This is a genomic window from Flavobacterium haoranii, assembly GCF_009363055.1.
GTDB lineage: Bacteria > Bacteroidota > Bacteroidia > Flavobacteriales > Flavobacteriaceae > Flavobacterium > Flavobacterium haoranii.
On record NZ_CP045292.1, the window covers coordinates 1,384,115 to 1,441,785 of the forward strand.

Here is a 57,671-nt window from a genome sequence, read left to right on the forward strand (position 1 = left end):
CCGTTAAAATCTTCAAAGATTATTATGCTAAAGAAGCCGAAGCAAATAAAATAATGGCAGAAAAATCTAAAGCAGCTAAAGCAGAAAATGTTGCTAGAATTGAAGCTTTAAGAACAAACGGTACAAGAACTCCATCAGGAATTATTTATGAATTCTTAAACAAAGGTGAAGGCAAAAAACCTGCAAATGGAACTAAAGTTTTTATTAATTATGCTGGTTTTCTACAAAGCACTGGCGAATTGTTTGATACTAGTTTCGCAAGTGTTGCAGAAAAATTTGGAAAATTTGATGCTAACAGAGCCGCTCAAAATGGTTACCAACCTTTCCCTTTCACTTATGGTGATAAACAAGGTTTAATTCCAGGTTTTATAGAAGGTATTGAACAAATGTCTTTTGGTGATAAAATATTAGTCTATATTCCTTCAAAATTAGGTTACGGAACTCAAGGTGCTGGAAATGTAATTCCACCAAATAGTGATATTGTTTTTGAAATCGAATTATTAGAAAATCTTCCTAATCCATAAAAAATGAATATTAAAAAATTAATCGTATTATTTTCTTTAGCTTCTATTTTTACATTTGCACAAGCTGTAAAACAAGATGGTTTATTTGCTGAAATAACTACTAATAAAGGTAAAATTTTATTACAACTTGAGTTTGAAAAAACTCCAATTACAGTAGCAAATTTTGTAAGCTTAGCTGAAGGAAAAAATGATTTTGTTTCAGAGAATTTAAAGAAAAAACCTTTTTTCGACGGCTTAAAGTTTCACCGTGTTATTCCAAACTTTATGATACAAGGTGGTGATCCTGCAGGAAATGGCTCTGGTGGACCTGGTTATAAATTTACAGATGAAATTTCTGATTTAAAACATGATAAACCAGGTGTTCTTTCAATGGCAAATGCTGGTGCAGGAACAAATGGTTCTCAATTCTTCATTACACATAAAGACACGCCTTGGTTAGATGGAAAACATACTGTTTTCGGATATGTAGTAACAGGTCAAGAAGTGGTAAATAAAATTCAACAAAATGACGTAATTGAAAAAGTTACGATTATTAGAAATGGTAAATTAGCTAAAAAATTCCATGCTGATAAAGTTTTTAAAGCTTACATGGACGATCAGGCAAACCAAGATAAAATTATTGCGGCTAAAAACGAAGACATTAAAAAGAAACAAGCCGAAGCAATTGAAACTGAACGTAAAGCAAAAGAAACTTTAGAAGCAAAACGTTTAGAAGAAGCTAAAGCAAAAGCTTTAAAAGAATTTGAAGTTGCTACAACAACTCCAAGCGGATTAAAATATATTGTTTTACAAGAAGGCTTAGGTAAGCAACCTTTAGATACAAATATTGTAAAAGTTCATTACACGGGAATGTTTGTAGATGGAAAAGTTTTTGACAGTAGTGTTCAAAGAGGAGAACCAGTTGAATTTCCTTTAAATAAAGTAATCCCAGGTTGGACAGAAGGTGTACAATTGATGAAAGAAGGTGCAAAATATAAATTCTACCTTCCATCAAATTTAGCTTATGGTGAAAGAGGTGCTGGCGGTGTCATTCCACCAAATGCAGATTTAATTTTCGAAGTAGAATTACTTGAAGTAAAATAAACAAAAAACCACGCTAAGCGTGGTTTTTTTTATGCTTTAAACTTCCAATCAAATTCGTCTTGATTATTGAAAACAGCACCAATTTCAATTTTAATTAATTCGTTATAATCAAAATATAAGAAAACCCAATTGTCTTCGTTGAAAAGCATTTCTTCGCCTTCAACAATTTCAGTTTCCCATTTTTCAATTTTATTAGCCCTAAAAAGTTCTAAAACTTCGCTTTTAGATTTTCCTAAAACAGTAGCACCAAAAAATGTAAGTTCACTATTTGAAGTGGTAATATAACCTAATTTAAAATCTTCATCTGCATAAAAAGTAAGCTTCGCTTTTAATTTATTGTAAACCAAAACTACATTTTCATCTTCATCAAAAAACTGAAAATCAGCTTTGCCATAAATTTGCTCTACGTTGTTTTGTTTCATTCCGTATAGCAATTGATCTAATCCAAATTTTAATCTTACTTCCATTTTTAAATTTTTAATAAAGGTAATTATTCTATTTTAAACTTTTCGTTAAAAAAGAAAACCACAACTTTTACATTGTGGTTTCCGATTTTATACTGACTTTTAATTAGTCTATTTTGAAACGTTTACGATCATTTTCGTTCAAATATATTTTACGAAGACGAATAGATTTTGGTGTAACCTCTACATACTCATCTTTTTGAATATATTCTAATGCTTCTTCTAATGTAAACTTAATTGCAGGAACAATTCTAGTTTTATCATCAGCACCAGCAGAACGGAAGTTTGTTAACTGTTTAGTTTTTGTAATATTTACAACCATATCATCACCACGAGAATTCTCTCCTACTACCTGACCTTCGTAAACATCTTCATTTGGGTCTACAAAGAACTTACCTCTTTCTTGTAATTTATTGATTGAATAAGGAATTGCCTTACCATTTTCCATACAAATTAATGAACCGTTAATACGTCCAGGAATTTCTCCTTTGTATGGTTGATATTCAATAAAACGGTGTGTCATAATTGCTTCACCAGCAGTAGCAGTTAACAATTGATTACGTAAACCAATAATACCACGTGAAGGAATATTGAATTTAATAATCATACGCTCACCTTTTGGCTCCATGCTTAACATTTCACCTTTACGAACTGTTACAAATTCAACTGCTCTACCTGAAACATTTTCTGGTAAATCGATAGTTAATTCTTCAACCGGCTCACATTTAATACCGTCAATTTCTTTAATAATAACTTGAGGCTGACCAATTTGAAGTTCGTAACCTTCACGACGCATCGTTTCAATTAAAACTGATAAGTGTAATACACCACGACCAAATACCATGAATTTATCAGCAGAATCAGTTTCATTAACACGTAATGCTAAGTTTTTCTCTAACTCTTTTGTTAAACGATCTTTAATATGACGAGAAGTAACAAATTTACCTTCTTTACCAAAGAAAGGCGAATCGTTAATGGTAAATAACATACTCATTGTTGGCTCATCGATAGCAATTGTTTGTAATGCTTCTGGATTTTCAAAATCAGCAACAGTATCTCCAATATCAAAACCATCTAAACCTACTAATGCACAAATATCTCCAGCTTTAACCGATTCAACTTTTACACGACCTAAACCATCAAATGTATGTAATTCTTTAATTCTTGCTTTAATAACTTTACCATCGCGTTTTACTAAAGAAACTTGTTGATTTTCTTTTAATTCACCACGTTGTAAACGACCAATTGCGATACGACCTGTAAATGAAGAGTAATCTAAAGATGTGATTAATAATTGTGGAGTACCTTCTGAAACTTTTGGAGCTGGAATGTGCTCTAAAACCATATCTAATAAAGGTTCAATGTTTTCAGTTTGATTTTTCCAATCATCACTCATCCAGTTATTTTTTGCCGAACCATAAACTGTTGGAAAATCTAACTGCCATTCTTCTGCACCTAATTCAAACATTAAGTCAAAAACTTTTTCATGTACCTCTTCTGGAGTACAGTTTTCTTTATCAACTTTATTAATTACAACACAAGGTTTTAATCCTAAGCTAATTGCTTTTTGTAATACGAAACGTGTTTGAGGCATAGGACCTTCAAAAGCGTCAACTAATAACAAAACACCATCTGCCATATTTAATACACGCTCTACTTCCCCACCAAAATCGGCGTGGCCTGGAGTATCAATAATGTTGATTTTTGTTCCTTTGTAATTTACTGAAACGTTTTTAGAAACAATTGTAATACCTCTTTCACGCTCAAGGTCATTGTTATCCAAAATTAATTCACCAGTACTTTCATTATCTCTAAAAAGTTGGCAATGGTACATAATTTTATCAACCAAAGTAGTTTTACCGTGGTCAACGTGTGCAATAATAGCAATGTTTCTAATAGAATTCATTCGATGATTTTTTGAAGGTGCAAAAGTACTGTATTTTTTTCAATAATTAGCTATAAATTAAATAGATAATGAAAAAATAACATATAAAAAAAGCTCTCCAATTGGAGAGCTTTGTATTTCTTAACTTAAAACTTCTTATAAAGAAGCTACATGTTTCGTTAACTTAGATTTTAAGTTTGAAGCCTTATTAGCATGAATAATGTTTTTCTTTGCTAATTTGTCAATCATTGAAATAACTGTTGGTAATTTAGCAGTAGCTTCAGCTTTATCAGTTGCAACACGAATAGCTTTAATAGCATTACGAGTTGTTTTGTGCTGATATCTGTTTAATACTCTTTTCTTTTCGTTACTTCTAATTCTTTTTAAAGCTGACTTATGATTTGCCATTTTTAATTCTTTTTAATTGTAATAATTATTAATAAACTATTAGTTTAAAAAAAGAAAAACCTCCCACAATTGTTAAACAATCACTTCAGTTTTAACTAATAAAACAAACCTTAGAGACACTTAATATTTGTTTTATAAAACTATTCACAACTAATTCTAGTAGCCCGTAGGGGAATCGAACCCCTCTTACCAGGATGAAAACCTGGCGTCCTAACCGATAGACGAACGGGCCAGAGAGATATTTTGTAGTCCGTACGGGAATCGAACCCGTGTTACCAGGATGAAAACCTGGCGTCCTAACCCCTAGACGAACGGACCATTATTCTCATTTGCGGTTGCAAAGATACACCTATTTTTTATTCCTGCAATAGGCGCATCAAAAAAAATTAAAAAATTTTAATATGCTTTTGCAAAATACACTCTTCCTTTTGATGGAGCTCCAGTAAATACACAACTTCCCGCCTCTTCAATACGATCTAAAGGGATACAACGAATAGTTGCTTTTGTCAATTCTTTTATCTTTTCTTCAGTTTCTGTAGTACCATCCCAATGCGCTGATACAAAACCTCCTTTACTATCCAAAACCTCTTTAAATTCATCAAAAGAATTCACTTCAGTAATATGTGTATTTCTGTAATCTAATGCTTTTTGAAATAAATTAGTTTGAATCTCTTCTAATAAATTTTGAATATACTCAACAATTCCTTCTTTAGAAACTATTTCTTTTGATAAGGTATCTCTCCTAGCAACTTCATAAGTTCCGTTTTCAAAATCTTTTGGACCAATTGCTAAACGAACTGGCACTCCTTTCAATTCATATTCAGCAAATTTAAATCCTGGACGTTGTGTAACTCTATCATCATATTTAACAGAAATACCTAATTTACGTAATTGCTTAACCAACTCTCCAACTTGATTTGAAATTGCTTCTAACTGTTCTTCTGTTCTATGAATAGGCACTATAACCACTTGAATTGGTGCTAAATTTGGAGGCAAGACTAATCCGTTATCATCAGAATGAGTCATTACTAACGCTCCCATTAAACGAGTAGAAACCCCCATGATGTAGCCCAAACATATTCTTGCTTCCCTTCTTTATTAGCAAACTTAACATCAAAAGCTTTTGCAAAATTTTGTCCTAAAAAGTGAGAAGTACCTGCTTGTAAAGCTTTTCCATCTTGCATTAATGCTTCAATACAATACGTTTCTTCAGCACCTGCAAAACGCTCATTTGCTGTTTTAAATCCTTTAACTACTGGAATTGCCATGAAGTTTTCTGCAAAATCAGCATAAACATTCATCATTTGTTCAGCTTCAGCAATAGCTTCGTCTTTTGTTGCATGAGCTGTATGCCCTTCTTGCCACAAAAACTCTGCAGTACGTAAAAATAAACGCGTACGCATTTCCCAACGTACTACGTTTGCCCATTGGTTTACCAAAATAGGTAAATCTCTGTAGGATTCAATCCATTTTCTATAGGTATCCCAAATGATTGTTTCAGAAGTTGGACGTACAATTAGTTCTTCTTCTAATTTTGCATCCGGATCTACCTCAATAGATTTTCCATCTTCACTTGTTTTTAAACGATAATGAGTAACAACTGCACATTCTTTAGCAAAACCATCAACATGACTAGCTTCTTTACTAAAGTAAGACTTGGGTATAAACAAGGGAAAATAAGCGTTTTGATGTCCTGTTTCTTTGAACATTCTATCTAATTCGGCTTGCATTTTTTCCCAAATTGCATAGCCATATGGTTTAATAACCATACATCCTCTTACTCCTGAATTTTCGGCTAAATCTGCTTTAACCACCAACTCGTTATACCATTTTGAATAGTCCTCTGCTCTTGTTGTTAAGTTCTTGCTCATTATTAATGTTTTGGCATAAATTTTGTTTAACTTTATCTTAAGTGAATTATTCGACAAAACTAATTAAATTTGTAATGTCCGACAATAAAAAAAAGCGTTATGAAAACTAAACTACCATTTTTTAGCAAATTTTCTGTTATACTACTAACAGGATTTGCTGGTTTACTTGTAGTTTCTTGTGGTTCCTATCAAAATTCATCTTATTATGATAACGACGGAATCTACGGTGACTACGAAAGATCCAATACACCTGTTCAAAATAAATATTCTGAAGAAAACCTACAAAACGGTGAAGCTTATGCTCAAAAATTCAGAATGATGCGTGAAGATATGGAGTATTTTACTGATGTAGACACTTATTCATCGGAAACTCAAAATGACACAGTTGTAACTGTTTACAACAATCAATATAACGACAATAGCCGATATGCAGGTTGGGGAAGTAATTCAAACGGGAATGTAACCGTTAATTACTACAACAGCGGTTGGAACAATTGGTATTCTCCTTACTGGGGTTATTATAACTCTCCTTATTGGGGTGGTTGGAACTCTTGGTATGGCCCTAGTTGGGGTTGGGGATGGAATTCTTGGTACGGACCTACTTGGGGCTGGGGATGGAATTCTTGGTATAGTCCTTACTGGTACGGTGGCGGTTATTATCCTTATTATGGTAATTATTATTATGGAGGTGGTAGAAATGTATCTTATTATGGCGGCACAAGAGGCGCTAGAGTTGGTAATTACAACAACGGAAGAAGTTCTTATGTAAACGGTACTCGTTCTAGAGGTTCTTTTAATACTTCAAGAAATAACACTAATCAACCTAGAAACTACAATAGTACACAACCTAGAACAAACACAAGTCAACCTAGAAGTTACAATAGTACACAACCAAGAACAAATACAAGTCAACCAAGAAATACAAATTCTACTCCAAGAACTTATTCTCCAAACAATAACAACAGTTACTCTACTCCAAGATCAAATAGCGGAAGTTATTCAACTCCTAGAAGTTCAAGTGGCAGTTTTGGTGGTAGCAGAGGCGGTGGAAGCTTTGGCGGAGGCGGAAGAAGTGGGGGTAGTTTTGGTGGCGGTAGAAGATAATATTTACAACAATTGATATGAAAAAAACATTATTATACTTAAGCCTTTTAACTATTGGACTCATAAATGCACAAGAAGTAAGACCTGAAGACGGTTTGCGTTATTCTTTACAAGACATAAACGGAACCGCGAGATTTAGAGCTATGAGTGGCGCATTTGGAGCACTTGGTGGAGATTTATCTTCATTAAATGTTAACCCTGCTGGATCAGTATTTTTTAAAAACAATTTTGCTAGTATTTCAGCGTCTAATTTAAATTCAAAAAATGAAGCGAATTATTTTGGAAGTAGAACTAAAGAAAATAATTCAACTTTAGATTTAAACCAATTAGGTGCAGTTTTTGTTTTTAAATCTGATGAGAAAAATTGGAATAAAATTGCTCTTGGTTTCAATTATGAAAACATGAAAGATTTTGATAATGATATTTATGTTAGAGGAATCAATCCAAACAATTCAATAGGACAATACTTTGTAGATTATGCCAACTTATATGACAATTCGAGTGATTTTGCGTACGATCAAGCACAAATGGGTTACGACTCTTATATCATTGATCCAACAAGTAACCCTGATATTTTTGTAAGCAATGTACCTGTTGGAGGCAATTATTACCAAGCAAATGCTATATCTACGACAGGCTTTAATGGAAAAATGACAGCTAACGTTGCAGCCAGTTATAGAGACTTTCTTTCTCTTGGATTGAATTTAAATTTACACCTTACCGATTATGTAAGATCTTCAAGCTTGTACGAAAGTAATTCCAATCCTGAAAACACATTACCTCAATCTACTATTAGAGAAATTAGATTTGATAATGAAGTTTATACCTACGGAACAGGTTTTTCTTTTAACATAGGAGCTATCGTTAAACCAATAGAATTTTTAAGATTAGGATTATCTTATGAGTCACCAACTTGGTATAGATTAAATGATGAACTAACTCAGGACTTATATACAGCTAGTGTTAACAACCCAGATGGAATTCAATATCCTTATTATCAAAGTCCTGTTATGATTTTCCCAACTTATAAATTACAAACGCCTGCAAAATCAACTGGAAGTATTGCTTATATTTTCAAAAACATAGGATTAGTAAGTTTTGATATTTCTCGTAAAGATTATAGTAGCATTGAATTTAAACCTAAAACAGATAATACTTTTAGTAATATTAATACATTTTATAGTGATTACTTAAAAGACAATGCTTTAGAAATTAGATTAGGTGGCGAATACAAATACAAACAATTCAGTTTTAGAGCAGGATATCGTTTTGAAGAAAGTCCATATAAAGTAGATTATGCAATGGGAGATTTAACAGGTTATAGCGGCGGTATTGGTTATAATTTTGGCCACAACAGATTAGATTTAGCTTATACAAATGCACATAGAAATTACAATCAGTATTTAATTTCATCTGGAATGAACGATACTGCAAGAATTAGAACCACTCAAAACAATGTTACTCTAACATACTCTATAAACTTTTAAGGTTTATAAAACATAAAACAACTAAACCCGATGAATAATTATCGGGTTTTTTAATTGAGCTACTCATACTCAAACTTTTTTATGTAATTTTGCACCCCAATCGAGACCATTGGTCAAAAGATTGAATTTAATTTTTAAATATATGAGAACCAAATCGTTAAAGAAAAATAAAATCAACGTAGTTACATTAGGTTGTTCTAAAAATGTTTACGACAGTGAAGTTTTAATGGGACAATTAAAGGCTAATGGCAAAGAAGTAACCCATGAAGCGGTTAATGACGAAGGAAACATTATTGTAATCAATACTTGTGGTTTTATTGACAATGCAAAGGAAGAATCGGTAAACATGATTTTAGAATATGCCGAGAAAAAGAACAAGGTTTGGTAGATAAAGTATTTGTTACCGGATGTTTATCAGAACGTTACAAACCCGATTTAGAAAAAGAAATTCCAAATGTAGACCAGTTTTTTGGAACAACAGAATTACCTTTATTACTAAAAGCATTGGGTGCAGATTATAAACACGAATTAATCGGAGAACGTTTAACTACAACTCCAAAAAATTATGCGTATTTAAAAATTGCCGAAGGCTGTGACAGACCGTGTAGTTTTTGTGCTATTCCACTAATGCGCGGAAAACACGTTTCTACTCCTATCGAAAACTTAGTGATTGAAGCTGAAAAATTAGCTAAAAACGGCGTAAAAGAATTAATCTTAATTGCACAAGATTTAACCTATTACGGTTTAGATTTATACAAAAAAAGAAACTTAGCCGAGCTTTTGGAAGCTTTAGTTAAAGTTGAAGGAATCGAATGGATTCGTTTACATTATGCTTTCCCTACAGGTTTCCCTATGGACGTTTTAGAATTAATGAAACGCGAACCAAAAATCTGTAATTATTTAGATATTCCTTTACAGCATATTTCTGATAATATTCTGAAATCAATGCGACGTGGAACCACGTATGAAAAAACAACTAACTTATTAAAAGAGTTTAGAAAAGCAGTTCCTGGAATGGCTATTCGTACCACTTTAATTGTGGGTTATCCAGGAGAAACTGAAGAAGATTTTGAAATTCTAAAAAATTGGGTTCAAGAAATGCGTTTTGAGCGTTTGGGTTGTTTTACCTATTCTCACGAAGAAAACACGCATGCCTATTCATTAGTTGACGATGTTCCTGAAGAAGTAAAGCGTGAACGTGCTAATGAAATTATGGATATTCAAGCTCAAATTTCTTGGGAATTGAACCAAGAGAAAATTGGACAAACATTTCGTTGTGTAATCGATAGAAAAGAAGGTCAATATTTTATTGGAAGAACCGAATTTGACAGTCCAGATGTAGACAATGAAGTTTTAGTTGATGCTTCAAAATTCTACTTAAAAACAGGCGATTTTGTAACTTTAAAAGTAACTGATGCTACAGAATTTGATTTATACGCAGAACCTGTTCAATAGATCATAACAATAAATTTTAAAAATATCCTTACGAGCTATTGTAAGGATATTTTTTTTGATGACAATTATCATGTTTTTATAATTTATATAGCTGTAACTTTGAATAAGTTAAAACAGCAAATATGATTACAAAGCACCAATTAACGGAAGAATTTCCAGAGTTTGAAACAAAAATTAATACCTTAAAGACTGAAAGTGCGCATTTTAAAAAAATGTTTGAAACTTACGATGAGTTGGATCATGAAATCTATAGAATAGAAAGCGATGCAGCACCTGCTAGCGATGATGTTCTAAATGAATTGCGCATGGAACGCGTTCGTTTAAAAGATGAAATATTCCAATTCTTATCTCAAAATTAGTTCTTTTTCATAGTTGCTTTTCTATAGGAAAAGCGGTTCATAGTTTTCAATCGAAAATCCTTGCTTTTTAAGTGAGGATTTTTTTATTTTGATAAAAATTGAACCTATGTTTCTTCGAACTGAAATTATCAAAACCAAAAAGCTTTTAGGATTTTCTACTAAAACATCTTTAGCAAACGACAAAACTTTTTTCATTTGGAACAAACTAATGCCAAGATTGAAAGAAGTAAAAAATTTAGTTTCGTCAGATTTATTTTCGGTTCAAGTTTACAATTTTGATTCCTTTAAAAATTTTAGTCCAACAACTGAATTTACTAAATGTGCATTTGTGGAAGTTAAAACCTTTGATTTTGTTCCAAACGAATTTGAAGAGTTTACTTTGGAAACTGGAAAATACGCTGTTTTTCTACACAAAGGAACATCTCAAGATTTTGCAAAAACTTCTCAATATATATTTGCAGAATGGTTACCAAATAGTGAGTTTGAATTAGATGACAGACCTCATTTAGCAGTAATGGGAGATTTATACTTTGGCCATGAAAACCCGAATTCTCAAGAAGAAATTTGGATACCAATAAAATAAAATTAATCTAATACTCTATTTATTTGTACAAATCTTTTGGCGTAATAAGGCTCTTTTATTGACGAAATAATTACACCAGATGAAGTTGAAGAATGTATAAATTTAATTTCATCACCATCTACTTCAGTAATCATGCCTACGTGACTAATTGTTTTCCTTCTGTTTGTAGCAAAAAATATTAAATCTCCTTTTTGAGCTTGTCTTTTTTTAACTTTAGAACCAATAGTTGCCTGACTTCCAGAAGTTCTTGGCAAAGTAAAATCTATTTCTCTAAAAGTTGTACACATTAAACCTGAACAATCGAAACCTGCTGTAGTTGTACCACCACTTCTATAACGAGTTCCTAAATATTCTGAAGCTTTTTCAATTAACAAATCGGCTTTTGATAAGGCAGAAGAACTTATTTCTTTAATATCTGAAATTTCATCTTCATTCACTGCAACAACCTCAACAACTTCATTATCTACAGCAATTCCTTTCTTTATTACCAATTGATAATTTGCTGGCAAAGTTTTCCCCATCGAAGGATTTAAGTCTTTTATGTTCTGAATTGTAGTTTGGTATTTATGAGCAATTTTGTAAAGCGTTTCTCCTTTTTTTACAACGTGAATCAAATCTTCAGCTTGTGTATCATCCTCTTCCTCATTCGCTGTTTCTTCAACTACAATAACTTTAGTTGGAGTTTCTTTCTTTTGTTCTTTTAAAAAGATTTTCTGCCCAACTTTTAAATCATTTGGATCTAAATTGCTGTTAAACTTTTTTATGTTATTTACAGATATATTAAATTTCTTTGCTATTCCATAAAATGTATCTCCTTTTTGAACTTCATAACTTTCAGGATTATCTTTTGAAGTCGTAGATTTACCGTTTGGAATCTTTAGTATAGCATTAATTTGCAGTGCTTTATCCTTAACTTTTGGGTTTAATTTGAAAATATCAGATTCTGCAACATTATATTTTTTTGCAATAGAATATATAGTTTCACCTTTTTCAACTTTGTGCTTCTTAAAATTTTGAGCACTTACAGAATAAAAACTAATTATTAAAATGAAAAATAAAAACTTCAATTTCCCCATAATATTCCCTTTCTTAAAAACGAGTGCAATATAAGTATTGTTCTTCTAAAAATTAGTCTTTGAAAAAAATTTAAGTTTTAATTAATAAAAAACCGCCATTCGGCGGTTTCTCTACATTACAACGGAATATTTCCGTGTTTACGTTTTGGTGTATCCACTACTTTATTTTCTAAAATACTGAATGCTTTTAATAATTTTCTACGGGTTTGATTTGGTAAAATTACTTCATCAATAAATCCGCGTTTAGCTGCACTATATGGATTAGCAAATAACTCTGCATATTCTGCTTCTTTTTCTGACAATTTAGCCGCTGGATCTGCTGCTTCACTAATTTCCTTTTTGAAGATAATTTCCGAAGCTCCTTTTGCTCCCATTACTGCAATTTCGGCTGTTGGCCAAGCAAAGTTAAAATCAGCACCAATGTGTTTAGAGTTCATTACATCATACGCTCCACCATACGCTTTACGTGTAATTACAGTTACTCTTGGCACAGTAGCTTCACTAAATGCATATAATAACTTAGCTCCGTGCGTGATAATTCCGTTCCACTCTTGATCAGTTCCTGGTAAGAATCCTGGAACATCTTCTAACACTAACAACGGAATGTTGAAAGCATCACAAAAACGCACAAAACGCGCTCCTTTAATAGAACTGTTTACATCTAAACATCCTGCTAAAACCATAGGTTGGTTGGCTACAACCCCAATACTTCTTCCACCTAAACGTGCAAAACCAACAATGATGTTTTCTGCAAAGTTTTTATGCACTTCATAGAAACTATCTTCATCAATAATTCCTTTGATTACATCGTGCATATCATACGGTTTGTTTGCATTATCAGGTACAATAGTATCCAATTGCTCACGAATTTCTTCTCCTAAAGTATATGGTAATTTAGGCGTTGTTTCTCTGTTATTTTGCGGAACATAGCTCAATAAACGTTTGATATCTTCTAAACATTCTACACCATTTGGTGATGTAATATGCGCCACACCCGATTTAGTTGAATGCGTACTTGCCCCACCTAATTCTTCTGAAGTTACTTCTTCATTGGTTACTGTTTTAACAACATTTGGTCCAGTTACGAACATATAACTGTTGTTTTCCACCATAATGGTAAAATCGGTCATTGCTGGCGAATATACTGCTCCACCGGCGCATGGTCCCATAATTGCTGAAATTTGTGGAATTACTCCGGACGCTTGTACATTTCTAAAGAAAATATCAGCATAACCACCTAACGAACGAACCCCTTCTTGAATACGCGCTCCACCCGAATCGTTTAAACCAATCATTGGTGTTCCAGTTTTCAATGCCATATCCATTACTTTACAAATTTTCTCAGCGTGTGTTTCTGATAATGAACCACCGAAAACTGTAAAATCTTGTGCGAAAACATAAACCGGTCGGCCGTTAATTGTTCCGTAACCCGTTACTACGCCATCTCCATAATACGTTTCTTTTTCCATACCGAAATCAGTCGTACGATGTGTTACCAGCATCCCGATTTCTTCAAAAGAACCTTCGTCTAACAAATACGCTACACGTTCGCGAGCGGTTAATTTCTTTTTCGCATGATGTGATGCAATTCTCTTTTCGCCTCCGCCTAATTTAGCTAAAGCTATTTTATCTTGTAATGATTTAATTTTATCTTCCATTTTCTTTTAGATTAAAGAGAATAGATCATAGAATATAGACTTTTAAACTCTGAACTATCTATTTTCTATGTTCTGTTTTCTATATTCTTAATTGGGTAAACGAACTATTTTTTGATCTTCTAAATATTGTTTTAAAGCAACTAAAGCAGCAACTTCGGCTTCTTTTTCGGCTTGAGCTTTTAATACTTCGCTATCGTAATATTTCTTCACGAAATTAGTATCAAAGTTTCCGCTTCTAAATGCTTCGTGTTCCATTACGAATGTTCCGAAAGGCAAAGTTGTACTTACACCATCTACATGATACATTTCGATAGCTTCAATCATTCTTTGAATTGCTTCTTCACGAGTTTTTCCGTAGGTAATTAACTTAGCCAACATTGGATCGTAATAAATAGGCACTTCCATTCCTTGTTCAAAACCATTATCTACACGAATACCATTGCCCACCGGAATTTGGTATGTTGCTAAATTTCCAACACTTGGCAAGAATTCATTTAACGGATCTTCTGCATACACACGAAGTTCCATAGCATGACCTTTAATTTGTAAATCTTCTTGTTTTACTTGAAGTGCTTCGCCACGAGCAACACGAATTTGCATTTCTACCAAATCCATTCCTGTAATCATTTCGGTTACCGGATGCTCCACTTGCAAACGCGTATTCATTTCCAAGAAATAGAAATTTTTATTTTCATCCAATAAAAACTCAACGGTTCCTGCTCCTAAATAATCACAAGATTGCGCCACTTTAACTGCAGCTTCACCCATTGCTTTACGAATTTCTGGTGTTAAAACAGATGAAGGCGCTTCTTCAACTACTTTTTGGTGACGACGTTGAATAGAACATTCTCTTTCGAAAAGATATAAAATATTTCCGTGACTATCGGCCATTACTTGAATTTCGATGTGACGCGGAGAAGTAACAAATTTTTCGATAAAAACAGAACCATCTCCGAAAGCAGAAGTTGCTTCAGAAATAGCACGATTCATTTGCGATTCGAATTCGTTTTCATTTTCTACCACACGCATTCCTTTTCCACCACCACCGGCAGAAGCTTTAATCAAAATAGGAAAACCAATTTGTTTGGCTACTTCTTTCGCTTTAGCTACATCAGTAATGGCTTCGTCTAAACCAGGAACCATAGGAATATCAAATTCTTTAACTGCATCTTTAGCGGCTAATTTACTTCCCATGATTTTCATTGCCTTCGATTTAGGACCAATGAATGTGATATTATTTTTTTCTGCTAATTCAGCAAAATCTGAGTTTTCACTTAAAAATCCGTATCCTGGGTGAATTCCGTCCACATTAAGTTCTTTACAAACTTCGATGATTTTATCTCCTCTTAAATACGATTGGTTTGAAGGTGCTTCTCCAATACAAACTGCTTCATCAGCAAATTTTACATGAGGCGCATTTCTATCTGCAACTGAATAAACCGCTACGGTTTTAATTCCCATTTTCTTTGCCGTTTTCATAACTCGAAGGGCAATTTCCCCTCTATTGGCAACTAATATTTTTTTCATATTTATTCAGATAAAAGATGAAAGACCATTACATTGAAAGAAAAAAGACTTCTGTTTGAACAACCCTTTCTCATTTCTTTGTTCTTGCATCTTGTTTCTATTTTTATTCGAATTCAATTAATAATTGTCCTTTTTCAACAGCATTTCCTTTTTCGGCTGAAATAGATTTGATAACTCCATCTCTTGGTGAAGCAATACTATTTTCCATTTTCATGGCTTCCAAAATCAATAATTGGTCGTTTTCTTTTACTTCTTGACCTACCGTAACAGAAATTTCTAGAATTAAACCTGGCATTGGCGCTTTAATAGCATTGACTTGTTTTGCTTTTCCAACTTCGAAGCCCATTTCTTTAATAAGAGCATCTAATTCGTTACCAATTTTTACAGTATAACTGTTGTTGTTTACTTTAACAGTATAGTTTTTTTGGATAAAATCGGCTTCTACGATTTCAGCTTGGTAAGGTTTGCTGTCTTTAAGAATGTGATATTTGTTCTCTTCAACACTAACCGCATCTAAATGAGAAACTTTCTCTTGATCGGCATCGAACTGAAAAGAATTGTTTACGTTTAACTTATAATGGTTACTCATATTTTACTTTTTTAAAAGAATTGTAAAATTAAGTAAAAGAAAACGTTTTCGTGATTAAAAAGAGAAAATATTGGTAAAATAATATAGCTAACTATTCTTTTAAATAGTTTTGAATCATAGCATACAATTTATCCTTTTGAATTGGTTTAGAAATAAAATCAGTAAAGCCTAAAGCTTCAATTTTATCCAATTCTTCTTGAAAAGAATAAGAGGTTTGAGCTATAATTGGAATATCTGTATTAAATTCTCTAATTTGTTTAAAAGCTTCATATCCATCTAAATTTGGCATTTTAATATCCATTAAAACTAAATCTATTTCGTTGTTAGTTTTACAAATATTTACTGCTTCTACTCCATCATGAGCTCTCAAGATATTGAAATTAATATCTTTTAAAATTTTTTCTATTAATAGGTAGTTAATATTATCGTCTTCTGCAACCAAAATTAGTTTTTCGTTACCCAAATCTTTTGGTAAAGGTTGCTTTACAATAGTTGTTAATGAATTTTCTAAATCTTCATTTATATATTGCAATGGAATTGAAAAATTGAAAATTGTACCTACATTAACTTGAGATTGAAAAGAAATTGATCCACCTAACATATCAACATAGGCTTTTGAAATGGCCAATCCTAAACCTAAACCATCATTAGCTGAAACTTCAGAATCCGACAACTTACTAAATCTTTTAAATACATTTTTTTGAAGATCATCTGGAATACCAATACCCGAATCTTTGACAGTAAAACAAATTTCGTTTTTACTTTCTTTTACTTTACAATCGAAAATAACAAAACCTTCATTGGTAAACTTAAATGCATTATTTAGCAAATTGATAATTATTTCAGTCAACTTTGTTTTATCAGTAATAATCTTTTTATCAATATTTTCTCTAGAAAACTTAAATTCGATATTAGAATTTTTCTGAACGACTTTGTAAGATTCTTCGATATCATCAAGAACTTTATTTAAGTCAATTGGCGTTAAATTTGGTTTGATAATATTAGAATCAATTTTAGACATTTCAACTAAATCGTCTATAATTTCAATCAAATTTTTCCCACTTTCTTTTATTATTCTAATATATTTTTCTTTGTCTTCTGGGCTTAAGTCGGTATTTGATAATAAATCGGAAAAACCTAAAATTGCATTCATGGGTGTTCTCACTTCATGAGATAAGTTCATTAAAAAAGCTGATTTTAATTTATCACTTTCCTCTGCTTTATCTTTTGCAATTTGAAGTTCTTTTGTTTTTATTTGATTTTCTTCAAAAAGCTTACCTATATAACGAAACTCTCCTTTAATGTTTTTCAATGAATTAATTGAAGATTGATCTCCGTCACGTAAAATTCTTTTTATAAAACTCAAAGGTAATTTAGACCATTTTTTTGCATAAGTGTAATAAATAATCCATGAGAATACTATGGCAATTCCCATTATAAACAATATAGTTTTCGTTATCCAGAAATCAATATTATAAGCTCTTTTAAAGTACAGTTCAGAGACTAATTTATCGTTATAATCTTTTAAGGGAACAATAGTATAAACGGTTTTTACAGCTTTCTCATTTCCTTCATAAAATTTAATATTTGAAGTACTTATTTTTTCAATATCGGCAAAATACTCGTTATCGAGTAAACGAGCCATAAAAAAACAACCTGATGGATTGGTTTTATTTTTAAAAGGATCGTTTGAAGGATGGATAGTTGCTCCAAAAATTTCAACTACACCTTCAGGAATTTTTAAATAAAAATGATCTATTTTCTTTTTAAGTAATTCGTCTATTGCAGCTTTTGGAATTAAATCTTTGGTTTTAATTTTTGCCGTGGAGACTTTCGTAATTAATTCTCCTTCATTGGTATAAACACTTACATATTCTAGTTTATAAGCATCAAGTAAATTAGCTACTGAAACATTAAACCATTCAAGGTTTCTTGTTTTTGTAAAATCTACAAATTCGTCCCAATAAGTAACATCAATTGAAATGGAAGTAAAAGATTCGGAATTTAAATTTAAAAGTGTGTGAATTTCATTATTATATATTTGATTGCTTGACTTAAAAATTTCTTTTTCCTGAATTCTCATATAAAAATAAAGCACCACTACAAGTAGCAGTAAGCAAACTGAAACTGAAGACAGTAGCCCTATAACTTTTGCATATGTGGAATCTTTCCTATTTTTTAAAAACAAAAACATATAATTTAATCACGACTAAATATAATTATATTTTCTTAATTTGATTAAAAAAACACAACATTTTTATTAAATTAATGTTTTTTTCACATTAACTAAAGTACCAGCAATGCATTTTGTTTTAATTTTTGGATATTTTTTGAGTGCCAAAATAACTCGAAATCGTCAAATTGTTCGTCAAAACTATTTTTCCATGCAGAAAGTAACACTTTTTGATCAGATGAAGTGGTAATTAAAGCTAATTGTTCTAATAGCCAATCGCCTTGCGCTTTTTCTAAGGTAATGGAAAACGAACTACTTTTAGTTTGAAAATGCAAAAGTAAATTATCAAAAACTCGTCCTTTTTTCTGTTTTTGAATGTGTTCTACTTTTGGCAAATTGCCCATAAAAATCAGTCGTGCATTGGATTTGATTTTAAAATCTTCTTCTTTTGAAATGCAATCGTGAATATAATCTGGAGAAATTTTTGTTCGTGGAATTTTAAAGTCGAACCAATCTTGTAAATCGTAATCAAAACAAATACCGTGCATATAATTAAACAGCGATTTCTTCAGCCCGAAACTGAATTTATCGTGATGGATTCCGGTTTTATCTTTGAATTGGATATCATTATTGGCAAACGAAATCTCTTTCACATCGGGAATTACGCCAAATTCTTCTGGATTCAAACCAACCGGACTATGCGCTGTCATGGCAAATTGGTGCCAAAATCCGCTTTGCAAAATACCGAGTTCAAACATTTGGCGCACCATTTCTAAACTATCAACGGTTTCTTGAATGGTTTGCGTAGGATAACCGTACATCAAATAGGCGTGCACCATAATGCCACTTTCGGTAAAATTGCGAGTAACTTGAGCGACTTGTTCTACCGTAACACCTTTTTTAATCAATTCCAACAAACGATCTGACGCCACTTCTAGTCCGCCAGAAACTGCAATACAACCCGATTCTTTCAATAAAAAACACAAATCACGCGTGAAACTTTTTTCAAAACGAATATTGGTCCACCACGTCACCACTAGATTTCGACGCAAAATTTCCAAAGCCAATTCACGCATTAAAGCCGGTGGCGCCGCTTCGTCCACAAAATGAAATCCGGTTTCGCCTGTTTGAGCTATGATTTCCTCCATTCGATCTACTAAAATCTTAGCATGAATGGGTTCGTAAACTTTAATATAATCTAGCGAAATATCGCAAAACGTACATTTTCCCCAATAACAACCGTGTGCCATAGTGAGCTTATTCCAACGACCGTCGCTCCACAAACTGTGCATAGGATTTGCAACTTCTATAACTGAAATGTATTTATCTAGTAACAAATCGGAATAATCTGGCGTACCAACTTCACTTTGTTTGTAATCGTGCAAGCTTGTGTTGTTTTTGTAAACTACTTGGTTGTTTTCGAGTAACAAAGTTCTTTTAAATTGGACTTCGACAGGCTCAGTCTGACAATCGACAGGCTCAGTCTGACAAATGTTTTGATTTAATAATTCTATTGGTAATTCGCCATCGTCTAAAGTAATAAAGTCGAAGAATTCAAAAACTCGGACATCTTTTAAATCGCGAAGTTCTGTATTGGGAAAACCGCCTCCCATTGCAATTTTTGTTTCGGGAAAATTGGCTTTCAAAAATTGTGCACAACGAAAAGCGCTGTATAAATTTCCTGGAAAAGGGACCGAGAAACAAACTAATTTTGGTTTAATTTCTTCAATTCTCTCTTTAAAAATAGAAAGCGTTATTTCGTCGATATACGTTGGTATTGTATTTAAAACTTCATACAATTCGTCAAATGAATTGGCACTTCTCCCCAATCGTTCGGCATAGCGACTAAAACCAAAATTTTCATCGACACATTCCACTATAAAATCAGATAAATCTTCAAGATACAAAGTCGCTAAATGTTTCGCTTTATCCTGCATTCCCATGTTTCCAAAAGCCAATTCCATATCATCGAGTTGGGAGAAACGAGAAGCTTCAGGAAGAAAATTTCCACTGCAAATTTGTCGCGCTAACGAAGGATTTTTATCTTGAAGAAAAGCAATTACAGCATCAATAGTTTTGATGTATTCTGTTTGTAAAGTATAAATGCGTAGTGAGTTTTCAGACATCTCAAATTCGCTCGATGTGACAAATTGAAAAACATTTTCTAAACCTTTCTTTGAAAACAGCACTAAGATCACTTCAATTCCTAAATCCATTTGGAACGAAGAAATACCTTTGGTATTCAAAAAACCTTTCAAATAAGCAGTAGCCGGATACGGTGTATTCAGTTGGGTAAAAGGTGGCGTTATTAGGAAAATGTTTTTCAAAATTATTTTTTTGCAAAGTTAATTTTTATTCTCATTATACTTTCAGAATTATTAACCCTTTGTTAAAGCCAATTTTGTTCCAAGCATTTTTAGTAATTTAGCAAAAAAAATAACTATGCCTAACGACTGTATAACTTTTCAAAATTCTGGATATTTTTCTAAACTTATCGTAGACTATTTAAACCAAGACGAAAAGACTCAAAAATTATACAATCGGTTTCCATCAATAGAGAATTTTTCGGCTCAAATTAATGAGAAAAAAAATGAATTTAATTCTACTAAAAGACAAATTCTAACAGCTCAATTAACAAAACAATACGAAGGATTTTCTGTAGATGAATTAACTTTTAACAATATTGAATTACTTAAAGACAACACTACTTTTACTGTAACAACTGGGCATCAGTTGAACTTATTTACTGGACCTATTTATTTTATTTACAAAATTGTAGCAACTATAAATTTAGCTAACGAATTAAAAGTAAAATATCCACAATACAATTTTGTTCCAATTTATTGGATGGCAACAGAAGACCACGATTTTGAAGAAATTAATCATTTTTTCTACAACGGAACTAAAATTTCTTGGGATAAAAAATCAACGGGACCAGTTGGACGTTTATCTACAGAAGGAATTGAAACAGTTTACAATAACTTTTCAAACCTATTAAATGGCGGAGAAAATTCAAATTACTTACGCGAATTATTTAAAAAAGCGTACTTAGAACATCAAAATCTAACTGATGCAACGCGTTATTTGGTAAACGAATTATTTCAAAATACTGGTTTGGTAATTATCGATGGAGATAATAAAGAATTAAAAAAGAAATGATTCCGTTTTTTAAAGATGAATTACTACACAACACTTCGTACAAATCAGTTCAAAATATACTCAACGATTTAAAAGAAAATTATTCGGTTCAAGTAAACCCAAGAGAAATAAACTTATTTTATATAAATGATACTTTACGCGAACGAATTATTTTTGAAGATAATCATTATAAAATTAACAATACACTTTTAAGTTTTACAGAAAGTGAAATATTTGTTGAACTCGAGAATAATCCTGAAAGATTCAGTCCAAATGTAATTTTAAGACCACTATATCAAGAAGTTGTTTTACCAAATTTATGTTATATTGGCGGAGGTGGTGAAATTGCCTATTGGTTACAATTAAAAGAGATGTTTCAAAACTTCAATGTTGCATTTCCTATTTTAAAACTTAGAAATTCTGCAGTAATTGCTACTCAAAAACAACAAGATAAAATTAAAAAACTTCATTTAAATTGGAACGATTTATTCAAAAATCAAAGAGATTTAATTAACGAAAAAACTAAAGCATTTTCAAACTTTGAAATTGATTTTACAAAACAAAAAGAATTTCTTAAAAATCAATTTAGCGAATTAGAAAAAATTGCGGCTAAAACTGATAAATCTTTTATTGGGGCGGTTAAAGCGCAAGAAAAAAAGCAAATTAAAGGATTAGAAAATTTAGAAAAAAGATTACTAAAAGCGGAAAAAAGAAATCATCAACTTAAACTATCACGAATTATTCAAATTCAAGATGAATTATTTCCAAATGGTTCATTACAAGAACGAAAAATAAACGCTTCGGATATTATGACAAATATAAATGTAAGAGATTTCTTATTTTTATTAAAAAAATCGTTTGAATTTTCATCAAATCAATTTAACGTAATAATTCTTTAAATCGACAAAAAGCACTTTTACCCGATTAAAAACAATGGTTTTTATCATTCTTTCAATATTTAGATATATTTTTTAGAAATATCACAAAAGTTATGATCAATGTTAAATTTCCGTTACTTTTGCAACCGAAATTTAATCACCTAAACATGAGAAAGACAATACTTTTTTTCGGATTAACATGTGCTTTGGTAGTTTTTTTATCAGCTTTTAGCAAACTGCCGTTAATTCACAATATGGTTAAGATTGAAGGAGGAACTTTTAAAATGGGTTCTAAGGAAAAAGATGTGGCAGCCGATAATGATGAACAAAAAGAACATGATGTTACTGTAAAATCATTTGAACTTAGCAAATTTGAAGTTACAGTATGGGAATGGAAACAATACACAAAAGCTAACAAATTAAAAATGCCTGAAACACCATCTTGGGGTTGGAAAGATAACTATCCAATGAACAATATTACTTGGGAAGAAGCAATTTCTTTTTGTAATTGGTTAAGTAAAAAAGAAAAACTACAACCTGTTTATTCTAAAAGAGGTCCTAATTACATTTGTAATTTTAATGCGAATGGCTATAGATTACCTACTGAGGCAGAATGGGAATATGCCGCAAAAGGAGGGAAAAAGCTAAAGACACAAAGTTTAGTGGAAGTGATAACGCAGATGATGTAGCTTGGCACAAACAAATAAGTAAAAATACACCTCATACAGTTGGTACAAAACTTCCCAATGAACTTGGATTGTATGACATGAGTGGAAATGTTTGGGAATGGTGTTGGGATTGGTACAATAAAGACTATTATAAAATAGAAGCTGGTAACAATCCTAAAGGTCCAGAAATGGGAGAAAGAAGAAGTGTACGTGGAGGTTCTTGGGATAGTAATGTTAATTATTTAAGACCAGCAAACAGAATTTCTACTCCTCAAAATAAAACACATGAGTTTTACGGTTTTAGAGTAGCTCGAACAATTTCAGAATAATTTTACACAAGATTTGTTATTAGATTGTAAAACACTACCTTTGCAAAAAATTTAAAATAATGGCAAGTAATAGAACTTTTACTATGATTAAACCAGATGCTGTTGAAAACGGACACATCGGTGGAATTTTAAATATGATTACTGAAGGTGGTTTCAGAATTGTAGCAATGAAATTAACGCAATTAACTGTAGCTGATGCTCAAAAATTTTACGCAGTTCACGCAGAAAGACCTTTCTTTGGTGAGTTAGTAGAATTTATGACTAGAGGTCCAATTGTTGCTGCTATCTTAGAAAAAGACAATGCAGTTGAAGATTTCAGAACTTTAATTGGTGCTACAAACCCAGCTGACGCTGCTGAAGGAACTATCCGTAAAAAATATGCTACTTCAATTGGAGAAAATGCAGTTCACGGTTCAGATTCTGATGAAAATGCTGCTATCGAAGGAGCTTTCCATTTCGCAGGAAGAGAAATGTTCTAAGAAAAATAAAACATTAATAAAAAATCCGCTTTTTAGGCGGATTTTTTTTATTTATACTTTTCCATAATGTCTTGCACAACCTGATCAGTTTTTGAAAAACGCTCTTTACGCTCTAAAGTTCTTGGCGGTGCTACTCTTTCATTACAATCTAAAATTGCACAAGTCTCACATGTAACTCCAACTTTATTTCGTTTTAACTTTTCGCTACCTAAAAATGAAATTTTGCTTGTAGAATGTGCTGAAATCATAATTCCTAAGGCAATACTCCTATAATAACCACTTCTAAATGGATCTCTTGTAGCAGAAGAAAGTACGAAATATTCATTATCTGTATGAACATAAGACGAAACTTGAGCATCAAAAACTTCAAAATCAGAATTTTCATTAGCTATTTCTCCTAATGTACGAATGGAAACCCATCTTCTACAATAATGCTCATTTCTTTCGTTAGCATGAGGTTCTAATAAATTAGTAATATGTAGTTCTTTGGTTAACTGAAATTCTCTTTGTGGTTTATATGCAAATCTTAAAAAAAATAAATTCTTTAAATTGAATTCTTTAGGTAAAATATTAGTTAATCTTTGAAAAAAAGTTTCTGGTGAATCAGTAAAATTATACATCAATTTTTGAAAAGATTCATTATCAAATTGTTCCTGTTCAAAAAATTCTTTCAGCGCTACAACTAAACCTTTTCTCGGAATTAATAATGCACCTGCAAAATAAGAAGCTAAAAAATTATTTAAAACCTGATCAAAACTTTCAAATTTTATCCAAGAAAAAGTAAATAACCTATCTGAAATATTTAAAAAATTATACGCAATCTCTTTTGCATAAATAAACAATCGCTGGGAATCATCAGTTTCAGATGAAACGAATAAAGTTTTTGAACTCGGAACAAAAACTGAACGCAAATTATTCAATTCTTTATGTTGTGTGAGTTCTTGATTATTAATTGTATAACTATATTCTTCTATTAGAATTTCTTCTAAATCAGAAACTTTTAAACGTTTTGATAAATCAATAGAATAGGCTTTTGCAAACTTTTCTACCTGATTTTCAATTTCCTCAAAATAATTATTGTGCGCTTCCTGGTAAGAACGCAATGCTGCTAAAAAGAAACTTTCACGAGTTAAATTATAATGTTTTGCAATTTCAAAAAGCGTACTAATAAAGGCGTTTACTTTTAAAGGCGCTTCAGCAATTATATCAATTAAATCGCTTTCCTTAATTCCGAAAATATCCAAAGGAATTTCTTTCAAAATTCTTGATTGAAGAATTTCTCCAATTGGCGCTAAATTTTTATCTAATTTTAAAGAAACCATATTGTCATAATTGGTTTCCAAAGCATCTGCTAAGAGTACAATTTTATCGCGTTTAGGATATTTTTTTCCTTTTTCAATTTCATTTAAATACGATTTAGACAAACCTGTAAGTTTAGCCAAACCAAATAAAGACAAATTTTTATCGGTACGAATTTGCTTCATTTTTAAACCAAAAATCAATCGGATATATTCTTCTTCAATCATTTTATAAAATTTTTTACTTGCTTTTAAAATTTGGAAAACACCTTATTTTACTTAGCTAAACAAAGATAATATATTTTTGCGAAAAACAATTTTTATTTGTTTTTTATATTTTTGCGAACGTTCGCTTGTTTTGTATTTTTTTATTTTATAATATTGTATCGGAATCAAAAAAAAAATACTTATGGAAACATCAGTTCATAACATTCAAATTATCGCTAATACTAAATATGTAAATATTCTAACTGAAGAAGCGTTGGCTTTTGTTGAAGCTCTTCATCTAAAATTTAATGAAAGACGTTTAGAATTATTACACAAACGAAATGAACAACAGAAAAAATTCAATTCAGGAGAATTACCTTCTTTCTTAAAAGAAACTAGAGCTATAAGAGAAAGTGAATGGACAGCAGCTCCAATTCCAGAAATATTATTAGACCGAAGAGTTGAAATTACAGGACCTGTTGATCGTAAAATGGTTATTAACGCACTTAACTCAGGAGCAAAAGTTTTTATGGCCGATTTTGAAGACAGTTGCTCGCCTACCTGGGAAAACTTAATGGAAGGGCAACAAAACTTAAGAGATGCAGTTTCTAAAACTATTAGTTTAGAGCAAAATGGAAAAACATATCGATTAAATGAAACTATTGCGACTTTATTGGTTAGACCACGTGGTTTACATTTAGATGAAAAGAATTTAGAGATTAATGGTGAAAAATTATCAGGCTCATTAGTAGATTTTGGATTATACTTTTTTCATAATGCACACAATTTATTAGAACAAGGTTTAGCTACATTTTTTTATTTACCAAAATTAGAACATTATGAAGAAGCGCGCTGGTGGAATGAAGTATTTGTATTTGCTCAAGATTATCTAAAAATTCCTCAAAAAACAATTAAAGCAACTGTTTTAATAGAAACGATTACAGCAAGTTTTCAATTAGATGAAATAATATATGTGTTAAAAGATCATATGGCTGGATTAAATTGTGGTCGTTGGGATTACATTTTTTCGTACATCAAAAAGTTGAATCAACATCCCAACTTTTTAGTTCCGGATAGAGATCAAGTCACGATGACAAGTCCGTTTATGAGTGCTTATTCACTTAGAGTTATTCAAGTTTGTCACAAACGAAATGTATTGGCAATTGGCGGAATGGCTGCTCAAATTCCAATTAAAAATGATGAAGAAGCAAATAAAATTGCTTTCAATAAAGTTATCGCTGATAAAGAACGTGAAGTAAAAAATGGTCACGATGGCACTTGGGTAGCGCATCCCGCTTTAGTACCAGTTGCGATGAAAGTTTTTAATGAAAACATGCCCACAAAAAATCAAATTCATGTAAAGCGAAATGAATTAAACATCACCGAAGCACAATTATTAGAATTACCTGTTGGAATTGTAACCGAAAATGGTGTTCGAAAAAATATTAATGTCGGAATACTTTACATAGAATCTTGGTTAATGGGTGTAGGCGCAGCTGCTTTGTATAACTTAATGGAAGATGCAGCAACAGCAGAAATTTCAAGAGCTCAATTATGGCATTGGTTAAATAAAAAAGTTACGCTAGACAATGGAACTGCTTGTTCAGCGGATTTATATAGAAAATATATTCCTGAAGAATTAGCCAAAATAAAAGAATATGTTGGAACAGAAAGATTTACAAATGGAAAATTTGAATTGGCTACCGAACTATTTACAGAAATGATATTAAACGAAACTTTAGACGAATTTTTAACCTTAAAAGCATACAAACATATACAATAAAAAAACTGCCGGATGCGGCAACATCCGACAGCTTAACATTCAATAATTACTCACATAACTATTAAACAAGGATACAAAATTATGAAAACACAAGAAAGAATTCAAGCATTGGTTACAGATTGGTCAACAAATCCAAGATGGAAAGGCATCGAAAGAACTTACACGGCAGAAAAAGTAATTGAATTACAAGGCTCTTACCAAATTGAATACAGCATTGCGAAAAGAGGTGCTGAAATTTTATGGCACAAATTAAACAATCAAGAATGGGTTGCTGGTTTAGGCGCCTTAACAGGAAATCAAGCTATTCAGGAAGTTGAAGCAGGTTTAGAAGCTATATATTTGAGCGGTTGGCAAGTCGCAGCTGATGCAAATGTTGCTGGAGAAATGTATCCAGATCAATCTTTATATCCTGTAAATAGCGTGCCAATGGTGGTAAAACGCATTAACAACGCCTTGTTACGTGCCGATCAAATACAATCAGTTAATAAAATTGAAAATAAAAAAGATTATTTAGTACCCATTGTAGCCGATGCTGAAGCAGGCTTTGGCGGAAATTTAAATGCTTTCGAATTAATGAAAGCCATGATTGAAGCTGGTGCGGCTGGAGTTCATTTTGAAGATCAATTATCATCTGCAAAAAAATGTGGACACTTAGGCGGAAAAGTTTTGGTTCCAACACAAGAAGCTATCAATAAATTAATTGCAGCACGTTTAGCAGCTGACGTAATGGGAGTTCCAACACTTATTGTAGCAAGAACTGACGCAGATGCTGCCAACTTATTAACGAGTGATATTGACGATAGAGATAAAAAATTTGTTACTGGAGAACGTTCTACTGAAGGGTTTTACTACGTAAAAGCTGGTTTAGAACAAGGAATTGATAGAGGATTATCATACGCTCCTTATGCAGATTTAATTTGGTTAGAAACTTCAACTCCTGATTTAGAACAAGCAAGACAATTTGCTGAAGCTATTCATGCTCAATATCCTGGTAAATTATTAGCATACAATTGTTCACCTTCATTTAATTGGGCAGCAAAATTATCAGTAGCCGAAATGGAAACATTCCGTGAAGAATTAGCAAAAATGGGCTATAAATTCCAATTTATTACATTAGCTGGTTTCCACGCTTTAAACACTTCAATGTTTGAATTAGCATTAGCTTATAAGAAAAAAGGCATGGCTGGATATTCTGAATTACAAGAAAGAGAATTTGCTTTACAAGCGGAAGGTTTTAGAGCTGTAAAACATCAAAACTTTGTAGGAACATCCTATTTTGATGAAGTACAAAATGCTGTAACTTCAGGTTTAGCTTCTACAGTTGCTATGAAAGATTCAACTGAGACAGCTCAGTTTTAAAATACTACTTTTAAGTTTTGACCTTAAATTTAGGTTTAGTTTGTTTGTTAAAAATGCTTCATTTCTGAAGCATTTTTTTTATTTTAAATAGATGTCTTTAATGATATCTCGTCTTAATTCTTCATTTAGCATTCTTATGATTTTTTCTTTTCCATAAGAAAGTTCTTCTCTTACAACCGATGAATTTAAAATTACATGTAAAACATCTCTTTTTAAAACAACATCTACGGTATAATTATTTACCCCATTTCCCATAACATTTTTCCAAGCTTCTTTTACATTTATTACATCTAAACCAGCCTGAAGTTTATTGGCCTCTATAAAACCTTTTAAAGCATCAGCAATAGAATGTTCTTCAAAATTACGTTTACTCATCTTTTTGTTTTCTTTTATAATGATATTCTATCCCTTCTGTATTTTTTACAACCAAACTTGTGTTAGAAAGTTCTAAAATTTCTTCTTCCCAACTAGAAAAATCTGTTTTGTAATGAATATAAAAATTAGATTCTTTTTCCTCAATTTCTAATTTTTCTTCCACATCATTTGTTATTAATTTTCCATCATATTGTGGCACTACTTTTTTCTAAAACCTTTTAAACTGTCGTTTATAAAAAAATAATCCAAAGCTTCATTAATCTTATAAGTTTTCTTATCTCCATCTTGTGTTTTAACCTCTTCAATTTCCCAATAACCATTTAACAACTGCAACTCTTCTTTTTTAACTTTTGATACACATGAAACCAATGCAAGTGCAAATAATAAGACTATTTTTTTCATTGTTATAAATTTGAAACTAAATTAAGAATTAAATCAGGTTAAACATTAAACTAATTTGTATTTTTAATATCTAATGAGAAAAAACAACGAGATGAAAAAAAATATGCTACTACTTTTCTTACTTCCATTTTGTTTTAGTTGCTCTTCAGATTCTGATTCAAACGAAAACGAAATGTATTTTCCTCCAAATAATTCTGATGTTTGGGAAACAGAAACCTTGCAATCATTAAATTGGAACGAAAACAACTTACAAGAATTGTATGATTATTTAATTCTAAAAAACTCTAAAAGTTTTATTGTACTTCACAATGGAAAGATTGTAATTGAAGAATATTTTAATGGACATTCTGCAAGCACCGCATGGTATTGGGCTAGTGCAGGAAAAACCTTGACATCAACAGTTACTGGAATAGCAGCCCAAGAAGGTTTTATAAATATTAACAATAAAGTTTCTGATTATTTAGGAACAGGCTGGACAAGCGCTACTTTAGCTCAAGAAAACCTAATTACTTGTAAAAACTTACTAAGTATGACCTCTGGCTTAGACGATAGTTTAGGTGATGATGTTTCCCCAAGCAATCTTCAATACATTGCAGATGCAGGAAATCGTTGGGCTTACCATAATGTTTATGTAAAATTACAAGATGTTGTAGCAACAGCAACTGGACAAACATGGTCTAACTATTTCAATACCAAATTAAGAGATAAAATAGGCATGACAGGAATTTGGTACGATTCTGGAGATTTAAGTGTTTATTGGAGTAATTCTAGAAGTATGGCGCGATTTGGATTATTAGCTTTAAATAATGGAAAATGGAATGGCACACAAATTATCAACTCTAATTACATGAATGAAGCTACAAATACTTCTCAAAACATAAATTTAGCTTATGGTTATTTGTGGTGGTTAAATGGAAAATCGACTTATCATCTACCACAAACTCAATATCAATTTTCAGGTAAATTAATTCCAAGTGCTCCTGACGATATGTATGCAGCTTTAGGAAAAAATGACCAAAAAATATATGTTATTCCAAGTAAAGGATTAGTAATTATTAGAATGGGAAATGTTTCTGATCCAGACAATCCTACTTTCGCTAGTTCAAACTTTGATAATGAATTATGGCAAAAGATAAATGCAGTTATAAACTAAAAAATCCCGATAAATCGGGATTTTTTTATTTGAAAAATGAATCTACGAATTCAAATTTATTAAATACTTGTAAGTCTTCAATTCCTTCTCCTACTCCAATATACTTAACAGGAATTTTAAACTGATCTGAAATACCGATTACAACTCCTCCTTTTGCAGTTCCGTCTAATTTGGTAACCGCTAAAGAAGTTACTTCAGTTGCAGCAGTAAATTGTTTTGCTTGTTCAAATGCATTTTGACCAGTAGAACCATCTAGAACCAATAATACATCATGTGGTGCATCACCAACAACCTTTTGCATGACACGCTTTACTTTAGAAAGCTCATTCATTAAATTCACTTTATTGTGTAAACGACCAGCAGTATCAATGATTACAACATCTGCATCTTGAGAAACAGCAGACTGCAAAGTATCGAAAGCAACTGAAGCTGGATCGCTTCCCATTTGCTGACGCACGATAGGAACATCTACTCTATCTGCCCAAATTTGTAATTGATCTATAGCCGCAGCTCTAAATGTATCGGCAGCTCCTAAAACCACTTTATGTCCTGCCTTTTTAAATTGGTAGGCTAATTTACCTATAGTAGTTGTTTTTCCAACACCATTTACTCCAACAACCATTAAAACATAAGGCTTTTTATCTTTTGGAACTTCAAATTCAGTTGCATCACCATGATTATTTTCAGATAATAATCCAGCTATTTCTTCACGAAGAATTTTATTCAACTCTTCGGTTCCAAGATATTTATCGCGTTCAACACGTTCTTCAATTCTTTCGATAATTTTTAAAGTAGTATTAACTCCCACATCGGAAGAAACCAATACTTCTTCTAAATTATCTAATACATCATCGTCTACTTTAGACTTTCCCGCAACAGCTTTTGAAAGTTTTTCAAAAAAAGAAGATTTCGATTTTTCTAAACCTCTATCTAAAGTTTGCTTCGCCTGTTCGCTGAGGCTCGAGTCATTTTTTTCTGATGAAAATAAGCGCTTAAAAAAACTCATATAGTTCGTTATTTTGAAACAAAAGTATAAATAAAAAAGCTACTTTCAAACGAAAGTAGCTTTCCTATATATTTGAATACTGAATTATTTCTTTTGTAAGAAATCGTCAACTAGTTCTGGAGCCATAACAGATTCTACAAAAGTGTAAGCTCCTGTTTTTGGAGACTTAACCATTTTTATAGCTTTAGTTAATCTCTTTGATGCTGTTTGTAACGTTGCTACTGTTTTCTTTGCCATGATTACACTATTTTAAATCGAAAGTTTACTAAATGTAAATTTCTAATTATTTAATTTCTTTGTGAACTGTTACTCTTTTTAATACAGGATTAAATTTTTTAATCTCTAATCTATCTGGAGTATTCTTTTTATTTTTAGTAGTGATGTAACGAGAAGTACCTGGCATACCAGTTGCTTTGTGCTCTGTACACTCTAAAATAACTTGAATTCTATTACCTTTCTTTGCCATTGTTACTTTTATTTAGAATTAAGTAAATTACTTAATAATTATTTTTGTGCTTTTTTTAACGCTGCAGAAATACCAATTTTGTTGATAGTTTTTAAAGCAGCAGTTGAAATTTTCAATGTTACCCATCTATCTTCTTCAGCAATGTAAAAACGTTTCTTTACTAAGTTAACAGAAAATTTTCTCTTAGTTTTATTATTAGCATGAGAAACATTGTTTCCTACCATTGCTTTCTTACCTGTAAGTTCACAAACTCTTGACATTATTTCTAATCTTTTATTTCGTTATTCAAAATCAGGGTGCAAAGAAACAAAATTGTAATGAATTACACAACAATCTTTTATTATTTTTTTAAAATTTCTTTATAAACCATTTCCAAGGCTTTATTTACCGCTCTATCAACGACTTTTTCCCTAGGTTGACCAAAGTTAAATTCCTCGACAAAAACATTATTTTTTATAGCTATACCAATGAAAACTGTTCCTATTTCTGCGTCTGAATCTCCTTTTAGTGGTCCAGCATTTCCTGTTGTTGAAATTGCGATATCAGTTTTTAATAAATCTTGTACAGATTTCACCATTGCCTCTGCTACTTCAGCACTAACAACAGAGTGTTTATTTATTAATTCTTGTGAAACATTCAAAACTTTTGCTTTTACCTCAGTTGCATAACTCACAACGCTTCCTTTAAAATAAGATGAAGCGCCTGAGACAGAAGCAATAGTTTGTGCAATTTTACCACCAGTACAACTCTCAGCAGTTGCTAAAGTAAGCCCTTTTTCTGAAAGCATTCTTCCTAAAACCACTTCTATTGGCTCATCATCATCATAACCAACTATTACATCACCAATTAAAACTTTAAGTTTTATAACTTCGTTGTCGATTGCATTTTTCAAAACTCCTTCATTTGTTCCTCTTGCTGATAAACGCAAACGAACTCTTCCTGGGCTAGGCAAATAAGCCAACTTTATAAAGTTAGGTAAATTATTTTCCCAATCTTCTATTTGCTCGGCCAACAAACTTTCACCCACACCATAAGTTAAAATTGTTTTATGAAGAATATAAGGTCTTTTGTAATCTTTAACAATTTTAGGTATTACTTCATTTTCAATCAAATATTTCATTTCATATGGAACTCCTGGTAAAGAAATATAGACTGTATTTTCTTTTTGAAGCCACATTCCCGGTGCTGTACCCACTTTATTAAATAAAACATGTGCTTTTGAAGGAACTAATGCTTGTTCTTTATTAATTTGAGTAATTGGCCTTTTATAGAATCCTTCAATCAATTCCTTTACATGTGTTAATACTTCGGTATTTTCTATCAAAGAATCATCAAAAAATTCGCAAAAAGTTTTTTTAGTAATATCGTCTTTTGTTGGTCCCAAACCGCCCGTCACAATAACTACGTCAACATTATTTAAATACTCATTTAAAGTACTTAATATGTCGTTTTTATCATCGGAAATAGATTTCATCTCTACAACGGAGACACCAACTTTATCTAATTGTTTTGCAATAAATGCCGAATTTGTATCGACTATTTGACCAATAAGAATTTCATCGCCTATGGTTACGATTGAAGCTTTCATCTAATAGTAAAATTAGTTAGATGTAATACCTATTATAATACAAGCTTATATTAAGATATTGCACAATAAGTTAAGTAATTTGGGATTACGCTAATTTAAAATCTTTTTTTAACTCTTTAATAGCTAAATTGATTCTTTCTCTTAAAGATTTGTAAGTATCTTTTATTTCTTTTCTTTTACCTTGTGATTTTGCCCAAGACATAATTTCTATATTTTCATCATAAGCCAAATCCATCCCTAATAAATCTAATGATGGTTTTATTTTATGAGCAGAAGTATAAACACGGGTAAAATCTTTTTCTTCAATTCCAACTTTCATAGATTTAATTTCAGCAGGAACTTCCTCTAAAAAAAGATTTACAATTTGGTACGCAAAATCGATATCATTTTCTGAAATTTCGTACACTTTTGGTAAATTATATTGTAAAGCCATAACTATTTACTTAACTTGTACTTTAAACATTTGTTTTCCCTCTAGGAAGCCTTCTAACACATCACCTTCTTTGACTGGAGCAACGCCTTTGGGTGTACCTGTAAAAATAATATCGCCTGTTTTTAAGGTAAAAAACTGCGATACATAAGCAATAATTTCATCAATTTTCCAAAGCATCATTGAAGTATTACCTTGTTGAACCAATTGATCATTACTCTTTAATTCAAAGTTAATATTTTCTAATGAAGTAAATGAATTTTTCGGTAAAAAGTCGCCAATAATCGCTGAACCGTCAAAAGCTTTTGCTTTTTCCCATGGCAACCCTTTATCTTTTAACTTACTTTGCAAATCGCGAGCAGTAAAATCGATTCCCAAACCAATTTCATCATAATATTTATGAGCAAATTTTGCATCGATATATTTCCCTACTTTGTTGATTTTTACTAAAACCTCCACTTCATGATGTACATCATTGCTAAACTCTGGTTTAACAAAAGGAAATTGTTTAGGCAAAATTGCCGTATCTGGTTTCATAAATATAACTGGCTCTGTTGGTCTTTCGTTATTTAATTCCGAAATATGATCAGCGTAATTTCTTCCTATACAGATTATTTTCATTATGTTTTAGGTTAACGGTCAACGGTTAACGGTTAACGGTAAAATTTCCTTTTACCTTTTACCTTTCTCCATTTACCTAATTTATAACTTCGTATTTAACTTTCTTAACTTAATTCCTGTTAAAACTTTCTTAGTATATAAAGGGAAATCAGCATTTTGAATCCAACCGAAATAACCCGGTTCTTTATCTAAAACTTCATCAACTAATGCTCCTTTATGCTTACCAAAAGTAAAAATTTCTTGTCCATCTTCATTTAAAGCAATAAATCCAGCAAAATCTACCGACTTTTTACGAGTGGTGAATTCAGAAAGTTTTTTCATATCGTTTTCTAAATCTTCATAACGATCCAATTGTGCTTTTAAAATCTCGTAAGTAGCATTGGTATCAGCTTCTGCACTATGGGCATTTTCTAGACTTTCGTTACAATAAAAACGATATGCTGCACTTAAAGTTCGTTCTTCTTTTTTGTGAAAAATAGTTTGCACATCAACAGTTACTCTATTTTTCATATCAAAATCAACCTCAGCACGTAATAACTCTTCTGCCAATAAAGGAATGTCAAATCTATCCGAATTAAAACCAGCCAAATCAGAATCTTTTATCATATTATAAACATGAGGCGCTAATTCAGCAAATGTTGGTTCGTTTGCTACTTTTTCATTTGTAATTCCGTGCACTGCAGTTGCAAAAGCAGGAATAGGAATGGTTGGATTTACTAACCACGTTTTACTTTCTTTGTTTCCGTTTGGAAATACTTTTAAAATTGAAATTTCTACAATTCTATCTTTAGCTACATCAATTCCTGTAGTTTCTAAATCGAAAAAGCAAATTGGTCGGTTTAATTTTAATTCCATTTTATTGTATTTGATTACAAATATAAAGTTTAAAAAGTGTTTTTGAAAGTAAAAAAGTGAATACAGCCCCGATTGAAACGATATCTTTTTGTTGTTCTCGACTCCGCTCGAACTGACAACAAAAAATAAAGTGTAAAGCGGGAAATTTATTGAACTGAAAGACTGATTTTTTGCTGCATAAAAAAACCGATAGCAAAAAACTATCGGTTTGTATTTTGAGACACTTCGCTTCTCGACTCCGCTCGAAGTGACAGCTCAGTTTTATAATGTTTTAAACTTCTCTATTAATATCCCAAGCTTCTAAATAATCAGCCACTCGTTTTACGAAGCTTCCTCCTAAAGCTCCATCCACAACTCTATGATCGTAAGAGTGTGATAAGAACATTTTTTGACGGATTCCGATGAAATCACCTTCTGGAGTTTCGATTACCGCAGGAACTTTACGAATAGCACCTAAAGCTAAAATACCTACTTGTGGTTGGTTGATAATTGGCGTTCCGAAAACAGAACCAAAAGTACCTACATTCGTTACCGTGTAAGTTCCACCTTGTGTATCGTCTGGTTTTAATTTTCCAGTTCTTGCACGATTAGCTAAATCATTCACTTGTTTAGCCATACCAACTAAGTTTAATTGGTCTGCATTTTTAATTACTGGAACAATTAAGTTTCCGTTTGGTAAAGCAGCAGCCATACCTAAATTAATATTTTTCTTTTTGATGATGTATTCACCATCAACTTGAATGTTCATTCCAGGGAAATCTTTTAACGCTTTTGCCACAACTTCCATGAAAATTGGTGTAAACGTTAATTTTTCACCTTCACGTTTTTCGAAAGAGTTCTTAACCTTATCTCTCCATTTTACAATATTTGTAACATCAACTTCGATGAAAGATTGTACGTGAGCAGAAGTTTGTTTAGACTCCACCATATACTTAGAAATCAACTTACGCATTCTGTCCATTTCCACGATTTCATCTTCTCCATTAACAGATGTTGGAACTGAAGTTGTTTCAGGTTTCACGTTTGAAGTTGTTTTAGTTTCAACTACAGATTGAGTACTTGCAACTGACGACTGAGACTGAACACTAGTTTGACTTCCTCTAGTTTTAATATATCCTAAAATATCTTCTTTAGTTACTCTTCCATCTTTTCCTGTTCCGTTAATTCCATCTAATTCAGCGATAGAAATTCCTTCTTCTTTAGCAATGTTTTTTACTAATGGAGAATAGAATTTATCTGAATTTGAAAAATCTGGAGCAGTAACAGTTTCCTTCGCAGCTTCAACTGCTTTAGTAACCTCAGCTACTTGCTTCTCGACTCCGCTCGAAGTGACATCATTTGATTCAACTTGAGCAACTGCAACAGCACCACCTTCAGTTTCAATAATAGCAATAGTTTGTCCAACTTGAACAACATCATCAACATTAAATAAAATTTCAACTAAAGTCCCCGAAACTTCACTTGGAACTTCACTGTCTACTTTATCGGTAGCAATTTCAAGAACTGCTTCATCTTGTTCAATTTTATCACCAACTTTCTTCAACCAGTTAGTAACCGTAGCTTCCGCTACACTCTCACCCATTTTAGGTAATTTTAATTCGAACTTTGCCATATTTTTAACTAAAGTTGTGTTTCACTTGTTTGGATTGCAAAAATACTAATTTTTAGATGTGTTTGTAAAGAATTATATATTTTTTTTGCTTATAAAATAACTGATTAGTTTCTTACTATATGTTCATTTTTGTCTTGACACAAAAACGAACCAAAAAAGTCAAGACTGACTATAAAAGTATAAGAAAATACTACGGAAACACCAACCACAGATAAAAATAACTCCTCCGACAAATCGGAGTCAAACAGATTTTTATCTCATCCCAATTCTGCTTCCTTGATTTTCAATACTTTTATAGTAGGTCGGATTCTAATTGTAATACTTCTCCTTTATCATTAGAATTATAACTTCCTATTAGATAATTGGATTTTGAGATATAGTTTTTAAAACTAATGTTTCTGTCTTTATATTTATCCATGAAGAAAATCACTTCTTTAAAGTCCAGAAAATCAATATCAAAGATGATTTCAACATGCTTATTTTCTTCAACTTGAAATTGATTTAAATCGGTTAAATATTCAACAGATTTATCCGTTTTTAGCTTTATTTTTTTATCGGAAAAAACAAAAAATTTATCAATATTTGGTTTTATGTTTTTTTGTTGGTTTCGCTTAACTAAACTAAAAGCAAAACTTCCCATTTGCATCATGACATCAAAAAACCACGATTTTTTAAAGTGCTTTTTGTAGAAAAATTGCATGGCTTCGCGAAAGCGTTTCATATACAATCCGTCTCTTACTGTGCTTTCTCCTTTATAATGTATCACCGTTGTATCTGCAAAATATTGATTGGAATAACCCGCTTTTTTAACCAAATAACTCAAATCAATATCATCAGAATACATGAAACAGTTTTCATCAAATCCGCCAACTTTTAAATACAAATCGCGTTGCATAAACATAAAAGCGCCAACCAAGATATCGACTTCTCCTGATTGATATTCCGTTAAATGCATGGCATAATATCGGTTAAACCAACTTGATTTTGGAAACAACTTATACAATCCAAAAATCTTAGTAAATGCTACCCAAGGTGTTGGCACTCCTCTTTTACATTCAGGAAGAAATTTTCCTGAACCGTCAATTAGTTTACAACCTATTATACCAAAGTCGGTTTCGACAAGCTCAACCTTACTTTGTCTTTTGTCAGACTGAGCTTGTCGAAGTCGATTAACAAAGTCTAGTATTTTAGAAAAAGTATCTTCAGCAACTACTGTATCAGGATTTAAAATACAAATGTATTCGCCTTTAGCTTTAGCTACACCAATATTATTTCCTTTTGGAAAACCTAAATTATCTTTATTTTCAATTAAAGTAACATTTGAAAATTTTTCCTTAATCATTTGACAACTATCATCAGAAGAAGCATTATCAACCACAATAATTTCGCCATCTATGCCTTGCAACGCTTTTTGAACGCTGTAAACACACTGTTCTAAGAAATAGCGAACATTATAATTAAGGATGATTACTGATAATTGCATGCACAAATATAATGTGAAAATTTACCAATTTGAAAATTTGAAGATTATTACTGATAAATTATTATTTTTACGACAAGTTATAAATCATTAGACATCTTAATGAAAAGGATTTTTCTATTCTTAATATTTTCAAATATTCTATTTGGTCAGGAAAAATTAGTTTTTGACAACATAAACATTCAAACTGGAATTGATTATCAAAATGAAAATTATTTAGTTTTTGATAATTCTGAATTTTATTACTTCAAAGATTTTAACTCTAATACTTGGAATAAAAAAGATATACTTTATAATCAAATTCCGACTTCAAAAGACTTTCCATATAATTTTTTTCACATAAAAAACAAAAACTATTTTGTTTACAAAGGTTGCGGAACTGTTTATGAATTCAAGAATGATTCCATATTAAGAATTGATAATTCATTTGAACACAAAAGTCAATTTAACGCATCCACTTTCATTTACCATGATGAAATTTATTATTTCGGTGGATATGGTTTGTTCACTTTTAAAAATATTTTAACCAAATACGATTTTAAAACTCGCGAATGGGAATTAGTAAAGTATAGTGACCATAACAACATTCCTGAGCCAAGAAGCCATGCTTTAACTTATTTAATTGATGATGATTTATATGTAATTGGTGGATTTACTGAAAATTACGAAACTAATTTAACCACGACAACCAATAAAGCTTTAAATGATATTTGGAAATTAAACCTTACAACTAAAAAATGGACATTTTTAGGAAATTTGAAAAATAAAAATTTTCACATAATTGAAAAACTAGGCTACTTAGCTTCTAAAAATAATTTGTTTTTTGACAATGGAAAATTATATCAGATAGATTTTAAAAACGAGATTTTAAAATCTACTGAACCAAAGGGTAAATATACCTTTTCTTTATTAGAACAATACAACTCTAAAAGAAACGAAATATTTTATGTTTTAAGTAATTCTGATGAAAGTAACAGAAAGTATGAGATTATTGTAGAAAACTTTGATGACTATAAAAGTGATTTTATTAATGAAGAAGATTTATTTGAATCGAATAATTCAACACAAAATATACTTTTAGTTTTAGTTGTTTTATCTATTTCATTAGTAATTTTCTATTTCTTGAAAAAGAAAAGCAAACCTCAACATGAGAACAAAATCATTTTAAAAGATTCTAACTTTTATTTTAAAGATAAGGCAATAAGTAATTTATTGAGTGAAGAAAATGAGCTATTGTATTTTTTCTTCAAGCATAAACACCAAGCTTTACCAATGAATGAAGTCGTCGATTTCTTTTCTAAAAATGACGCTACACCTTATAACACTTTGACTAAGAAAAAAGATTTGGTTTTAAGCGGACTCAAACAAAAGTTAGCTTTTATTTTAGAAGTTGAGGAAGACGATTTATTTATAATTCAAAAAAACACCGAAGACAAACGTATTAAAGAAATACAGCTAAATCCTCGGTATTTTTGAAATTTACAATTTAAAAGATAAATTCGGATTTAAATTTTGAATCAACTTAACCTTATTATCATCTACCATAATCTTAAAATTAAATTTTTCAATTAATAACTTCTCAATTACTTCTGATGTGGGTTTCTTTGAATTAAAATCAAAATCTACAAAAAGTTCTTTATTTTCTCTTGCCCAAGGCATAGGTTCTGTAACAACATAAGTTCCCGAACCTTTTTGGTAATAAATCATAAAATGCTTTCTTGCCATAATTTAGAATTTTTTAATTGCTCTAACAAATAAATCTGCATCTATTCCCATATCACCAAATGTTCTTTGACCATCAGTAAAATCAACTGCGTTTCCAAAATAAACATTTCTACCTTCATCAGAAGACCAATAATAACCATCTGAAAAATTAAGTATGTTTTTCTCTTTTAAGCTTAAATAAACTTGTTCTAATTCTTCAATTGATGGTAAAAACCATCCTTTTCCCTCATTTTCATAAAGACTGCATTTTTCTTTTGCTTTATTTAAGTTAAATTGACCTAAATCTTGTTTGCTAATAATTTTTCCTTCTTTTTTATTATCATCCAAATAAAAAATAATTCCCCCTAAGTGTTCTTTACCAATATAAAGTTCGTCATTTCTTTTTATACTTTCTGATTCCTTAAAATCATTCTTATACTCTTCATTGTATTCTATTTCATCAACTAGAATATTATTATCCAAATCCTTTTTCAGATAAGACACAAAATCATATCTTGATGAATTTCCATAACCATTAAACACCGCTTCATTTCCTATTGAACTCAACTCTTTACTGAAATAAGTTTGGTGCATTTTTGATTCTCCTCTAAGCATAAATTCATACCAATATAATAATTCAATACTACTAATTTCATTGGAATTTTTAATTCCTGGCTCTTGCCAATTAAAAGCATAAGGAATAAACGAATAATCATTTTTAATAATTCTATCAATAAAATTTTGCTCTTTTAAATAAAACACTTTTGGATTTCCTTTAAAAGTTATCTTTCTTTCATTAGAATCTGAATCTGGCTTAGTGTCTTGACTACACCTAGAATCTCTATCAAAAAATAAATCATCATTCTTAAATTCTGTACCATCCGACATAATATTTCCTGAAACTGCTCTTCTAAAAACTATTTTCTTCAAATCATTTGTAAAATATGTTTTTCTTACATTTTCTAAACTTTTCAAATTAGCATTTTCAGGCGTTGTATTATCTGTATTGCCAATTTCAATATTCTTATAATAATAATGGTCTGTTAATTGAACAAATCCACTAAAAGGATTAAAAACAAGTGTTGGTTGTGGATGATTAACAATAAAGCTATCATATAAAAAAGTTGAGTTTTTCAAATCATCTTTATTAAAAGTTATACTATCAATATAAATTTGAGTCTCATTATTTTTTACAGGTAAAATTCTCTTATTATATTTTAAAGGAGTACCATTTTTGTAAATTGCGGTATGTAAAATTTTTCTATCATCTCTGTCAAAACCATCTTTAAAACCATAATTTACAATTTTAAAATACAACTGTTCACCATCTAAAACTCCATTGTCATTAAAATTTAATACTGCAATTAAGTCTTCTAAATCATTACTTTTTTCATATAACCTTTGATTCTTATATTCAAACAAACCTTTTTTTATTTGAAAAGAACCTATCAATCTGAAATTCGATATTTTTAATTTAACATAAAAACATTCAACGATGTTTTTTATTATTTTCTTCTCATCATAATTTTGAAAATTTAACCAATTACCATTTGAAGATTCATATGTAATGGTTTGTTGATTATTTTTCCCATATTTGGTTTTTATCTTTTCCTGTGAAACAAATATTTTATTATTCTCATCAATATACCAATTTGTATTAAATTCAGATTTATTGAAAATGTAAAGAATTTCTCCATCTTGCAATCTTCCATTTGAATACGTTCCGAAACCAAATAGTTTATGAAAAAAATTACCGTTTTTTATTTTACCTCCAGGAATATATTCAATACTTTCATAGAGTGAGTTGTCTTTATACCTTTCAACCTTAAAAATATCCAAATCTTGATTTAAGTAATTCTTAACTATAAAATCTCCTTCTTTTTTTTCTTCGATAATTTGAGAAAATGAGTTTAAAAAGAAAAGCAAGAAGAATAACAAATTAATTTTTTTCATAATTATAATTTTTGATTACTTCAAACCTACCAAAAACTTTATTTTTCTTACAAAAAAATAGCTGAACACATAATTTCAAGTATTATTCCATTTAAAAATCAACATCTTACAAAAAACTAAAAAACTTAATCACATCAATATTTCAATCATTATTTTATCGCTACAAATACAAACAAAACCTTATTTTTGCACTAATAAAAATTGGCACATTGCCTCATCGTCTAATTGACACATTAATTACATGAATTTCCTTTCAGTCGAAAATATATCAAAAGCTTACGGCGAACGCGTTTTGTTTGAAAACATTTCATTTGGTATTAACAAAGACCAAAAAATTGCTTTTATTGCTAAAAATGGTTCCGGAAAAACAACCATTATGAACATGTTAGCAGGTTTGGACGAACCCGATAGCGGTCAGGTTATTGTTCGTAAAGACATTAAAATGGCATTTTTATCGCAAACTGATAATTTACAACCCGAACTAACCATTGAAGAAAGTATTTTCGCTAGTGATAACGATACTCTGAAAGTAATCGAACAATACGAAAAAGCACTTGAAAATCCTGAAGATGAAGAAGCTTATCAAAAAGCGTTTGATAATATGGACCGTCACAATGCTTGGGATTTTGAAACACAGTACAAGCAAATTTTGTTCAAATTGAAATTGGACGATTTAAAACTGAAAGTTAAAAACCTTTCGGGTGGACAAAAAAAGCGATTGTCATTAGCTATTATCTTAATCAACAAACCCGATTTTTTAATCTTAGATGAACCAACCAACCATTTAGATTTAGAAATGATTGAATGGTTAGAAGATTATTTTGCCAAAGAAAATTTAACCTTATTCATCGTAACACACGATCGTTTCTTTTTAGAACGTGTTTGTAACGAAATTTTAGAATTAGAAAACGGAAAATTATACCAATACAAAGGCAACTATTCTTATTATTTAGAGAAAAAAGAAGAACGAGTAATTTCTGAAAATGCAAGCATTGACAAAGCCAAAAACTTATTTGTCAAAGAATTAGAATGGATGCGTCGCCAACCCAAAGCGCGTACTACAAAATCAAAATCGCGTCAAGATGATTTTTACGTGATTAAAGAAAAAGCCATGAGTCGCCGTAAGGAAAATGTGGTGGAACTGGAAATTAACATGGAACGAATGGGAAGCAAGATTATTGAATTGGCAAAAATCAATAAAAGTTTCCAGGACAGAGTGATTATGAAAGATTTCAATTACTCGTTTCAACGTGGCGAACGCGTGGGCATCATTGGTAAAAACGGAACCGGAAAATCTACTTTTTTAAATATTATTACTGGAAGCATTCAACCTGATTCTGGAAAAGTAATCGTGGGTGACACGATGAAAATTGGGTATTACACTCAAAGTGGAATCAACCCGAAACCGCAACAAAAAGTAATCGACATTATTAAAGAGTATGGCGAATATATTCCGTTGACCAAAGGAAAAATCATTTCGGCTTCACAATTGTTGGAACGCTTTTTATTTGATGCCAAAAAACAATACGATTACGTTGAAAAACTAAGCGGTGGCGAACTGAAACGTTTGTATTTATGTACTGTTTTAATTCAAAATCCAAATTTCTTGATTCTCGATGAGCCAACAAATGATTTGGATATTGTGACTTTAAATGTATTGGAAAACTTCTTATTGGATTATCCCGGATGTTTGTTAGTGGTAAGTCACGATCGTTATTTTATGGATAAAATCGTGGATCACTTATTTGTCTTCCGTGGTCAAGGCGAAATTGAAGATTTCCCTGGAAACTACTCGGATTTCAGAACGTATGAAGATTCAGCAGAACCTGTTAAAGCGGAAAAAGTGGAATCAGCTAATGCAAAATCTTGGAAAGAAAAACAAGTAAAATCTGGTTTAACTTTTAACGAACAAAAGGAGTTTCAAAAAATTGAACGCGAAATCAAAGATTTAGAACAAAAGAAAAAAGATATTGAAGCTGAATTTGCTCAAGGCAAAGTCACTGATGACAAGATTGAAACAAAAGCCAACGAATTGCAAAAAATCATTCAATCGTTAGAAGAAAAAGAAGAACGTTGGTTTGATTTAAGTGCGAAAATGGAAGAGTAATTTTAAGTCACAGTCACAGTTTACAGAATTTTAAACTAACTGAGACTAAAAACTGAGACCAAATATGTTACAAATAGCAAAAGCTTACATAAAATTCTTTTTTAGAGCCAAAAACGAACATGGTGTGCATTCGCCATTTGTGTTTGATTTGGTTACCAAATGCTTTTACGACAAAACCAATTATCCCGAATATGAAGTTTTAAAAAACTATAGAAATTCGCTTTTAAACAATAAGAACACGATTGAAGTAACTGATTTTGGCGCAGGTTCACGAGTTTTCAAATCGAATACGCGAGAAATTGCTGCTATTGCCAAAAACGCTGGAATTTCAGTTAAAAACGCCGAACTGTTATTCCGAATCGTTCGTTACTTTCAACCTGAAAAAATCCTGGAAATAGGAACTTCGTTAGGATTAGCGACTTCAGCTCTTTCTTTAGGAAACAAAAATTCAAAAATCATAACATTAGAAGGTTGTCCTTCCACAAGTCAAAAGTCAAAAGAAGAAAGTCAAAAGTTTGGATTTAATAATATTGAATTCATTAACACTGAATTTTCAACATATTTAAACAACTTTAAACAACAAACAATAAACAATAAACAACAAATCTTCGATTTGGTATATTTCGACGGCAATCATTCTAAAAAGGCGACCTTAGAATATTTCAAATTACTGTTACCTACTGTTACCAATGATTCCGTTTGGATTTTTGACGATATTCATTGGTCACAAGACATGGAAGAAGCTTGGGAGGAAATTAAAAACCATCCACAAGTAACGGTTACTATTGATACTTTTCAGTGGGGAATTGTTTTCTTTAGAAAAGAACAAAAAAAAGAACATTTTACTATACATTCAAGGAAAAATCTATCTTCATTAATTTTTCAAAAAATTAAAATTAAGATGTAACAAAAACCGAGTTTCTCTACTTATTCTTAGATTCGGTTAATCTTACATTTACTATCATTATGTCAAAACCCATCATAGAAATTAAAGGAATTACAAGAGATTTCCCCTTAGGAGAAGAAATTGTTCATGTTTTAAAAGGAATCGATTTAACCATTAACAAAGGAGAATATGTTGCTTTAATGGGGCCTTCAGGTTCAGGAAAATCGACTTTAATGAATATTTTAGGTTGCTTAGACACCCCTACATCAGGTAGTTATGTACTAAACGGAAAACATGTAAGTGAAATGCATGACGATGAGCTAGCCGAAATTAGAAATAAAGAAATTGGTTTTGTTTTTCAAACATTTAATCTAATGCCAAGAACAACTGCTTTAGACAATGTTGCATTACCTATGGTTTATGCAGGAATAAATAAAGAAGATCGAAGTAATAGAGCTACAGAAGTTTTAACGCAAGTTGGACTTCAAGACCGTATGGATCACAAACCTAATCAATTATCTGGTGGACAACGTCAGCGTGTTGCAGTAGCACGTGCATTAGTCAATCATCCAGCAATGATTCTTGCCGATGAACCAACAGGAAACCTTGACAGTAAAACTTCTGTTGAAATTATGAATCTTTTTGATGAAATTCACGCTAACGGAAATACTGTAATTCTAGTAACTCACGAAGAAGATATTGCTGCTCACGCTCATCGCATTATTCGTTTACGAGATGGTATGATTGAAACTGATGTAAAAAACAAATAATCCTCAGTCATAATTTACAGTCAAAAATAACAATTATTATCCAAAACTTTTTTAAGTATCAAAAGCGATTCTTCAGTTACTTTTGTAAACCATTTTCCTGCTGTTCGTTACAATATTTTGTTTTGTATTTAAATGTTTCGACTTCGCTCAACGTGACAAAACAAAATGATTTTCACTTCCATCAGGGCTAAACTGTAATCCATATACTTTTTGCTATCTTTGAAAAAAAATGCTAAAAGCTAAAAGCTTTCGGCATAAAGCATAAAAAAAATGAAAGTATATACTAAAACTGGAGATAAAGGAACTACTGCACTATTCGGCGGAACTCGTGTTCCTAAACATCACATTCGTATTGAAAGCTACGGAACGGTCGATGAACTAAACTCACATATCGGCTTAATTCGCGACCAAGAAATCAACTCGCTTTATAAAGCTGTTTTAATCGAAGTTCAAGACCGTCTTTTTACTGTAGGTGCCATTTTGGCTACACCACCCGAAAAAGAAGTTCTAAAAAACGGTCAACAACGACTAAATATTAATCGTATTTCAGAAAATGATATTCAATATCTTGAACAAGAAATAGATAAAATGGATGCAGAACTTCCACCCATGACCCACTTTGTACTTCCAGGAGGCCACACTACTGTGTCATATTGTCATATTGCGCGTTGTGTGTGTCGTAGAGCAGAGCGTTTAGCGGTGCATTTACATGAGATTGAACCTACAGATGAACGTGTTTTAACCTATTTAAACCGACTTTCTGACTACTTATTTGTATTGGCACGAAAGTTGTCTCATGACCTGAACGCTGAGGAAGTGAAGTGGATTCCAAGAAAAGATTAAATAGTAAACAGCAAAGACGTTCATTTACTTATTAAAAAAAGAAAAAAAAACTTGACTTTTTAAGTTAAAAATTTATTTTTGCATTAAATTAAATCGATAAAAGATGTATTGGACATTAGAATTAGCATCTTATTTAAGTGATGCACCTTGGCCAGCTACTAAAGATGAGCTTATTGATTATGCTATTCGTACTGGAGCACCTCTAGAAGTTGTAGAAAATCTGCAGTCGATTGAAGACGAAGGTGAGATCTACGAGTCAATGGAAGAAATTTGGCCAGATTATCCTACAGACGAAGATTATCTTTGGAATGAGGATGAGTATTAAAAAACTATAAAAAACACAACATTTAAAAGTCTCTTCACGAGGCTTTTTTTTGTAAATTTGCACACCATAAAAAATAGTACCATGAGTATTGTAAATTCAATATTAAAAATATTTGTAGGCGATAAATCTGAAAAAGATGTTAAGGCCATTCAACCTATTATCAAAAAGATTAAATCTTTTGAAGGTGCTTTTCAAGCATTATCTCATGATGAGTTGAGAAATAAAACTTTAGAATTTAAAGAAAAAATTAAAGATGCAAGAGCTGAAAAAGACAGTCAAATAGCTTCTTTGAAAGAAAAAGCCGAACAAACTACAGATATTGATGCTCGTGAAGACATTTATACTGAAATTGATAAATTAGAAGCAGAAGCTTATGAATTATCTGAAAAAGTATTAAATGAAATTTTACCAGAAGCTTTCGCAGTAGTAAAAGAAACAGCTCGTCGTTTTAAAGACAATACTTCTATTACTGTAAAAGCTACTCCAAAAGATTTAGAATTATCTGCTACAAAACCTTACATAACAATTGAAGGAGATCATGCAGTTTGGGCAAATTCATGGGATGCTGCTGGTAAATCTATTACTTGGGACATGATTCATTATGACGTTCAGTTAATTGGTGGTGTGGTGTTACATCAAGGTAAAATTGCCGAGATGCAAACAGGAGAAGGTAAAACCTTAGTTGCTACACTTCCTTTATACTTGAACGCATTAACTGGAAATGGTGTTCACCTTGTAACTGTTAACGATTACCTAGCAAAACGTGATAGTACTTGGAAAGCCCCTTTATTTGAATTCCACGGATTAACTGTGGATTGTATTGACAATCACCAACCTAATACTGAAGCTCGTAGAAAGGCTTACAACGCCGATATTACCTACGGAACCAACAATGAATTTGGTTTCGACTACTTACGTGATAATATGGCACATTCTCCATCAGATTTAGTACAACGCAAACACAATTATGCAATTGTCGATGAAGTTGACTCGGTTTTAATTGATGATGCTCGTACTCCTTTAATTATTTCTGGACCTGTTGTAGATGGTGATCGTCATGAGTTTACTGAATTAAAACCTAAAGTTGACAATTTGGTTAACTTACAAAGAAAATTAGCAACCGATTGTTTAACAGAAGCCAAAAAACTTTTCAAAGAAGGTAATTCTAAAGAAGCTGGTTTTTATTTATTACGTTCTTACAGAGCTTTACCAAAAAACAAAGCTTTAATTAAGTTCTTATCTGAAGAAGGCGTAAAACAATTACTTCAAAAAACAGAAAATTACTATTTACAAGATAACAAAAGAGAAATGCACAAAATTGATGAGGCATTGTATTTTGTTATTGAAGAAAAAAATAATCAAGTTGAGTTAACTGATAATGGAATCCAATTCTTATCACAAGATACAGATGCTAACTTCTTCGTTCTTCCTGATATTGGAACTGAAATCGTAAAAATTGAAAAAGCAAATCTTTCTAAAGAAGAAGAGGCCGAAAAACGTGAAGAACTTTATAAAGATTTCTCAGTAAAATCGGAGCGTATTCATACTTTGACTCAATTATTAAAAGCTTATACGTTATTCGAAAAAGATACAGAATATGTTATCATTGACAACAAAGTAATGATTGTTGATGAGCAAACTGGTCGTATCATGGATGGACGTCGTTATTCAGACGGTTTACATCAAGCGATTGAAGCTAAAGAAAATGTAAAAATTGAAGCTGCAACGCAAACTTTTGCAACTATTACGTTACAAAACTACTTCCGTATGTATAACAAACTAGGTGGTATGACTGGTACTGCTGTTACGGAAGCTGGTGAGTTTTGGGAAATTTACAAATTAGATGTTGTGGAAATTCCTACAAACCGACCAATAGCAAGAAAAGATAAAGAAGATTTAATCTATAGAACGGTTCGAGAAAAATACAATGCAGTTATTGATGATGTTGTAAAATTATCTCAATCGGGTCGTCCGGTTTTAATTGGAACAACTTCAGTTGAAATTTCAGAATTACTAAGCCGTATGCTTAAAATTAGAGGCATTAATCACAATGTGTTAAATGCTAAAATGCATAAAAGCGAAGCAGAAATTGTTGCTGAAGCTGGTAAACCTGGAGTAGTAACCATTGCAACAAATATGGCGGGTCGTGGTACCGATATTAAACTTTCTGATGAAGTTAAAAAAGCAGGAGGTTTAGCAATTGTTGGTACAGAACGTCACGATTCGCGTCGAGTAGACCGTCAGTTACGTGGTCGAGCTGGTCGTCAAGGAGATGTAGGTAGTTCACAATTCTACGTTTCATTAGAAGATAACTTAATGCGTTTATTTGGTTCTGAGCGTGTTGCAAAAATTATGGACCGTATGGGCTTAAAAGAAGGTGAAGTTATTCAACATTCAATGATGACTAAATCTATCGAAAGAGCACAGAAAAAAGTAGAAGAAAACAACTTTGGTGTTCGTAAACGTTTATTAGAATATGATGACGTTATGAATGCTCAACGTGAGGTAGTTTACAAACGTCGTCGCCATGCTTTACAAGGAGAACGTTTAAAAGTTGATTTAGCAAACATGATGTACGATACTTGTGAATTAGTAGTACAAAACAATAAATTAGCTGGTGACTTCAAAAACTATGAATTCGAATTAATTAGAATTTTCTCAATAAGTTCACCAATAACTGAAGCGGAATTCAACAAATTACAAGAGCGTGAAATTATTGGAAAAACATATAAAGCTGTTTTAGATCATTACACTGATAAAAACGGGCGTAATGCTCAAGAAGCTTTCCCAATTATTAAAAATGTTTACGAAAACAATAATGGACAATATGAACGAATTGTAGTTCCTTTTACTGATGGAATTAAATCGCTAAATGTTGTTACTAATCTTGAAAAAGCTTATCAAACTGAAGCTAAATCTTTGATAACAGATTTCGAGAAAAATGTAACTTTAGCTATTATTGATGAAGCTTGGAAAAAACATTTACGTAAAATGGACGAATTAAAACAATCGGTTCAATTAGCTGTTCACGAGCAAAAAGATCCATTGTTAATTTATAAATTCGAAGCTTTCAACTTGTTTAAAAGAATGATGGATGAAGTAAATAAAGATGTTATTTCTTTCTTATTCAAAGCCGATTTACCTTCTCAAAATCCTAATACAATTAGCGAAGCTAAAGAAGTAAAACAAAAAGAAAATTATACCGAAAGCAAAGAAGAAGTTTTAAATACTGATGAAATGGCTTCAAAAAGTCGCCAAGTTGGTCAACAAGCTTCACAAGCGCCACAACAAGTTACAGAAACAATCGTTAGAGAAACACCAAAAATTAATCGCAACGATACTGTTACTGTTAAACATGTAATGAGTGGTAAGACAGAAACTATGAAATTCAAAAAAGCAGAAGGATTAATTGCTTCTGGTGAATGGGTTTTAATAAACGAATAAAAAAATAATTTAAAATATTTTATCCTCAATTATTAAAAAATAGTTGAGGATTTTTTTTCTAATGGAAAACAACATTGTTTATACTGATTTTTTTACCAGAGTTAAAGAATCTATCTCTAATGGAACTTTTGCAAAACTTACGTTAGCTAAAACTGTTGGTAAACCAGAACTGCAAAATATTTATGTTCGCACTTTAGTTGAAGAAAACCAACTTAAATTACAACTGACTTTTAAAATCTATAAAAACGGTTTACAAGAGTTGGTAAAAATATGCGATATAGAAGAAATGGAGCAAGAATTAGTTTCTTGTATAAATAATCCTTTTCTATCTTGTTTGTTATTCACAACAGAAGCCGACATAACCATGAAACTCAATAAAAAACGTATTGCTTCTATAACTGAACAAGCACCAACATTTAAAAATGCCGATCCTATTTTATTGGAATATTTAAACAAATAAAAAAGACCTCAAATTGAGGTCTTTTTTTATTTCAACTTAGATTCAATTTTTTCCAATCTATTTAAAATTGAAGTCATTAAACTTATATTTTGATTGGTTTGAATTACACCAACAATTTTATAAACGAGTTTATTCTTTTCTATTTCTTCCGAAATCTTAACTCCGTTAGTTTTATCAAATAACAAATAAAAACAATTTACATCAACCTTATCTAGATTACTTGATAACAACAAAACATTTCCTTTACTATAAATACTTTTACCAGCCAAAACATCGTCTACTGTAAATACAAAATCAATATCTGCTAATATTTTTTGCAAATCAAAGGGTTTTACTTCATTATTTGGAGTAATTTCCTGTAAAATAGATTCATTAGAGCTTTGTCTCGAAACCAAATCTTCAATTTCATTGAAATTAGTAATCTTATTAATAGTAATTGGTTTCGAAAGCAATTCATCAGTAGTTAAGTCCAAAATTGTTGCAATTCGCAACAAAGTCTCTATCTTGGGCTCAGCCCTACCTTCTTCATAAGAACTTATTACACCTCTATTTAAATCTAAAATTTCTGCAAAAGCTTGCTGACTAAGTCCTTTTATTTGTCTTATTTTTTTTATATTGGTACCAAAATAAGTCATACCCTTTGCTAATTCTATTATACATTACAAAGATAATGAAAATATTTTTATAATTTTGCTAATATTTTTTGCAATTTAACTTTTTTATTTTATATTTGTTTTCATATTGAAACTTTATTTAGATGCAAACAGACCATTTGTTTACAAAAATCAAGGATTGGTTATTAGATTTCAATTTTGAAATCTTACACGAAAATCAACAGCACAATACTTTTGTGATAAGTAAAGAAACAGAAGGTATTAAAAACATGATTTTAGTGTTAGCACCTCAAATTTTAATTGTAGAACAATTTTTATTTCGTTGCAAAAAAAATGAAACAGAAGTTTACAAAGAACTTTTAATTAAAAACAGAGACATTGTTCACGGTGCGTTTGTACTTGATGAAAATGGAGAGAAAGTTATTTTCAGAGATACGCTACAAACTGAAAATTTAGATCAAAATGAATTAATTGCTACCATTAATTCATTGAGTTTACTGTTGAGTGAATATTCAGCAGATATGATACGTTTTAGCAAACTATAAAAATTATTGATTATGAATATTTTAAGAAGGTTATTTAGAATTGGTAAAGCAGAAGCACATGCGGTAATTGATGGTCTTGAAGATCCTATCAAAATGACTGAGCAAGGAATTCGAGAAATGAAAGAACAGCTTGAGAAAAGTGTTCATGCTATGGCGCAGGTTAAAGCATTAGCTATAAGAAGAAAAAATGAAAAGAATTCATTACTTAATAAAGCAGAAGAATATCAAAATAAAGCCGTTTTGTTAATTCAAAAAGGTTCTAAAGAAGAAATTTCTGTAGAAGAAAGTGATAGATTAGCTAAAGAAGCGCTAAAACTTAAAGAACAAGCTACTCAAGATGCAAATATTGCAGATATTGAAAGTGCAAAACTTGAAAGCGATGTAGAAAAAATGCAAGTAAATATTAATTCGCTAAAATCTTCTATCGTAAAATGGGAAGGCGAATTAAAAACGTTACGTGCTAGAGTTCAGGTTAGTCAGGCTACCCAAGATATTAATAAAAAGATGACGCAATTAGGAGCCGATAGCACTATTAGTATGCTTGAGAAAATGAAGGACAAAGTAATACAACAAGAAGCAATAGCAGATGCATATGGAGAAATTGCAAATGCTTCAAAAAGTATTGATGATGAAATTAATGCTGTTGTAGATACTACAGAAAATAAGGCAGAAGATGCTTTAAAGAAATTAAAAGAACAATTGAACATTAACTAATTATATGAGTTTTGACGAACTTTTAGAAGTTTCTTTTAACCCAGCAAATACTATTCTAAGTGTATTGTTACTCTTAAGTGTATTGTATTGGATTTTAACCATATTTACTGGAATAGGAGAATATGACATTGATTTAGACACTGATATTGATGCCGATACAAGTCTGGATAATCCAGATGGTTTAATTGAAGTAAATCAAGATCCATCTTCTTTTATACAGTTTTTGAAATTTTTGAATTTAGATATAATTCCAATTACATTTTTCTTAACCTTAGCTTTGCTTTTCACTTGGTTAATAAATGTAAATTTGAGTTTTTATTTACCATTACCAAATTGGTTTTTCTTTATTACTATTGTACCTGCTTTTATAGTGAGTGTATTCATTACAAAATATGTATGCTTACCATTAAAACCAATTTTCAAAGAAATTAATCATAAAGGAGAGATGGCTTATGATTTTCTGGGTAGAAGCGGGAAACTTTTTACCACTATTAAAGAAGACAAAATAGGTATGATCGAAATTATCATTAATAAAGACCCTATAAAACTAATGGTAAAAAGCAAAGATGGTTCTGAAATAAAACAAGGAGAAAATGCAATTATCGTAGACGAAGAACCGCAAAAAAAGTATTATTACGTCGAAAAAACATTTGAAATTTAAAACAATTATAACAACTATTTTTAATTATTTATGAATACATTCTACATTGCACTTGCTGTAATTATTATTGCAGGCTTAGGCCTAATCTTGTGGATACTTTCCATGTACAAAAAAACCGTACAAGGAATTGTAATTTTAAGAACCGGATATGGTGGAACAAAAGTTTTTTTTAACGCAGGAATAGTAATTCCAGTAATTCATAGACAAGAAAGCATGGATATTTCTGTAAAAAAATTAGAAATCTCAAGAGAAGGAAAAGACGGACTTATTTGTAAAGATAATATGCGTGCCGATATACAAGTTGCATTCTTCATTCGCGTTAATAAATCGGTAGATGATATTGTTAATGTAGCCCAAACAATCGGTTGTCAAAGAGCATCAGATATTTCAACTTTACGCGAACTATTTGAAGCTAAATTCTCTGAAGCATTAAAAACAGTAGGTAAAAAGTTCGATTTTACAGAGTTATATGAAGCCCGAAGTGAATTTAGAAATGAAATACTAAATATCATCGGAACAGACTTAAATGGTTATGTTTTAGATGATTGCGCTATTGATTATTTGGAACAAACATCGTTAAATCACTTAAATAAGGATAATATTTTAGATGCTGAAGGTATCAAAAAAATTACCGAGTTAACAGCTAACCAAAACATTAAAGCAAACCTTGTTAGACGTGATGAAGAAAAAACCATCAAAAAGCAGGATGTTGAAGCAAGAGAAGCTATTTTAGAATTGGAGAAACAATTAGCTGAAAAAGAAGAGTCGCAAAAACGTGAGATTGAAAACATCAAAGCACGTGAAAATGCTGAAATTCTTAAAGTAGCCGAAGAAGAACGTTTGAAACATGAAACGGTTCGCATCGCAACTGAAGAAAGGTTACAAATTGCAGAAGAAAACAAACAACGTCAAGTTGTAATAGCAGCTAAAAATAAGGAGCGTGCCGATTTAGTTGAAACTGAAAGAGTACAAAAGGACCGCTTACTGGAAGCAACAGAAAGAGAGCGTGTGGTTGCACTAGCTGAAATTGAAAAAGAAAAAGCAGTAGAACTAGAAAAGAAAAACATTCAAGATGTAATTCGCGAGCGTTTGGTAAAAGAAAAAACAGTAGTAGAAGAACAACAAACTATTTTCGATGTTGAAGCACTAAAAGTTGCTGAACGTGACAAACAGGTAAAAATTATTGCTGCAAACAAAGAAGCTGAAGAGCGTTTGATTGCTGAAACTAAAGCTGCTGAGGCTCGTAAATTAGCTGCTGAAAAAGATGCTCAAAAATATGTTATTGAAGCGCAAGCAAAACGCGATGCTGCAGAAAAAGAAGCAGAAGCAAGAAAAATTATAGCTGATGCACAAGCAAAAGAAGAAGCAATTGTAGGTTTATCTGAAGCACAAGTTATGCATGCTAAAGCAGAAGCACAAGAACGTCAAGGAGTAGTTGAAGCTACAATTATTGAGAAAAAAGCTGAAGCAAACAAAAAAGATGGTCTTGCACAAGCAGAAGTAATTAAAGAAAAAGCATTGGCTGAAGCCGCTGGTATTACAGAGAAAGCAGAAGCAATGAAAAAATTAAACGATGCTGGTAAAGACCACGAGGAGTTCCGTTTAAGACTTGCTAAAGAAAAAGAAGTTGAATTGGCACAAATTGCAATTCAAAAAGATATTGCAGATGCTCAAGCACATGTTTTAGCGGAAGCATTTAAAACTGCTAATATTGATATTGTGGGTGGTGATAATACTTTCTTTGATAATGTTATCAAACAAGTTACTGCTGGAAAAGGAATTGACAAATTCATTCAACACAGTGAAAATGCACAATTGCTAAAAGAAGCCCTTTTGAACAATGATGAAGAAGGAAATCTAGTAGGAAAAGTAATGCAAATTGTTGAGAAATATAAAATCTCTTCTGAAGACATTAAAAACCTAAGTATTGCTTCATTAATCTTTAAATTAAAAGATATTGCTAATAAAAACGAGCAAGGTATTTTAACTAAAGCTCTAGACATGGCAAGACACTTAGGAATCGACAATAAGCCTATCAATTAATTTGATTTATAAAAAACACCTATTGCTTAAAGCAATAGGTGTTTAAAACAATAAAACTCTCATTTACAATTTTATATGAGTAACGAAACCATACAAAATGGTACTTACGAAATTATTCAACAACGCTTAACACAACAAAAAAATGAGCTTACAAAAAGAATAGCTCTTGTTGATGAAGAACGAAAGAAAATTTTTGGAGGTATCGATTATAATCTTATCGCAAATGAAAGACTTTCAACTGAGCAAAGTTGTAAAATTCGCGATATCATTTCTATTGGTTCTATTTGTTTGGTTGGACATCAAACACATCTTGGGTTAAAAACAGAAGTTGATATTACCGATGTTTTTTCCATGTATACTTTTTCTGAAAATCGATTTGAACCTCTTGCCTTATCATGGCTAGAAGATCAAAACTTTATAGACGAATTCAAAAATCTTTATAAATATTATAGAAATACAACATTTACCAAATTTTTCATCTCTGGTAATTATCTATATTTTGTCTTCCAATTATCTTCAAGTGCAACAGATATTAAAGCATTTAAATGGCTGTTAAAAGAAGATGGAATAGTATTTATTGATGCAAGAAGTGCAGCTGAAGTTAAATTTCCGAATCAATTTGAGTTCAAATGGACAAAGGCTACTCGTGATATGCAACGCAAAGGAGAACATCCTCACGTTTCATTAGCCGACAAAGTATTTGTTGAAGCTATTGGAGGTGATATTACGATTAAAGTTGAAGACAATACCAAAACAGGTAAAGGTATTTACAGCGAAGATGTTAAACATAAAGATCAAACTTTAGACGATTCAGAAATCAATTTCTTTGATTATCAAAATCTAATCGCATTTAAAATAAAACCTTATCAAGAAGAAGAACGTTACTTCATCTATAATCACAAAGATAAAAAAGTCGCTCGTGTAGACTCTTTACAATATTCTGGTATTTTGCTTCCAGAAAATCAAGGTTTAATCTACCCTAATGGTTATGCTTTACAAACAGGTGAAATTAAAACCTTAGAAACAAATAACAAACCAATATTTTTTTATAAAAAAATTGTTGGAATAAATGGGGAAAATTTCTTGTTTATCTTTTACAATCAAGAGAGCAATGAATACATGTTAATTCCATACAACATCATCAAACAAAGTATTGAAACACCTATTCATTGTAATGGTTTCACTCTCTTTGAAGATGGAAAAATGTGCTATTTCAAAAGCAATGAAGAAACAAAACATCATTTAGTACAAATTTGGCAAACACCATTTACAAAAGATGTAGTTGTTGACAACCAAAATAAAGATAACATTATCTATAAAGTTGGTAACAAAGATTTAGTACGCTTAATGGCCGAATGTCAAGAATTACAAGTTTTTTTAAATAAAAAAGATTCTTATAACGGTTTATATGATGAAATTGTAAAGCACACTACTACTATTTTAGATAGTTATTATTTCTTAAATGAGAATGGTGTTTTTAAAATTAATGAGCCGCTTCAAGAAATTCGAAATATTGCTCATACTGCAATAAATGAATTTGAAAAAGTTCAGGAGATAAAAAAGAAAACGGCTGCGGCCTTAGAAGAAATAAAAGAAAAATTTGAGGCTAAAACAAATGAACTTAGTTATCAAAACTATACTAGTTTACAACAGTACATTGTCTCTTTGTCAGAAATTCGCTCTCTAAGATGGGAAATGATTTCTGCCAAAGATTTACAATATGTTGACGTAAAATTAATTGATGCATGGGAAGATGAATTAAGTATTTTATCTGATAGATTAGCAAACGATTGTGTCATTTTCTTATTAGCACCTGAAGCATTAGCGCCCTATCAACAGATAATTGATTCAGTTTCTTCTGAAATAAGCACACTTTTAAAAACAATTCAAGCAAAAGAGATTGAAAAAAGCTTAGATGAATTAGCAATTCAATTAGAACTACTAGTAGATATCGTAAACAATTTAAAAATTGAAGATGCATCGCATTCTACTCAAATTATTGAAAATATTTCTGTATTATTTTCTTTAATTAATCAAGAGCGTATTGTATTAAACAATAAAAAAGAGAGCTTTCTGGCAAAGAATTAGCAGCCGATTTTAAAGCACAAATTACTTTATTTGATCAAACAGCTATAAATTTCTTTGAACTTGCTAACACACCAGATAAATGCCAAGATTTCTTGAATAAACTAGCCATTCAGCTAGAAGAAATGGAAGCAAAATTTGTCG

At 31.3% G+C, this 57,671-nt stretch carries 52 protein-coding genes, 2 tRNA genes and 3 pseudogenes (2 of these 57 running past the window's edge); 28 read left to right on the forward strand and 29 right to left on the reverse strand.

From position 1 onward, the window contains the following. A protein-coding gene (locus GCU34_RS06705) for a peptidylprolyl isomerase (protein WP_072784976.1) crosses the window boundary here: on the forward strand, nucleotides 1-524 show its 3' end. The gene continues 598 nt to the left of window position 1, outside the view; the window shows 524 of its 1,122 coding nt (coding positions 599-1,122); its start codon lies beyond the left edge, outside the window; the stop codon is at nucleotides 522-524. Nucleotides 525-527: 3 nt separating this feature from the next. Further along, complete coding sequence (locus GCU34_RS06710; protein ID WP_084656978.1) at nucleotides 528-1,607, forward strand: peptidylprolyl isomerase; 1,080 nt, start codon at nucleotides 528-530, stop codon at nucleotides 1,605-1,607. Between the two features lie 29 nt (nucleotides 1,608-1,636). Here GCU34_RS06710 and GCU34_RS06715 read toward each other — a convergent pair whose 3' ends face one another. The 6 genes and pseudogenes from GCU34_RS06715 to proS all read right to left on the reverse strand — a co-directional run bounded on the left by GCU34_RS06715 (nucleotide 1,637) and on the right by proS (nucleotide 6,235). Further along, complete coding sequence (locus GCU34_RS06715) at nucleotides 1,637-2,074, reverse strand: hypothetical protein (protein ID WP_072784978.1); 438 nt, start codon at nucleotides 2,072-2,074, stop codon at nucleotides 1,637-1,639. 103 nt (nucleotides 2,075-2,177) lie between these two features. Continuing rightward, entirely contained in the window at nucleotides 2,178-3,977 is a 1,800-nt protein-coding gene (gene typA / locus GCU34_RS06720) for a translational GTPase TypA (protein WP_072784980.1), read from the reverse strand. A gap of 135 nt (nucleotides 3,978-4,112) precedes the next feature. Then, complete coding sequence (gene rpsT / locus GCU34_RS06725) at nucleotides 4,113-4,364, reverse strand: 30S ribosomal protein S20 (protein ID WP_072784982.1); 252 nt, start codon at nucleotides 4,362-4,364, stop codon at nucleotides 4,113-4,115. 160 nt (nucleotides 4,365-4,524) lie between these two features. After that, nucleotides 4,525-4,596, reverse strand: a tRNA-Glu gene (locus GCU34_RS06730). Between the two features lie 14 nt (nucleotides 4,597-4,610). Further along, a tRNA-Glu gene (locus tag GCU34_RS06735) sits at nucleotides 4,611-4,682 on the reverse strand. Nucleotides 4,683-4,760: 78 nt separating this feature from the next. Continuing rightward, a pseudogene (gene proS / locus GCU34_RS06740) lies at nucleotides 4,761-6,235 on the reverse strand (proline--tRNA ligase). A gap of 99 nt (nucleotides 6,236-6,334) precedes the next feature. On the opposite strand from proS, the gene GCU34_RS06745 reads away from it, so the two are divergent. The 5 genes and pseudogenes from GCU34_RS06745 to GCU34_RS06765 all read left to right on the forward strand — a co-directional run bounded on the left by GCU34_RS06745 (nucleotide 6,335) and on the right by GCU34_RS06765 (nucleotide 11,223). Continuing rightward, nucleotides 6,335-7,339 carry a hypothetical protein gene (locus GCU34_RS06745; RefSeq protein ID WP_072784986.1) on the forward strand — a complete coding sequence of 335 codons (1,005 nt, stop codon included), beginning with the start codon at nucleotides 6,335-6,337 and terminating at the stop codon, nucleotides 7,337-7,339. A 17-nt stretch (nucleotides 7,340-7,356) separates the two neighbouring features. Beyond that, nucleotides 7,357-8,826, forward strand: coding sequence for an OmpP1/FadL family transporter (locus GCU34_RS06750; RefSeq protein ID WP_072784988.1), 1,470 nt, complete (start codon nucleotides 7,357-7,359; stop codon nucleotides 8,824-8,826). Nucleotides 8,827-8,968: 142 nt separating this feature from the next. Beyond that, a pseudogene (gene rimO, locus GCU34_RS06755) lies at nucleotides 8,969-10,281 on the forward strand (30S ribosomal protein S12 methylthiotransferase RimO). A 122-nt stretch (nucleotides 10,282-10,403) separates the two neighbouring features. Next, entirely contained in the window at nucleotides 10,404-10,640 is a 237-nt protein-coding gene (locus tag GCU34_RS06760; protein WP_072784990.1) for a YdcH family protein, read from the forward strand. 106 nt (nucleotides 10,641-10,746) lie between these two features. Continuing rightward, on the forward strand, nucleotides 10,747-11,223 hold the full coding sequence (locus GCU34_RS06765; protein WP_072784991.1) for a GyrI-like domain-containing protein: 477 nt from the start codon (nucleotides 10,747-10,749) through the stop codon (nucleotides 11,221-11,223). Between the two features lie 2 nt (nucleotides 11,224-11,225). Here the strand turns inward: GCU34_RS06765 and GCU34_RS06770 are convergent, their stop codons facing one another. From GCU34_RS06770 to GCU34_RS06795, 6 genes are all read right to left on the reverse strand, one after another. Beyond that, nucleotides 11,226-12,290 carry a peptidoglycan endopeptidase gene (locus tag GCU34_RS06770; protein ID WP_178138360.1) on the reverse strand — a complete coding sequence of 355 codons (1,065 nt, stop codon included), beginning with the start codon at nucleotides 12,288-12,290 and terminating at the stop codon, nucleotides 11,226-11,228. Between the two features lie 125 nt (nucleotides 12,291-12,415). Next, nucleotides 12,416-13,957, reverse strand: a complete 1,542-nt coding sequence (locus GCU34_RS06775; RefSeq protein WP_072784995.1) for an acyl-CoA carboxylase subunit beta — start codon at nucleotides 13,955-13,957, stop codon at nucleotides 12,416-12,418. Between the two features lie 87 nt (nucleotides 13,958-14,044). Then, nucleotides 14,045-15,484, reverse strand: a complete 1,440-nt coding sequence (gene accC / locus GCU34_RS06780) for an acetyl-CoA carboxylase biotin carboxylase subunit (protein WP_072784997.1) — start codon at nucleotides 15,482-15,484, stop codon at nucleotides 14,045-14,047. Between the two features lie 103 nt (nucleotides 15,485-15,587). Beyond that, nucleotides 15,588-16,073, reverse strand: a complete 486-nt coding sequence (locus GCU34_RS06785; RefSeq protein ID WP_072784999.1) for an acetyl-CoA carboxylase biotin carboxyl carrier protein subunit — start codon at nucleotides 16,071-16,073, stop codon at nucleotides 15,588-15,590. Nucleotides 16,074-16,164: 91 nt separating this feature from the next. Next, on the reverse strand, nucleotides 16,165-18,156 hold the full coding sequence (locus GCU34_RS06790; RefSeq protein ID WP_072785001.1) for an ATP-binding protein: 1,992 nt from the start codon (nucleotides 18,154-18,156) through the stop codon (nucleotides 16,165-16,167). Nucleotides 18,157-18,359: 203 nt separating this feature from the next. After that, complete coding sequence (locus tag GCU34_RS06795) at nucleotides 18,360-20,573, reverse strand: B12-binding domain-containing radical SAM protein (protein WP_072785002.1); 2,214 nt, start codon at nucleotides 20,571-20,573, stop codon at nucleotides 18,360-18,362. A gap of 115 nt (nucleotides 20,574-20,688) precedes the next feature. On the opposite strand from GCU34_RS06795, the pseudogene bshC reads away from it, so the two are divergent. The 4 genes and pseudogenes from bshC to GCU34_RS06815 all read left to right on the forward strand — a co-directional run bounded on the left by bshC (nucleotide 20,689) and on the right by GCU34_RS06815 (nucleotide 23,738). Then, a pseudogene (bshC, locus tag GCU34_RS06800) lies at nucleotides 20,689-22,283 on the forward strand (bacillithiol biosynthesis cysteine-adding enzyme BshC). A gap of 146 nt (nucleotides 22,284-22,429) precedes the next feature. Further along, nucleotides 22,430-22,951 carry a formylglycine-generating enzyme family protein gene (locus tag GCU34_RS14065; RefSeq protein ID WP_193702263.1) on the forward strand — a complete coding sequence of 174 codons (522 nt, stop codon included), beginning with the start codon at nucleotides 22,430-22,432 and terminating at the stop codon, nucleotides 22,949-22,951. Further along, a complete protein-coding gene (locus GCU34_RS14070) occupies nucleotides 22,876-23,259 on the forward strand; it encodes a formylglycine-generating enzyme family protein (RefSeq protein WP_152378398.1) in 384 nt (127 codons plus the stop codon). The genes GCU34_RS14065 and GCU34_RS14070 overlap by 76 nt, the downstream gene beginning before the upstream one ends. Nucleotides 23,260-23,318: 59 nt before the next feature. Next, nucleotides 23,319-23,738: a nucleoside-diphosphate kinase gene (locus tag GCU34_RS06815; RefSeq protein WP_072785008.1), complete on the forward strand. Its 420-nt coding sequence runs from the start codon at nucleotides 23,319-23,321 to the stop codon at nucleotides 23,736-23,738. 47 nt (nucleotides 23,739-23,785) lie between these two features. Here the strand turns inward: GCU34_RS06815 and GCU34_RS06820 are convergent, their stop codons facing one another. Beyond that, complete coding sequence (locus tag GCU34_RS06820; RefSeq protein ID WP_072785010.1) at nucleotides 23,786-25,264, reverse strand: helix-turn-helix domain-containing protein; 1,479 nt, start codon at nucleotides 25,262-25,264, stop codon at nucleotides 23,786-23,788. A 181-nt stretch (nucleotides 25,265-25,445) separates the two neighbouring features. Between GCU34_RS06820 and aceB the strand changes: the two genes are divergently transcribed. Together aceB and aceA are read left to right on the forward strand one after the other, a co-directional pair. Beyond that, entirely contained in the window at nucleotides 25,446-27,026 is a 1,581-nt protein-coding gene (gene aceB / locus GCU34_RS06825) for a malate synthase A (protein ID WP_072785012.1), read from the forward strand. Between the two features lie 81 nt (nucleotides 27,027-27,107). Beyond that, on the forward strand, nucleotides 27,108-28,385 hold the full coding sequence (gene aceA, locus GCU34_RS06830) for an isocitrate lyase (RefSeq protein WP_072785014.1): 1,278 nt from the start codon (nucleotides 27,108-27,110) through the stop codon (nucleotides 28,383-28,385). Between the two features lie 78 nt (nucleotides 28,386-28,463). Here aceA and GCU34_RS06835 read toward each other — a convergent pair whose 3' ends face one another. From GCU34_RS06835 to GCU34_RS06845, 3 genes are read right to left on the reverse strand one after another with little or no spacing between them, the layout of a single operon-like run. Next, nucleotides 28,464-28,760 (reverse strand): DUF721 domain-containing protein, encoded by a 297-nt coding sequence (locus GCU34_RS06835; protein WP_072785016.1) that lies wholly within the window; start codon nucleotides 28,758-28,760, stop codon nucleotides 28,464-28,466. After that, on the reverse strand, nucleotides 28,753-28,959 hold the full coding sequence (locus GCU34_RS06840; protein WP_152378399.1) for a hypothetical protein: 207 nt from the start codon (nucleotides 28,957-28,959) through the stop codon (nucleotides 28,753-28,755). Before GCU34_RS06840 ends, GCU34_RS06835 begins: the two co-directional genes overlap by 8 nt. Further along, nucleotides 28,959-29,162, reverse strand: a complete 204-nt coding sequence (locus tag GCU34_RS06845; protein ID WP_152378400.1) for a hypothetical protein — start codon at nucleotides 29,160-29,162, stop codon at nucleotides 28,959-28,961. Before GCU34_RS06845 ends, GCU34_RS06840 begins: the two co-directional genes overlap by 1 nt. Before the next feature lie 91 nt (nucleotides 29,163-29,253). Here GCU34_RS06845 and GCU34_RS06850 point away from each other — a divergent pair, with 91 nt between their 5' ends. Further along, nucleotides 29,254-30,315, forward strand: coding sequence for a serine hydrolase domain-containing protein (locus tag GCU34_RS06850; protein WP_072785129.1), 1,062 nt, complete (start codon nucleotides 29,254-29,256; stop codon nucleotides 30,313-30,315). A gap of 25 nt (nucleotides 30,316-30,340) precedes the next feature. On the opposite strand, the gene ftsY is transcribed toward GCU34_RS06850, so the two are convergent. From ftsY to GCU34_RS06900, 10 genes are all read right to left on the reverse strand, one after another. Further along, a complete protein-coding gene (gene ftsY / locus GCU34_RS06855) occupies nucleotides 30,341-31,321 on the reverse strand; it encodes a signal recognition particle-docking protein FtsY (RefSeq protein WP_072785020.1) in 981 nt (326 codons plus the stop codon). A gap of 84 nt (nucleotides 31,322-31,405) precedes the next feature. After that, a complete protein-coding gene (locus GCU34_RS06860; RefSeq protein ID WP_072785022.1) occupies nucleotides 31,406-31,558 on the reverse strand; it encodes a DUF4295 domain-containing protein in 153 nt (50 codons plus the stop codon). A 46-nt stretch (nucleotides 31,559-31,604) separates the two neighbouring features. Then, on the reverse strand, nucleotides 31,605-31,787 hold the full coding sequence (gene rpmG / locus GCU34_RS06865) for a 50S ribosomal protein L33 (protein ID WP_072785033.1): 183 nt from the start codon (nucleotides 31,785-31,787) through the stop codon (nucleotides 31,605-31,607). Nucleotides 31,788-31,825: 38 nt separating this feature from the next. Continuing rightward, nucleotides 31,826-32,047 (reverse strand): 50S ribosomal protein L28, encoded by a 222-nt coding sequence (rpmB, locus tag GCU34_RS06870; protein WP_072785035.1) that lies wholly within the window; start codon nucleotides 32,045-32,047, stop codon nucleotides 31,826-31,828. An 80-nt stretch (nucleotides 32,048-32,127) separates the two neighbouring features. Further along, a complete protein-coding gene (locus GCU34_RS06875; RefSeq protein WP_072785037.1) occupies nucleotides 32,128-33,375 on the reverse strand; it encodes a competence/damage-inducible protein A in 1,248 nt (415 codons plus the stop codon). Between the two features lie 85 nt (nucleotides 33,376-33,460). Next, nucleotides 33,461-33,808 (reverse strand): Hpt domain-containing protein, encoded by a 348-nt coding sequence (locus GCU34_RS06880; RefSeq protein WP_072785039.1) that lies wholly within the window; start codon nucleotides 33,806-33,808, stop codon nucleotides 33,461-33,463. A 6-nt stretch (nucleotides 33,809-33,814) separates the two neighbouring features. Continuing rightward, nucleotides 33,815-34,426, reverse strand: a complete 612-nt coding sequence (locus tag GCU34_RS06885) for a fumarylacetoacetate hydrolase family protein (protein ID WP_072785041.1) — start codon at nucleotides 34,424-34,426, stop codon at nucleotides 33,815-33,817. An 81-nt stretch (nucleotides 34,427-34,507) separates the two neighbouring features. Further along, complete coding sequence (locus GCU34_RS06890; RefSeq protein ID WP_072785043.1) at nucleotides 34,508-35,281, reverse strand: 3'-5' exonuclease; 774 nt, start codon at nucleotides 35,279-35,281, stop codon at nucleotides 34,508-34,510. 271 nt (nucleotides 35,282-35,552) lie between these two features. Beyond that, nucleotides 35,553-36,893 carry a dihydrolipoamide acetyltransferase family protein gene (locus tag GCU34_RS06895; protein WP_072785045.1) on the reverse strand — a complete coding sequence of 447 codons (1,341 nt, stop codon included), beginning with the start codon at nucleotides 36,891-36,893 and terminating at the stop codon, nucleotides 35,553-35,555. Nucleotides 36,894-37,185: 292 nt separating this feature from the next. Beyond that, nucleotides 37,186-38,376, reverse strand: a complete 1,191-nt coding sequence (locus GCU34_RS06900) for a glycosyltransferase family 2 protein (RefSeq protein ID WP_072785047.1) — start codon at nucleotides 38,374-38,376, stop codon at nucleotides 37,186-37,188. Nucleotides 38,377-38,475: 99 nt separating this feature from the next. Here GCU34_RS06900 and GCU34_RS06905 point away from each other — a divergent pair, with 99 nt between their 5' ends. Further along, complete coding sequence (locus GCU34_RS06905) at nucleotides 38,476-39,849, forward strand: Kelch repeat-containing protein (protein ID WP_072785049.1); 1,374 nt, start codon at nucleotides 38,476-38,478, stop codon at nucleotides 39,847-39,849. 3 nt (nucleotides 39,850-39,852) lie between these two features. Here the strand turns inward: GCU34_RS06905 and GCU34_RS06910 are convergent, their stop codons facing one another. Further along, complete coding sequence (locus GCU34_RS06910) at nucleotides 39,853-40,098, reverse strand: hypothetical protein (protein WP_072785051.1); 246 nt, start codon at nucleotides 40,096-40,098, stop codon at nucleotides 39,853-39,855. A 3-nt stretch (nucleotides 40,099-40,101) separates the two neighbouring features. Beyond that, nucleotides 40,102-42,030, reverse strand: a complete 1,929-nt coding sequence (locus GCU34_RS06915) for a hypothetical protein (protein WP_072785052.1) — start codon at nucleotides 42,028-42,030, stop codon at nucleotides 40,102-40,104. A gap of 241 nt (nucleotides 42,031-42,271) precedes the next feature. Here GCU34_RS06915 and GCU34_RS06920 point away from each other — a divergent pair, with 241 nt between their 5' ends. From GCU34_RS06920 to GCU34_RS06950, 7 genes are all read left to right on the forward strand, one after another. After that, entirely contained in the window at nucleotides 42,272-44,137 is a 1,866-nt protein-coding gene (locus tag GCU34_RS06920; RefSeq protein ID WP_072785054.1) for an ABC-F family ATP-binding cassette domain-containing protein, read from the forward strand. A gap of 64 nt (nucleotides 44,138-44,201) precedes the next feature. Continuing rightward, nucleotides 44,202-45,044: an O-methyltransferase gene (locus GCU34_RS06925; protein WP_072785056.1), complete on the forward strand. Its 843-nt coding sequence runs from the start codon at nucleotides 44,202-44,204 to the stop codon at nucleotides 45,042-45,044. Nucleotides 45,045-45,103: 59 nt separating this feature from the next. After that, on the forward strand, nucleotides 45,104-45,793 hold the full coding sequence (locus GCU34_RS06930; protein WP_072785058.1) for an ABC transporter ATP-binding protein: 690 nt from the start codon (nucleotides 45,104-45,106) through the stop codon (nucleotides 45,791-45,793). 270 nt (nucleotides 45,794-46,063) lie between these two features. Further along, nucleotides 46,064-46,636, forward strand: coding sequence for a cob(I)yrinic acid a,c-diamide adenosyltransferase (locus GCU34_RS06935; protein WP_072785060.1), 573 nt, complete (start codon nucleotides 46,064-46,066; stop codon nucleotides 46,634-46,636). A 103-nt stretch (nucleotides 46,637-46,739) separates the two neighbouring features. Continuing rightward, nucleotides 46,740-46,961: a DUF2795 domain-containing protein gene (locus tag GCU34_RS06940; protein ID WP_002986941.1), complete on the forward strand. Its 222-nt coding sequence runs from the start codon at nucleotides 46,740-46,742 to the stop codon at nucleotides 46,959-46,961. Between the two features lie 81 nt (nucleotides 46,962-47,042). Next, nucleotides 47,043-50,405, forward strand: coding sequence for a preprotein translocase subunit SecA (gene secA / locus GCU34_RS06945; RefSeq protein WP_072785061.1), 3,363 nt, complete (start codon nucleotides 47,043-47,045; stop codon nucleotides 50,403-50,405). Between the two features lie 61 nt (nucleotides 50,406-50,466). Continuing rightward, on the forward strand, nucleotides 50,467-50,865 hold the full coding sequence (locus tag GCU34_RS06950) for a hypothetical protein (RefSeq protein ID WP_072785063.1): 399 nt from the start codon (nucleotides 50,467-50,469) through the stop codon (nucleotides 50,863-50,865). Between the two features lie 26 nt (nucleotides 50,866-50,891). Here GCU34_RS06950 and GCU34_RS06955 read toward each other — a convergent pair whose 3' ends face one another. Beyond that, nucleotides 50,892-51,500: a helix-turn-helix domain-containing protein gene (locus tag GCU34_RS06955; RefSeq protein ID WP_072785065.1), complete on the reverse strand. Its 609-nt coding sequence runs from the start codon at nucleotides 51,498-51,500 to the stop codon at nucleotides 50,892-50,894. A 122-nt stretch (nucleotides 51,501-51,622) separates the two neighbouring features. Between GCU34_RS06955 and GCU34_RS06960 the strand changes: the two genes are divergently transcribed. From GCU34_RS06960 to GCU34_RS13925, 6 genes are all read left to right on the forward strand, one after another. Further along, entirely contained in the window at nucleotides 51,623-52,024 is a 402-nt protein-coding gene (locus tag GCU34_RS06960; RefSeq protein ID WP_072785077.1) for a type III secretion system chaperone family protein, read from the forward strand. Between the two features lie 12 nt (nucleotides 52,025-52,036). After that, a complete protein-coding gene (locus tag GCU34_RS06965) occupies nucleotides 52,037-52,738 on the forward strand; it encodes a PspA/IM30 family protein (protein ID WP_072785079.1) in 702 nt (233 codons plus the stop codon). Between the two features lie 4 nt (nucleotides 52,739-52,742). Then, nucleotides 52,743-53,399, forward strand: coding sequence for a hypothetical protein (locus tag GCU34_RS06970; RefSeq protein ID WP_072785081.1), 657 nt, complete (start codon nucleotides 52,743-52,745; stop codon nucleotides 53,397-53,399). Between the two features lie 30 nt (nucleotides 53,400-53,429). Next, complete coding sequence (locus tag GCU34_RS06975; RefSeq protein ID WP_072785083.1) at nucleotides 53,430-55,442, forward strand: flotillin; 2,013 nt, start codon at nucleotides 53,430-53,432, stop codon at nucleotides 55,440-55,442. Between the two features lie 75 nt (nucleotides 55,443-55,517). Continuing rightward, a complete protein-coding gene (locus tag GCU34_RS13920; protein ID WP_227658651.1) occupies nucleotides 55,518-57,530 on the forward strand; it encodes a DNA repair ATPase in 2,013 nt (670 codons plus the stop codon). Between the two features lie 122 nt (nucleotides 57,531-57,652). After that, nucleotides 57,653-57,671, forward strand: the start of a protein-coding gene (locus GCU34_RS13925; RefSeq protein WP_227658652.1) for an ATP-binding protein. 2,654 nt of this gene lie beyond the right edge of the window; 19 of the gene's 2,673 nt are visible here — the first part of the coding sequence; its start codon is at nucleotides 57,653-57,655; the stop codon falls past the right edge of the window.

Bases quoted from the DNA above. Each gene is read 5' to 3' on its own strand.
- GCU34_RS06710 (WP_084656978.1), top strand. From the start codon at position 528: ATGAATATTAAAAAATTAATCGTATTATTTTCTTTAGCTTCTATTTTT.
- GCU34_RS06715 (WP_072784978.1), bottom strand. From the start codon at position 2,074: ATGGAAGTAAGATTAAAATTTGGATTAGATCAATTGCTATACGGAATG.
- typA (WP_072784980.1), bottom strand. From the start codon at position 3,977: ATGAATTCTATTAGAAACATTGCTATTATTGCACACGTTGACCACGGT.
- rpsT (WP_072784982.1), bottom strand. From the start codon at position 4,364: ATGGCAAATCATAAGTCAGCTTTAAAAAGAATTAGAAGTAACGAAAAG.
- GCU34_RS06745 (WP_072784986.1), top strand. From the start codon at position 6,335: ATGAAAACTAAACTACCATTTTTTAGCAAATTTTCTGTTATACTACTA.
- GCU34_RS06750 (WP_072784988.1), top strand. From the start codon at position 7,357: ATGAAAAAAACATTATTATACTTAAGCCTTTTAACTATTGGACTCATA.
- GCU34_RS06760 (WP_072784990.1), top strand. From the start codon at position 10,404: ATGATTACAAAGCACCAATTAACGGAAGAATTTCCAGAGTTTGAAACA.
- GCU34_RS06765 (WP_072784991.1), top strand. From the start codon at position 10,747: ATGTTTCTTCGAACTGAAATTATCAAAACCAAAAAGCTTTTAGGATTT.
- GCU34_RS06775 (WP_072784995.1), bottom strand. From the start codon at position 13,957: ATGGAAGATAAAATTAAATCATTACAAGATAAAATAGCTTTAGCTAAA.
- accC (WP_072784997.1), bottom strand. From the start codon at position 15,484: ATGAAAAAAATATTAGTTGCCAATAGAGGGGAAATTGCCCTTCGAGTT.
- GCU34_RS06785 (WP_072784999.1), bottom strand. From the start codon at position 16,073: ATGAGTAACCATTATAAGTTAAACGTAAACAATTCTTTTCAGTTCGAT.
- GCU34_RS06790 (WP_072785001.1), bottom strand. From the start codon at position 18,156: ATGAGAATTCAGGAAAAAGAAATTTTTAAGTCAAGCAATCAAATATAT.
- GCU34_RS14065 (WP_193702263.1), top strand. From the start codon at position 22,430: ATGAGAAAGACAATACTTTTTTTCGGATTAACATGTGCTTTGGTAGTT.
- GCU34_RS14070 (WP_152378398.1), top strand. From the start codon at position 22,876: ATGGGAATATGCCGCAAAAGGAGGGAAAAAGCTAAAGACACAAAGTTT.
- GCU34_RS06815 (WP_072785008.1), top strand. From the start codon at position 23,319: ATGGCAAGTAATAGAACTTTTACTATGATTAAACCAGATGCTGTTGAA.
- GCU34_RS06820 (WP_072785010.1), bottom strand. From the start codon at position 25,264: ATGATTGAAGAAGAATATATCCGATTGATTTTTGGTTTAAAAATGAAG.
- aceB (WP_072785012.1), top strand. From the start codon at position 25,446: ATGGAAACATCAGTTCATAACATTCAAATTATCGCTAATACTAAATAT.
- aceA (WP_072785014.1), top strand. From the start codon at position 27,108: ATGAAAACACAAGAAAGAATTCAAGCATTGGTTACAGATTGGTCAACA.
- GCU34_RS06835 (WP_072785016.1), bottom strand. From the start codon at position 28,760: ATGAGTAAACGTAATTTTGAAGAACATTCTATTGCTGATGCTTTAAAA.
- GCU34_RS06845 (WP_152378400.1), bottom strand. From the start codon at position 29,162: ATGAAAAAAATAGTCTTATTATTTGCACTTGCATTGGTTTCATGTGTA.
- GCU34_RS06850 (WP_072785129.1), top strand. From the start codon at position 29,254: ATGAAAAAAAATATGCTACTACTTTTCTTACTTCCATTTTGTTTTAGT.
- ftsY (WP_072785020.1), bottom strand. From the start codon at position 31,321: ATGAGTTTTTTTAAGCGCTTATTTTCATCAGAAAAAAATGACTCGAGC.
- GCU34_RS06860 (WP_072785022.1), bottom strand. From the start codon at position 31,558: ATGGCAAAGAAAACAGTAGCAACGTTACAAACAGCATCAAAGAGATTA.
- rpmG (WP_072785033.1), bottom strand. From the start codon at position 31,787: ATGGCAAAGAAAGGTAATAGAATTCAAGTTATTTTAGAGTGTACAGAG.
- rpmB (WP_072785035.1), bottom strand. From the start codon at position 32,047: ATGTCAAGAGTTTGTGAACTTACAGGTAAGAAAGCAATGGTAGGAAAC.
- GCU34_RS06875 (WP_072785037.1), bottom strand. From the start codon at position 33,375: ATGAAAGCTTCAATCGTAACCATAGGCGATGAAATTCTTATTGGTCAA.
- GCU34_RS06880 (WP_072785039.1), bottom strand. From the start codon at position 33,808: ATGGCTTTACAATATAATTTACCAAAAGTGTACGAAATTTCAGAAAAT.
- GCU34_RS06885 (WP_072785041.1), bottom strand. From the start codon at position 34,426: ATGAAAATAATCTGTATAGGAAGAAATTACGCTGATCATATTTCGGAA.
- GCU34_RS06890 (WP_072785043.1), bottom strand. From the start codon at position 35,281: ATGGAATTAAAATTAAACCGACCAATTTGCTTTTTCGATTTAGAAACT.
- GCU34_RS06895 (WP_072785045.1), bottom strand. From the start codon at position 36,893: ATGGCAAAGTTCGAATTAAAATTACCTAAAATGGGTGAGAGTGTAGCG.
- GCU34_RS06900 (WP_072785047.1), bottom strand. From the start codon at position 38,376: ATGCAATTATCAGTAATCATCCTTAATTATAATGTTCGCTATTTCTTA.
- GCU34_RS06905 (WP_072785049.1), top strand. From the start codon at position 38,476: ATGAAAAGGATTTTTCTATTCTTAATATTTTCAAATATTCTATTTGGT.
- GCU34_RS06910 (WP_072785051.1), bottom strand. From the start codon at position 40,098: ATGGCAAGAAAGCATTTTATGATTTATTACCAAAAAGGTTCGGGAACT.
- GCU34_RS06915 (WP_072785052.1), bottom strand. From the start codon at position 42,030: ATGAAAAAAATTAATTTGTTATTCTTCTTGCTTTTCTTTTTAAACTCA.
- GCU34_RS06920 (WP_072785054.1), top strand. From the start codon at position 42,272: ATGAATTTCCTTTCAGTCGAAAATATATCAAAAGCTTACGGCGAACGC.
- GCU34_RS06925 (WP_072785056.1), top strand. From the start codon at position 44,202: ATGTTACAAATAGCAAAAGCTTACATAAAATTCTTTTTTAGAGCCAAA.
- GCU34_RS06930 (WP_072785058.1), top strand. From the start codon at position 45,104: ATGTCAAAACCCATCATAGAAATTAAAGGAATTACAAGAGATTTCCCC.
- GCU34_RS06935 (WP_072785060.1), top strand. From the start codon at position 46,064: ATGAAAGTATATACTAAAACTGGAGATAAAGGAACTACTGCACTATTC.
- GCU34_RS06940 (WP_002986941.1), top strand. From the start codon at position 46,740: ATGTATTGGACATTAGAATTAGCATCTTATTTAAGTGATGCACCTTGG.
- secA (WP_072785061.1), top strand. From the start codon at position 47,043: ATGAGTATTGTAAATTCAATATTAAAAATATTTGTAGGCGATAAATCT.
- GCU34_RS06950 (WP_072785063.1), top strand. From the start codon at position 50,467: ATGGAAAACAACATTGTTTATACTGATTTTTTTACCAGAGTTAAAGAA.
- GCU34_RS06955 (WP_072785065.1), bottom strand. From the start codon at position 51,500: ATGACTTATTTTGGTACCAATATAAAAAAAATAAGACAAATAAAAGGA.
- GCU34_RS06960 (WP_072785077.1), top strand. From the start codon at position 51,623: ATGCAAACAGACCATTTGTTTACAAAAATCAAGGATTGGTTATTAGAT.
- GCU34_RS06965 (WP_072785079.1), top strand. From the start codon at position 52,037: ATGAATATTTTAAGAAGGTTATTTAGAATTGGTAAAGCAGAAGCACAT.
- GCU34_RS06970 (WP_072785081.1), top strand. From the start codon at position 52,743: ATGAGTTTTGACGAACTTTTAGAAGTTTCTTTTAACCCAGCAAATACT.
- GCU34_RS06975 (WP_072785083.1), top strand. From the start codon at position 53,430: ATGAATACATTCTACATTGCACTTGCTGTAATTATTATTGCAGGCTTA.
- GCU34_RS13920 (WP_227658651.1), top strand. From the start codon at position 55,518: ATGAGTAACGAAACCATACAAAATGGTACTTACGAAATTATTCAACAA.